At 46.0% G+C, this 57,671-nt stretch carries 42 protein-coding genes, 1 tRNA gene and 1 rRNA gene (1 of these 44 running past the window's edge); 12 read left to right on the top strand and 32 right to left on the bottom strand.

The window, feature by feature from the left end:
- The 4 genes from KG118_RS10985 to KG118_RS10970 all read left to right on the top strand — a co-directional run.
- A protein-coding gene (locus KG118_RS10985; protein ID WP_117712972.1) for an NAD(P)/FAD-dependent oxidoreductase crosses the window boundary here: on the top strand, positions 1 to 1,274 show its 3' portion. It extends 382 nt beyond the left edge of the window; the window shows 1,274 of its 1,656 coding nt (coding positions 383–1,656); its start codon lies beyond the left edge, outside the window; its stop codon occupies positions 1,272 to 1,274.
- 174 nt (positions 1,275 to 1,448) lie between these two features.
- Positions 1,449 to 2,069, top strand: coding sequence for a response regulator transcription factor (locus KG118_RS10980; protein ID WP_117712971.1), 621 nt, complete (start codon positions 1,449 to 1,451; stop codon positions 2,067 to 2,069).
- Between the two features lie 97 nt (positions 2,070 to 2,166).
- On the top strand, positions 2,167 to 4,641 hold the full coding sequence (locus KG118_RS10975; RefSeq protein ID WP_117712970.1) for a TonB-dependent receptor: 2,475 nt from the start codon (positions 2,167 to 2,169) through the stop codon (positions 4,639 to 4,641).
- An 18-nt stretch (positions 4,642 to 4,659) separates the two neighbouring features.
- On the top strand, positions 4,660 to 4,821 hold the full coding sequence (locus KG118_RS10970) for a hypothetical protein (RefSeq protein ID WP_158561013.1): 162 nt from the start codon (positions 4,660 to 4,662) through the stop codon (positions 4,819 to 4,821).
- Here the strand turns inward: KG118_RS10970 and KG118_RS10965 are convergent.
- The 3 genes from KG118_RS10965 to metA are packed head-to-tail and all read right to left on the bottom strand — an operon-like array spanning position 4,811 to position 8,630.
- Positions 4,811 to 5,848 carry a hypothetical protein gene (locus KG118_RS10965; RefSeq protein WP_117712969.1) on the bottom strand — a complete coding sequence of 346 codons (1,038 nt, stop codon included), beginning with the start codon at positions 5,846 to 5,848 and terminating at the stop codon, positions 4,811 to 4,813. The two genes, KG118_RS10970 and KG118_RS10965, sit on opposite strands and share 11 nt — an antisense overlap.
- A 3-nt stretch (positions 5,849 to 5,851) precedes the next feature.
- Complete coding sequence (locus KG118_RS10960) at positions 5,852 to 7,711, bottom strand: peptidase U32 family protein (RefSeq protein WP_117712968.1); 1,860 nt, start codon at positions 7,709 to 7,711, stop codon at positions 5,852 to 5,854.
- A 1-nt stretch (position 7,712) separates the two neighbouring features.
- A complete protein-coding gene (metA, locus tag KG118_RS10955) occupies positions 7,713 to 8,630 on the bottom strand; it encodes a homoserine O-acetyltransferase MetA (RefSeq protein WP_117712967.1) in 918 nt (305 codons plus the stop codon).
- Between the two features lie 344 nt (positions 8,631 to 8,974).
- Between metA and KG118_RS10950 the strand changes: the two genes are divergently transcribed.
- From KG118_RS10950 to KG118_RS10930, 5 genes are all read left to right on the top strand, one after another.
- A complete protein-coding gene (locus KG118_RS10950) occupies positions 8,975 to 10,888 on the top strand; it encodes a fimbrillin family protein (RefSeq protein ID WP_117712966.1) in 1,914 nt (637 codons plus the stop codon).
- Between the two features lie 92 nt (positions 10,889 to 10,980).
- Positions 10,981 to 11,934, top strand: a complete 954-nt coding sequence (gene metF / locus KG118_RS10945) for a methylenetetrahydrofolate reductase [NAD(P)H] (protein ID WP_117713003.1) — start codon at positions 10,981 to 10,983, stop codon at positions 11,932 to 11,934.
- Positions 11,935 to 11,949: 15 nt separating this feature from the next.
- Entirely contained in the window at positions 11,950 to 13,074 is a 1,125-nt protein-coding gene (locus KG118_RS10940; RefSeq protein ID WP_117712965.1) for a DNA polymerase III subunit, read from the top strand.
- A gap of 63 nt (positions 13,075 to 13,137) precedes the next feature.
- Positions 13,138 to 14,484, top strand: a complete 1,347-nt coding sequence (locus KG118_RS10935) for a PSP1 domain-containing protein (protein ID WP_117713002.1) — start codon at positions 13,138 to 13,140, stop codon at positions 14,482 to 14,484.
- On the top strand, positions 14,462 to 14,947 hold the full coding sequence (locus KG118_RS10930; RefSeq protein ID WP_117712964.1) for a gliding motility lipoprotein GldH: 486 nt from the start codon (positions 14,462 to 14,464) through the stop codon (positions 14,945 to 14,947). The genes KG118_RS10935 and KG118_RS10930 overlap by 23 nt, the downstream gene beginning before the upstream one ends.
- Positions 14,948 to 14,970: 23 nt before the next feature.
- Here the strand turns inward: KG118_RS10930 and rodA are convergent, their stop codons facing one another.
- The 11 genes from rodA to KG118_RS10875 all read right to left on the bottom strand — a co-directional run bounded on the left by rodA (position 14,971) and on the right by KG118_RS10875 (position 30,031).
- On the bottom strand, positions 14,971 to 16,428 hold the full coding sequence (rodA, locus tag KG118_RS10925) for a rod shape-determining protein RodA (RefSeq protein WP_117712963.1): 1,458 nt from the start codon (positions 16,426 to 16,428) through the stop codon (positions 14,971 to 14,973).
- A 26-nt stretch (positions 16,429 to 16,454) separates the two neighbouring features.
- Positions 16,455 to 18,320, bottom strand: a complete 1,866-nt coding sequence (mrdA, locus tag KG118_RS10920; protein ID WP_117712962.1) for a penicillin-binding protein 2 — start codon at positions 18,318 to 18,320, stop codon at positions 16,455 to 16,457.
- Positions 18,321 to 18,345: 25 nt separating this feature from the next.
- Complete coding sequence (gene mreD, locus KG118_RS10915; protein ID WP_117712961.1) at positions 18,346 to 18,846, bottom strand: rod shape-determining protein MreD; 501 nt, start codon at positions 18,844 to 18,846, stop codon at positions 18,346 to 18,348.
- Positions 18,843 to 19,685, bottom strand: a complete 843-nt coding sequence (gene mreC, locus KG118_RS10910) for a rod shape-determining protein MreC (RefSeq protein ID WP_117712960.1) — start codon at positions 19,683 to 19,685, stop codon at positions 18,843 to 18,845. Before mreC ends, mreD begins: the two co-directional genes overlap by 4 nt.
- Positions 19,686 to 19,687: 2 nt before the next feature.
- Complete coding sequence (locus KG118_RS10905) at positions 19,688 to 20,710, bottom strand: rod shape-determining protein (protein WP_117712959.1); 1,023 nt, start codon at positions 20,708 to 20,710, stop codon at positions 19,688 to 19,690.
- Positions 20,711 to 20,824: 114 nt separating this feature from the next.
- Positions 20,825 to 22,348 carry a bifunctional phosphoribosylaminoimidazolecarboxamide formyltransferase/IMP cyclohydrolase gene (gene purH / locus KG118_RS10900; RefSeq protein WP_117712958.1) on the bottom strand — a complete coding sequence of 508 codons (1,524 nt, stop codon included), beginning with the start codon at positions 22,346 to 22,348 and terminating at the stop codon, positions 20,825 to 20,827.
- 222 nt (positions 22,349 to 22,570) lie between these two features.
- Positions 22,571 to 24,607 carry a M13 family metallopeptidase gene (locus KG118_RS10895; protein ID WP_117712957.1) on the bottom strand — a complete coding sequence of 679 codons (2,037 nt, stop codon included), beginning with the start codon at positions 24,605 to 24,607 and terminating at the stop codon, positions 22,571 to 22,573.
- A gap of 28 nt (positions 24,608 to 24,635) precedes the next feature.
- Entirely contained in the window at positions 24,636 to 26,606 is a 1,971-nt protein-coding gene (locus tag KG118_RS10890) for an ABC-F family ATP-binding cassette domain-containing protein (RefSeq protein ID WP_117712956.1), read from the bottom strand.
- A 460-nt stretch (positions 26,607 to 27,066) separates the two neighbouring features.
- A complete protein-coding gene (locus KG118_RS10885) occupies positions 27,067 to 27,978 on the bottom strand; it encodes a glycosyltransferase family protein (protein WP_117712955.1) in 912 nt (303 codons plus the stop codon).
- A 68-nt stretch (positions 27,979 to 28,046) separates the two neighbouring features.
- The gene (locus KG118_RS10880; RefSeq protein ID WP_117712954.1) at positions 28,047 to 29,339 is read right to left on the bottom strand and encodes a sensor histidine kinase; all 1,293 of its coding nucleotides are present in this window, start codon (positions 29,337 to 29,339) and stop codon (positions 28,047 to 28,049) included.
- 11 nt (positions 29,340 to 29,350) lie between these two features.
- On the bottom strand, positions 29,351 to 30,031 hold the full coding sequence (locus KG118_RS10875; protein WP_117712953.1) for a response regulator transcription factor: 681 nt from the start codon (positions 30,029 to 30,031) through the stop codon (positions 29,351 to 29,353).
- Positions 30,032 to 30,185: 154 nt separating this feature from the next.
- Here KG118_RS10875 and KG118_RS10870 point away from each other — a divergent pair, with 154 nt between their 5' ends.
- A complete protein-coding gene (locus KG118_RS10870) occupies positions 30,186 to 31,202 on the top strand; it encodes a hypothetical protein (RefSeq protein WP_117712952.1) in 1,017 nt (338 codons plus the stop codon).
- Between the two features lie 101 nt (positions 31,203 to 31,303).
- Here the strand turns inward: KG118_RS10870 and tamL are convergent, their stop codons facing one another.
- The 6 genes from tamL to KG118_RS10840 all read right to left on the bottom strand — a co-directional run bounded on the left by tamL (position 31,304) and on the right by KG118_RS10840 (position 44,151).
- Positions 31,304 to 33,649 (bottom strand): translocation and assembly module lipoprotein TamL, encoded by a 2,346-nt coding sequence (gene tamL, locus KG118_RS10865; protein ID WP_117713001.1) that lies wholly within the window; start codon positions 33,647 to 33,649, stop codon positions 31,304 to 31,306.
- Between the two features lie 29 nt (positions 33,650 to 33,678).
- The gene (locus tag KG118_RS10860; protein ID WP_117712951.1) at positions 33,679 to 38,232 is read right to left on the bottom strand and encodes a translocation/assembly module TamB domain-containing protein; all 4,554 of its coding nucleotides are present in this window, start codon (positions 38,230 to 38,232) and stop codon (positions 33,679 to 33,681) included.
- 105 nt (positions 38,233 to 38,337) lie between these two features.
- Complete coding sequence (locus KG118_RS10855; RefSeq protein WP_117713000.1) at positions 38,338 to 40,638, bottom strand: ATP-binding protein; 2,301 nt, start codon at positions 40,636 to 40,638, stop codon at positions 38,338 to 38,340.
- A 2-nt stretch (positions 40,639 to 40,640) separates the two neighbouring features.
- The gene (locus KG118_RS10850; RefSeq protein ID WP_117712950.1) at positions 40,641 to 41,993 is read right to left on the bottom strand and encodes an MATE family efflux transporter; all 1,353 of its coding nucleotides are present in this window, start codon (positions 41,991 to 41,993) and stop codon (positions 40,641 to 40,643) included.
- A 76-nt stretch (positions 41,994 to 42,069) separates the two neighbouring features.
- Entirely contained in the window at positions 42,070 to 43,305 is a 1,236-nt protein-coding gene (locus KG118_RS10845) for a M16 family metallopeptidase (RefSeq protein ID WP_117712949.1), read from the bottom strand.
- Positions 43,306 to 43,311: 6 nt separating this feature from the next.
- Entirely contained in the window at positions 43,312 to 44,151 is an 840-nt protein-coding gene (locus KG118_RS10840; protein ID WP_117712948.1) for a peptidylprolyl isomerase, read from the bottom strand.
- Positions 44,152 to 44,243: 92 nt separating this feature from the next.
- On the opposite strand from KG118_RS10840, the gene KG118_RS10835 reads away from it, so the two are divergent.
- Positions 44,244 to 45,665 (top strand): sigma-54-dependent transcriptional regulator, encoded by a 1,422-nt coding sequence (locus KG118_RS10835; RefSeq protein WP_117712947.1) that lies wholly within the window; start codon positions 44,244 to 44,246, stop codon positions 45,663 to 45,665.
- A 438-nt stretch (positions 45,666 to 46,103) separates the two neighbouring features.
- On the opposite strand, the gene KG118_RS10830 is transcribed toward KG118_RS10835, so the two are convergent.
- The 4 genes from KG118_RS10830 to KG118_RS10815 are packed head-to-tail and all read right to left on the bottom strand — an operon-like array spanning position 46,104 to position 50,715.
- Positions 46,104 to 48,641: a prolyl oligopeptidase family serine peptidase gene (locus KG118_RS10830; RefSeq protein ID WP_117712945.1), complete on the bottom strand. Its 2,538-nt coding sequence runs from the start codon at positions 48,639 to 48,641 to the stop codon at positions 46,104 to 46,106.
- 22 nt (positions 48,642 to 48,663) lie between these two features.
- The gene (locus KG118_RS10825; protein ID WP_117712944.1) at positions 48,664 to 49,335 is read right to left on the bottom strand and encodes an RluA family pseudouridine synthase; all 672 of its coding nucleotides are present in this window, start codon (positions 49,333 to 49,335) and stop codon (positions 48,664 to 48,666) included.
- 19 nt (positions 49,336 to 49,354) lie between these two features.
- A complete protein-coding gene (fabG, locus tag KG118_RS10820) occupies positions 49,355 to 50,101 on the bottom strand; it encodes a 3-oxoacyl-[acyl-carrier-protein] reductase (RefSeq protein ID WP_117712943.1) in 747 nt (248 codons plus the stop codon).
- A gap of 29 nt (positions 50,102 to 50,130) precedes the next feature.
- Positions 50,131 to 50,715 carry a TetR/AcrR family transcriptional regulator gene (locus KG118_RS10815; RefSeq protein WP_117712942.1) on the bottom strand — a complete coding sequence of 195 codons (585 nt, stop codon included), beginning with the start codon at positions 50,713 to 50,715 and terminating at the stop codon, positions 50,131 to 50,133.
- Positions 50,716 to 50,947: 232 nt separating this feature from the next.
- On the opposite strand from KG118_RS10815, the gene KG118_RS10810 reads away from it, so the two are divergent.
- A tRNA-Met gene (locus KG118_RS10810) sits at positions 50,948 to 51,020 on the top strand.
- Between the two features lie 261 nt (positions 51,021 to 51,281).
- Here KG118_RS10810 and KG118_RS10805 read toward each other — a convergent pair.
- The 8 genes from KG118_RS10805 to rrf all read right to left on the bottom strand — a co-directional run.
- Complete coding sequence (locus KG118_RS10805; RefSeq protein WP_117712941.1) at positions 51,282 to 52,727, bottom strand: tetratricopeptide repeat protein; 1,446 nt, start codon at positions 52,725 to 52,727, stop codon at positions 51,282 to 51,284.
- A 5-nt stretch (positions 52,728 to 52,732) separates the two neighbouring features.
- The gene (locus KG118_RS10800) at positions 52,733 to 53,683 is read right to left on the bottom strand and encodes a PstS family phosphate ABC transporter substrate-binding protein (RefSeq protein ID WP_117712940.1); all 951 of its coding nucleotides are present in this window, start codon (positions 53,681 to 53,683) and stop codon (positions 52,733 to 52,735) included.
- Positions 53,684 to 53,693: 10 nt separating this feature from the next.
- Positions 53,694 to 54,509 carry an energy transducer TonB gene (locus tag KG118_RS10795; protein ID WP_117712939.1) on the bottom strand — a complete coding sequence of 272 codons (816 nt, stop codon included), beginning with the start codon at positions 54,507 to 54,509 and terminating at the stop codon, positions 53,694 to 53,696.
- Positions 54,510 to 54,531: 22 nt separating this feature from the next.
- Positions 54,532 to 55,185: an ExbD/TolR family protein gene (locus tag KG118_RS10790; protein WP_117712938.1), complete on the bottom strand. Its 654-nt coding sequence runs from the start codon at positions 55,183 to 55,185 to the stop codon at positions 54,532 to 54,534.
- Between the two features lie 11 nt (positions 55,186 to 55,196).
- The gene (locus KG118_RS10785; RefSeq protein WP_117712937.1) at positions 55,197 to 55,802 is read right to left on the bottom strand and encodes an ExbD/TolR family protein; all 606 of its coding nucleotides are present in this window, start codon (positions 55,800 to 55,802) and stop codon (positions 55,197 to 55,199) included.
- Positions 55,803 to 55,855: 53 nt separating this feature from the next.
- Entirely contained in the window at positions 55,856 to 56,668 is an 813-nt protein-coding gene (locus tag KG118_RS10780) for a MotA/TolQ/ExbB proton channel family protein (protein ID WP_117712936.1), read from the bottom strand.
- Positions 56,669 to 56,870: 202 nt separating this feature from the next.
- Entirely contained in the window at positions 56,871 to 57,317 is a 447-nt protein-coding gene (locus KG118_RS10775) for a hypothetical protein (RefSeq protein ID WP_117712999.1), read from the bottom strand.
- A gap of 254 nt (positions 57,318 to 57,571) precedes the next feature.
- A 5S ribosomal RNA gene (gene rrf / locus KG118_RS10770) occupies positions 57,572 to 57,671 on the bottom strand; the annotation flags it as partial.

Here is a 57,671-nt window from a genome sequence, read left to right as displayed (position 1 = left end):
GAAGGGAACAAACCGTCGACCCGGAATCCAACTATAGTTTCGGAGAAGGCGGCGCGGGAGCCTATTCGGACGGTAAGCTCTATACCCGCAGTAAAAAGCGGGGAAACGTAGATAAAATACTGAACGTATTCTGCCAGCATGGCGCTTCATCCTCCATACTCGTAGACGCCCACCCCCATATCGGAACAGACAAACTGCCGCGGGTCATAGAAAATATGCGGAATACAATCATCGATTGTGGCGGTGAAGTACACTTTGAGACACGCATGGACGCCCTTATTATTGAAAACGATGAAGTAAAAGGCATCGAAACCAATACCGGACAAACTCTCCTCGGTCCTGTAATACTTGCCACCGGACACTCTGCACGGGATGTATACCGCTGGCTTGCAGCCAACCGGGTAGAAATAGAAGCCAAAGGCATCGCCGTAGGAGTCCGTCTGGAGCATCCCGCTTCCCTGATAGACCAAATACAATACCACAACCGCAACGGACGCGGCAAATATCTGCCCACCGCCGAGTACAGTTTTGTTTCCCAAGTGGACGGAAGAGGTGTGTACAGCTTCTGCATGTGCCCCGGCGGCTTTGTCGTTCCGGCAGCCAGCGGCCCCCGGCAAATAGTAGTCAACGGCATGAGTCCCAGTAACCGGGGGTCCCGATGGAGCAACTCGGGGATGGTGGTGGAACTGCGACCGGAAGACTTGGAGAATGAAGAATTAAGAATGATGAATGAAGAATTGGCTGCGCAACAAGACGATGCAGTTAATGCTCAACTTTCAACTGTGAATGCTCAGTATTCAACGCTCAACGCCCAACACTCAACACTCAAGATGATGTACTTTCAGGAAGCTTTGGAACGCCTTTGCTGGCAGCAGGGCAACATGAAGCAAACAGCACCGGCACAACGCATGGCGGACTTTACAAAGAAAAAGCTCAGCTACGACCTACCGGAAAGTTCATATGCTCCCGGATTGGTGTCATCGCCTCTACACTTCTGGATACCGCCGTTCATTGCAAACCGTCTGAGCAAAGGTTTCCAGCAATTCGGGAAGTACAGCCACGGTTTCCTTACCAACGAAGCTACCATGATTGGAGTGGAAACCCGTACATCGGCTCCGGTGCGCATCATCAGAGACAAAGATACGCTGCAACACGTTCGTCTGAAAGGGTTGTTTCCCTGCGGGGAAGGAGCCGGATATGCAGGCGGCATCGTATCAGCCGGGATTGACGGGGAACGGTGCGCGGAAGCCGTAGAGCGGCTCTTGAATCCTTAGCGAGTGAACATTGACAAACAATTCAGCATCTGTCATTCAGAGCGTAGCGAAGAATCTACTCTCTTGATGTATACATAGAGAAGAGATTCTTCGCTACGCTCTGAATGACAAATAGCATAAACCTATTAACCGGTAGTATTTATTAGTACAACCCTAACTTATCAAACATACCCTATGACAGCCCCCGAAATAGCAATCGTCGCTCCCAACACACTGACCGCGTTGGGATTGCAGAACCTTTTGGAAGAGATTATCCCGATGGCCACCATCCGCGTGTTCCGTTCTTTTGCCGAACTCATGGACGACACGCCCGATATGTATGCCCATTATTTCATCTCTTCCCGGATATACTTCGAGCATACCTCTTTCTTCCTGCCCCGCAAACCAAAAACCATTGTACTGGCAGGCGGCGACAACCATCCCCAGCTGTCGGGAGTACCGACCTTGAACATCTATCAGGACGAGAAAAGCCTCATCAAAGACATTCTCCAACTGCACCGGCACGGACATCACCACGGGCATCCCGGCAAGCAACCGGACGGTTCCCGCTCTTCCATGCCGCCCCATGCCGCCAACAGTGCCGACGACCACGACCTGTCCGCCCGCGAAATAGAAGTACTGGTACTCATCACCAAAGGACTCATCAACAAAGAGATTGCCGACAAACTGAACATCAGCCTCACCACCGTCATCACCCACCGCAAGAACATCGTAGAGAAATTGGGCATCAAGTCCGTATCAGGACTGACAATCTACGCTGTAATGCACGGCTACGTTGACGCTGACAGAATATAAACAAGCCAATAAGGTACTTCCCCCTCATAATCCTCATAAATTAGGATTGCACGGACTGGAGATTTCGCGTTACTTTGCAACCGAAATAAAACCAGTTATGAAACAATATAAGATTATCACCCTGATTCTGATGCTCCTCACTGCCGGCAATGCGCTTGCAGAAGATTTGGACACCTTGAAAGTAGTAGACGTCGAAGAAATCCTCGTCATTGCAGCACCCAAAGAAAACCGTAAGTTGCGCGAGCAGCCCACAGCCGTCACCTTGCTTTCACAGCAAGATATGCAGGCCGCCCAAGTGAACTCCATCAAGAACCTGACAGGACTTGTTCCCAATATGTTCATCCCCGACTACGGTTCACGCCTGACTTCCGCCGTTTACATCCGCGGTATCGGCTCGCGCATCAACACGCCGTCCATCGGACTGTACGTAGATAATATCCCCTATATCGACAAATCCGCTTTCGACTTCGACTACTCCGACATCGAACGCATCGACGTATTGCGCGGCCCGCAAGGAACACTGTACGGACGCAATGCAATGGGCGGACTGATTAAGATTCACACCAAATCGCCTTTCTCCTATCAAGGCACAGACTTCCGTATGGGTGCAGGCACGCACAATGCCTACAACACTTCGTTGACGCACTACCACCGGGTGTCCGAGCGTTTTGCTTTCTCCACAGGAGGTTTCTATGACTACGAAGGCGGCTTCTTCCGCAACGCAGCGCTGAACAACAAGAAGATAGATAAAGGTCAGTCGGCAGGCGGACGCTTCCGCGGCATCTACCTGCCCTCCGAAAACTGGAAAGCAGACCTGAACGTGAGCTATGAATACAGCGACCAAGGCGGATATCCGTACTATTATACAGGTAGCGTCAATCACGCCGCCCAAAGCGAAGACATGAAATCCTATATCGGTACAATCTCCAACAACCGCGAAAGCAGTTACTACCGCAACTTGCTGAATACAGGGCTGAACCTCGAATATCAGGCGCAACACTTCACTCTGAGCGCCGTAACGGGCTATCAGTTCCTGAAAGACCGTATGTCCATTGACCAAGACTTTACGGCAAAAGATATTTATACACTGGAACAAAAGCAGCACATCCATACCCTGAGCGAAGAGATTGTGATGAAAAGCAAAGGTAACAGCCGCTGGCAATGGGCTACGGGTGTATTCGGCTTCTACCAATGGCTGAAGACCGATGCCCCGGTGACCTTCAGAGAAGACGGCATGAGCATGCTGGGCCGGATGCTGGGCAGTGTAATCCCGTCTAAAATAGAAGTTACCATGATGCCGGGTATGGGACTTAACATCTTGCCGTCCTTGCAACTCGGCAGCAGCAATCTGCTCATTAACGGCAATTTCGACACGCCGCTTCTCAACGGAGCGCTGTTCCATCAATCCACTTTCAGAGACCTATTCGGCCTGACGGGATTATCGTTCACAGCCGGGCTGCGTCTGGACTACGAGAAGATGAAGATGAACTACAACTCCGGTACTGCAATGGACTATACGGTAGGCATCAAGGGAGAAATGGTACGGGGCGGACAGGTTATCAAAGAAATAGCGATGATGCCCGAAACAGCACTCACCGTACAGTCACGCTACCAAGGTTCCATCGATAAAGACTACTTGCAACTGTTGCCGAAGTTTGCCCTTCAATACGATTTCAAAGACAATCTGGGCAACGTCTACGCAACCGTAAGCAAAGGCTACCGTTCGGGCGGATATAACATCCAGATGTTCTCCGACCTGTTGCAGTCCAGCCTGCAGAACGACATGAAGCGACAGACGAAAGAAGAAATACTGAAAGCCATAGAGAACTCTCCCGGTGCATCTTACAAGGATTTTATCAGCGAGAAGTTCCCCGATGCAGGCGAAAACCCCGATGCCCGCTCTGCCACGGAGTACAAACCGGAGCAAACCTGGAACTACGAAATCGGAACTCACCTGAACCTTTTCAATAACCGTCTGCGTACCGACGCCGCACTCTTCTGGCTGGAGACACGCGACCAGCAAATCTCACGCTTCGCGGGAGCGAGCGGCTTAGGACGCGAAACGGTCAACGCAGGCAAAAGCCGCAGCCTCGGCGCCGAACTGGCTTTGGCTGCCGCCATCACCACCGATTTCACCCTGAACACCAGCTACGGCTATACGTACGCCACTTTTAAGGATTACGTAACCAACGCCCGCGTCAACGGTCAGCTACAAGAAATCAGCTACAACGGAAACTACGTGCCTTTCGTTCCCAAGCATACACTGACCGTAGGCGGACAATACATTTTCCGCATCAATCCGGGATATTGGCTGGACCGCATCCAGCTGAATGCCAACTATACCGGTGCAGGACGTGTCTACTGGACAGAAGAAAACACCGTCAGCCAGTCGTTCTACGGTACACTGAACGGACGTGTCAGCTTCCAGAAAGGCCGCGGACAGATAGATTTCTGGGTACGCAATGCGCTGGATAAAGATTATGCCGCCTTCTACTTTGAAAGCATGGGCAACGGGTTCATGCAGAAAGGACGCCCCATTCAGGCGGGAATAGAAGTACGTTGCAGATTTTAGTAAAGGGAGTACCACACTTTGGTACACAAAATACCAACCGGTTGGTACGGGAAGTACCAACCATTGGTACATCAAATACCAACCGTTGGTACATGGAATACCAACCGTTGGTATACAGCATACCTGCCTTTGGAACGGAATGTACCAACCGCCGATACCGATAAAAGACTTATTCGTTGATTGCTCCGCAATGCGGGCAAACTCCCTTCGCCCCTATCTTCTGCCCGCAATTGCCACAGCGATAGCGGGATGCAGCCAGTGACGAACGCAGTTTCCTAAGGAACACCCACACAAATACAGCAATAAACAAATAGCCGATATATATCTGGGTAGTCAATATAAAGAAGAAATAACAGAAGATACAACAAGAAGCCAGTCCCAACAGATAGAACACTGCCGCCGCCGGACTTAGCAGGCGAAACAAATCATCGAGCACCGCCAGCAGAACAATGACAAACAACCAAAGGCTCATAAGGAAGACAGAAAGCACAAACGGAACTTTAAACGGCGAAAGCGTAGGATTGAAATAAAAATGCTGCCACGTCTCCGGTACAAAAACCTGCATAGACTCGTACACGGTGGCGCTAAACGCCAGCAACAGGCACAACAGCAACGGATATACACTGTCTATATCGTTGAAGTAGACCATCTGCAACTGCTTGCGCCGAAACGCACGAAACAACCATGCCGCCACAAACAAAGCAAAGATTACAATGAAATAGGAAGCATGCGTATCACTAAACAGATAAATGGCCTGCGAGATACTGTCCGTAGGAACAAAAGCGCGCATCATATCCTTTTCCCGAAGCCAGCCCTGCACTTCCTGAGAATGGGCGAGTTTTACCCATACGCTATCCACACTGTCCGCCGGATGGATGGCAAACTCCGCCACTACCACCCTATCTCCCTTGTACAGCGTGTTATAGCAATCTTTCACAGGCAGACAGGCTATCGTCACCGAATCATCCCGCACTTCCAGATTCGTATTCCACGTATAATGACGCTCGTACAGATAAGTCAGCGAATCGCGAGTCTTTGCTCCCAGCTTCTCGTTTTCCAAGTCGGGACGGGGATAATGGCAAGACGTAAAAACAAAAGCAGTGAATATGAAGTATAAGGCATGAAGTATAAAATATGAAGGGCAAGGCACACGTCGGGCGATGACGTTGCGTTTACAGCTACTTATGTTTACTTCCTCTTTCTTCATACTTTACACTTTCTCTTCACAGACTTTCATCTGGCAGTTCTTGCAGTCAAAGGTAAGGCGGAAACGTTTGCCGTCTGTTCCTACCAGATAATAAGGTTCCCGATACGGAGACTGTCCCTTTTGATGCGTAGGACACCAGCCCATACTATAACGCAGGCAATGTTTGCAGAACATAAGTACGGCTTCGGGCACCGCCTGTTTCTCGTAAGCCGGTTCTATGGCAGCTACTCCGTGAGTCTGATAAAAGCTGCGGGCGGCAGTATTCATCACATTGCCCAAATAGGTCAGAGATGCTGTCGGGAAACGATGGCGGGTAGCTTTCCACACGTGCAACTCACGACGGTAAGTAATGCGACGGGCGGCAGTCAACCTGTCTATCGCTTGGCGGCGCCAGTCAGCTATCACCGAAGCAGGTATGAACCAGTTCTGCGACAGGCTGATTGCAATGGCGGGAGTTGCTTCCGGGGAGCTGTCCATTACCTCAAAAGGAGTGTTTCCCAATTTGCCAAGCTGGGTGCACAGGTTGTCCTGTTGCGGAGTACGCGCAAGTTCTTTTGAATAGGAGAATGACAAGGTTATGCGATTGTCGTCTTCGTCCGCAACTGTCAGTGCAAAACCCGAAGGGGTATCTGTCAGCTCCCATTTAATACCGATTTTACGCTCGGCGGACTTGCGTGCAAGGACACGCTCAAAGTCCTGGTCGAAATTACGGTAAAGACGGGTACGCGGTTTGATGCGGGGCATATCGCCTGCCGGATACAGCTTGTTGCCGTCCACCCGATTGATGCGGAAGCCTTGCAAACGCCCCTGTTCATCGAGGAAGCAAACACCGTCTCCGTTATGGAAAGGCTTCACTCCGGCTACGGTAAGATAGTTACCGCGTTGCTCTTTCATCGTTCCCATCTCCTCGCCCAGTGATTTCGGCGTATCGAAAGAGGATATTTCCCGGTCGCGGCCTTGCAGGAAGTAATGGGTGAAACCACGGCTGAAACTCTTGTCCAACTGGGGCTTGAAGTCGAAACGGCAAGTGCCCGAGGAAGCGCGTACATACTCCTTGCGGCGGGCAAAAACAGCATCCAGTTTCTGACGGTAGGCGGCTGTGACATTCTTCACGTAAGAAACGTCTTTCAACCGCCCTTCTATCTTCAGGGAAGAAGCACCGGCATCCAGCAGGTCTTCCAGTACTTCACTTTGATTCAAGTCTTTCAAAGAGAGCAGATGCTTGTCGCGGACGATGGTTTTTCCGTCAGCATCTGCCAGACTGAACGGCAGGCGGCAGAACTGGGCGCATTCCCCCCGGTTGGCGCTTCTGCCGAAGCACGCCTGACTGACGTAACACTGTCCGCTGTAGCTTACACAAAGCGCGCCATGTACAAAGACTTCCAAAGGCGTCTCCGGACAGGTCTCGTGGATATTGCGTATCTCCTGCAATGAAAGCTCGCGTGCCAGTACCACCTGACGAAAACCGGCATCCGCCAGAAAACGAACTTTCTCCGGTGTACGGTTGTCCATCTGTGTACTGCCATGCAACGGTATGGGCGGCAGGTTCAGACGGGTAATGCCCATGTCCTGCACAATCAGCGCATCTACACCGATACGGTACAGTTCCCAAATCATCTTTTCCGTTTCGGCCAGTTCTTCTTCTTTCAGGATAGTGTTTACCGTGACATAGATACGTACATTGTATAAATGGGCGTATGCCACCAAAGCGGCAATATCTTCCAAAGAATTAACCGCCGCAGCACGTGCACCGAACTTCGGAGCGCCTATATATACCGCATCCGCACCATGATTGACGGCTTCAATGCCACACTCCAAATTCTTGGCGGGCACCAACAGTTCTATTTTCCGTTGCTTTATCATGCTACTTAATATCTTCAATGTTGAATGGAGTTTCCTGATATACAAAGTAGTTCAACCAGTTGGAGAACAACAGGTTGGCATGCGCACGCCAACGCACCAATACGCCTTTGTCCGGGGTATCATCCAGATAGTAATTGCGGGGCATCTCGATAGGCAGTCCCTTATCCAAGTCGCGACGGTACTCCGTATCGAGCGTCAACGGAGAATATTCGGAATGACCGGTTACGAAAAACTCACGCCCGTTACGCGCCATCACCATGTAAACTCCCGCATCTTTCGATTCCGAAAGCAGTGTCAGTTCGGGAACTTTCAGAATATCTTCCTTGCGAACTTCCGTATGGCGGCTATGGGGTACATAGAACACATCATCAAAACCACGGAAAATGGGATAAAGAGGTTGCAGAGTACGGTGCTCGAATATGCCGAACATCTTTGCGTCCAACGGATATTTGGGCACACCGTAGTGGTGATAAAGTCCGGCCTGCGCCGCCCAACAAATATAAAGAGTGGACGTGACATGTGTACGCGCCCAATCGAAAATCCCGGTAATCTCGTCCCAATAGGTCACTTCCTCAAAATCCATCTGCTCCACAGGAGCTCCGGTGATAATCATACCGTCATACTTCTCGTCACGCATCTTCTCAAAATCCGTGTAGAAAGTCTTCATGTGCTCTATCGGAGTGTTCTTGGAGGTATGGCTCTTGATTTTCATAAACGAAATCTCCACCTGTAACGGAGTGTTGGACAGCAAACGCACCAAATCAGTCTCCGTCGTAATCTTCAACGGCATCAGATTCAATATAACAATCCGCAACGGACGAATGTCCTGTTGGGTAGCACGTGAATTATCAATAACGAAGATATTTTCCTCTTTCAGCAGCTCTATCGCGGGAAGTTTATCGGGTAAATTTAAAGGCATAAGCTCTGTTCTATGGTTTAACTAATTACTGTTTACGATTTTAGTGTGTAAAGTTAGATAAAAAATCAAAGTGCTATAAATAATTTATAGAAGTTTTTATCGAATTAGAATGGATGATATGAAATATTAGTATACTTTTGCACCCTTGTTACTTAAAGATATATATAAAAAAGAGAAGAAAAAGCACCAAGCTATCAAGCGTGATAACTCATAATAGAAATCCGGAAGCGTAAATAACTTTCTCATAATATTTGTGGTTCTGCCCAATCTGATATATCGACACATAAGCTTTTGAGTGTGAACCGAAGACGAAGAAATTTTCGTCTTGTAAAACTACTATAATTATGAATATAACGAGAAACGTTTTCAAGAGAGTCTGTAATGTACTGTGCCTGGTTCTTGCCTTATTGTCTGCATCCTGCGTTAATAAGATAAGCGATGAAATTCAGGAAAGTAATATTCCCATCACCTTTTCTACAAAAACAAGTAAGAGTGCTACCAAAGCAACAAATAACACTTTTGAAACCGGAGACAGGATGGGTATATTTGCCATGCTGACCGGAAATGACCTAAACAAAGAACGATATATCGACAATTTACTCTTGGAGTGTGGAGAAGGAACTACATTACTTCCCCAAAAAGAAGTTTACTACCCGGAGGGAGACGCTACACTGGATTTTATAAGCTACTATCCCTATCAAACCAATGGAATATCCGAAGGTGGTTATTTACTGAACGTCACAGTACAGACAGACCAAAGCAAGTCTTCAAACTACAGCCTATCCAATTTTATGACCGCACGAACAGAGAATGTAGCCAACAATGAGGAAACCGTGCAATTGGAATACAAGCATCAGTTTGCGAAGATAAAGTTAGTTCTTACTCCCAAAGAAGGTGAGAATGCGGATGATATGCTCAAAGCCAATCCTAAAATCATAGCTACCGGCTTCAAGACACAAGCCGTATATGACCTGCAATCGGACAAATTATCAAAAGTGCACGAAGAAAGTGAAACAGATATTATACCCGCCGGTGTATGGAAGAAAGATGGCAACGGTCTGTCCGGCAAAGAGTTTATAGTCATTCCGCAAATACATTCCGACAGCGAACAGGCTTTCACTTTAGAATGGAATGGCAAAATTTATGCATGCTCTCTGCCGTCGGCTACTATCAAAGAAGATACAGAATTGGAAATTCGTATCGATGCACTCCAAAGCACAAGTGAAACACTGACAGGCATCATCGCCAATATCAAAGAATGGGGATACAGCGAACAAGGTGAAAGTGAAAATAAATATGACATTACCACTGTCCACACAGCTTCCTTCTCATTCAAGACATCCGACGTGTACAGAATCTATTATCAAGGAAAACCAGTTGCAGAAGTCTGCCGGGAATTTCTCAACAGCACCGTTGCTGATGCAATCTACTCTAAAGCGATTGTCGTCTACCCCATGCAAGACAATGAGCAAACCGACCTAAGCAATGGGCTCGTCTTGCAACTCCCTGACAAAGAAGCCATGATACATGGCGGTAAAGTAAGTTGGGATAAATCTCAAAACTCACTAACCTATACTGCAGGACACTCCAAACCTATCGAGAAATTCTACATCAACGGAAACAAAGAAATAGTTACAGAAAAAACGTCTGCCGTATTGGCCATCAATATCAGCAACTATGTAATCAGGGATATGCGATTTAAAACACCGCAAATCTACCCCATTGTAAAAATAGGTACACAATACTGGATGAAGGAGGATTTGAGAGCTACCTATTACAACAACAGAGAAAGCATCCCCCTCAGAATGGTCTTAGGGCAAGGTGGAGGCTATTTTAAACAGGACAACTTCGACGCCCATTTTTATAACGGAGAAGCCGTATTGACCGGTAAGTTAGCACCGGCAGACTGGAAGATACCCACGGAAAATGACTGGAACAGATTAATAGAGTATATAGGCGGGAGTGCCTCTACACTTAAAAAAGCAGAAAGCTGGAGCACTGACACTTACCCGGCAACAAACGAAAGCGGATTCAACTCCCAACCCAGAGGGCTGATTCTGGAGAATGAAAAAGGAAAAACCGTTATTGTGAATTCCAACTCATCCACTGCATACTGGGTATATGACGGCACACAAAAGCAATTGGACAAAACAATAATGCTTGACAACAAGAATAATGGCGTAGAATTCAAAACCAAAATCAAACCGGAAGGTAAAGATTATTATAACGCCTTTTCTATTCGTTGCATAAAAGAATAGCCTGTCAAAAAGGTATTTCTCATTTCTTTTTCGTATTTTTGTTCCCAATGTGTGCAAGATTTTGCCAATTAGACAAAGACAACGAAGAAGAAATGAGAGTAATCGATCTGATAAACAGTAACGAAAAAACAGCTTTTTCTTTTGAAATATTGCCCCCTCTGAAAGGTACAGGCATCGAAAAGTTGTACGAAACAATAGATACACTACGGGAATTTGACCCTAAATACATCAATATAACCACACACCGCAGCGAGTATGTGTACAAGGACCTTGGCAACGGACTGTTTCAACGCAACCGGCTTCGCCGCCGTCCGGGAACGGTATCTGTTGCCGCAGCTATCCAAAACAAATACAACATAACGGTTGTTCCGCATATTCTTTGCAGCGGCTTCAGCCGTGAAGATACCGAATATGTATTGCTCGATCTGCAATTTCTGAACATCACAGACCTTTTGGTATTGCGCGGAGACAAGGCAAAGCATGAATCTGTCTTTACTCCCGAAGGCAACGGCTATCATCATGCAGTGGAATTGCAAGAGCAAATCAACCAATTCAATAAGGGTATCTTTGTAGACGGTTCCGAGATGAAAGTCACCAATACTCCTTTCTCATACGGAGTGGCCTGTTATCCGGAGAAACACGAAGAAGCTCCAAATATTGATACGGACATTTATTGGCTGAAAAAGAAAATGGAAACCGGAGCGGAATATGCCGTTACCCAATTGTTTTATGACAATCGGAAATATTTTGACTTTGTAGAACGTGCCCGCAAAGCCGGGGTCACTATCCCCATTATACCGGGCATCAAACCATTCAAGAAGTTGTCACAGCTCAGCATGATACCCAAAACATTCAAAGTGGACTTACCAGAAGAACTCACAAAGGAAATTTTGAAATGTAAGAATGATGCCGAAACACAGCAAGTAGGTATTGAATGGTGTGTACAGCAATGCAAGGAATTAATGGAACACCATATTCCCAGCATTCATTTCTATTCTATAGGTGCGGTAGACAGCATTAAGGAAGTAGCTAAACAAGTTTATTAACTAAATATCAATACCGTGTTTTTTAAAGATGTAATCGGCCAAGACGCAGCCAAACAGCGATTGATACAGGAAGTGCAGGAAGGACGTATTCCTCATGCACAACTGTTCTGTGGTCCGGCAGGAGTAGGCAAGCTACCTTTGGCTATGGCTTACGCACGCTACATCTGTTGCCCGAACCGTACGGAAGCTGATGCCTGTGGCACGTGTCCTTCGTGTGTGAAATGGAACAAGCTGGTACATCCGGATGTACACTTCGTATTCCCTATTGTAAAAAGCACCAAGGGGAAAAAAGAAGTCTGTGATGATTATATAGCCGACTGGAGGCATTTGGTACTGAACAATCCCTATTTCTCACTGAGCCATTGGCTGAACGAAATGGGAGCTGAAAACGGTCAGGCAATTATCTACGCAAAGGAAAGCGATGAGATTACCCGAAAACTCAGTTTGAAATCCAGTGAGGGCGGATATAAGGTGACCATTGTATGGCTGCCCGAAAAGATGCACGAAGTTTGTGCCAATAAATTGCTGAAGTTATTGGAAGAGCCCCCTGAAAAAACCGTATTTCTTTTAATCTCAGAAGCTCCCGAAATGATATTGTCCACCATACTCAGCCGTACACAACGTTTCAATATCCGCAAAATAGAGGAAATGAGTATAGCCAATGCCCTGCAGCAAAAGTATGGCGTACAGTCTGCGGACAGCCAGACCATAGCGCATTTGGCAAACGGAAACTTCATCAAGGCATTGGAAACAATTCATCTGAATGAAGAAAACGAACTCTATTTTGAACTGTTCGTCAGTTTAATGCGTCTTTCCTATCAGCGGAAAATACGGGAGATGAAGCAATGGAGCGAGCAATTGGCAGCTATGGGACGCGAACGCCAAAAGAACTTTCTGGAATATTGCCAGCGTATGATACGGGAAAACTTCATCTATAACCTGCATCGGAAAGAAATGAATTACATGACACTGCCTGAGCAAAACTTCGCTACCCGATTCGCCCCATTCGTCAACGAACGGAACGTTATGGGTATCATGGATGAACTCAGTGAAGCACAGGTACATATTGAACAAAATGTAAATGCCCGTATGGTTTTCTTTGATTTTTCACTGAAAATGATTGTTCTGTTAAAGCAATAGGGTAATCTTTTTCGGCCTGAATCTAAATAATAAACAGTAAATAGTCAAATAATAGATAGAATGATGGAATTTAAACTACATAACGGAAGCGGTGGTCTCTGCTGCAAAAGCTGCGGCAGACAGGACAAGCAACTAAATACCTACGATTGGCTTGCCGATATTCCCGGCAATGCAGAAGAATCGGATATGGTGGAAGTCCAGTTCAAGAATACCCGTAAGGGCTATTTCCGCAACAGCAACAAAATACCTCTGGAAAAAGGCGATATAGTAGCCGTAGAAGCTACTCCCGGACATGATATAGGTGTAGTAACTCTTACCGGACGACTCGTCCCTCTACAAATGCGCAAAACCAATATCAAGTCGGAAGCCGATATCAAACGTATCTACCGTAAGGCAAAACAGGTAGATATGGATAAATATAATGAAGCGAAAGCACGTGAACACAGTACGATGATTCGTGCACGTCAGATAGCCCTTGACCTCAACCTCAACATGAAAATCGGTGATGTTGAATATCAAGGAGACGGCAACAAAGCTATCTTCTACTACATTGCAGATGAGCGTGTAGATTTCCGCCAGTTAATTAAAGTTCTGGCTGACGCCTTCCACGTACGTATTGAAATGAAACAGATTGGCGCACGCCAAGAAGCCGGTCGCATCGGCGGTATCGGACCTTGCGGTCGCGAACTATGCTGTGCCACATGGATGACGTCTTTTGTATCCGTATCAACCAGTGCCGCTCGTTTTCAAGATATTTCACTGAATCCACAAAAGCTTGCCGGACAATGCGCCAAATTGAAGTGTTGTCTTAACTATGAAGTGGATTGCTATGTAGAAGCACAGAAACGCTTGCCTTCCAAAGAAATCGAATTAGAAACCAAAGACGGTGTATTCTATTTCTTTAAGGCGGACATCCTTAACAATCAGATAACCTACTCCACCGACAAGAACATTCCGGCCAATCTGGTTACAATCAGCGGCAGACGGGCTTTTGAAATAATCGGTCTGAACAAGAGAGGTATCAAACCGGACAACCTACTGGAAGAAACGCGTCGTACCGAACCAAAGAAACCGGTAGACCTACTCGAGCAGGAAAGTTTAACCCGTTTTGACCGTAACCGTAAAAATAAAAATGGAGGAGACGGCAACAACAGTAACGGCAATGGCAACAATGGCGGCAATCGAAACAAGAAGAAGAAAAAGAATGCCAATAACCGACCACAAGGTGGTGAACAGCCTGCCACTCCGCAACAACAAGAGCAGTCTAAACCGCAAGGAGACGAAAAACGGGTACAGGGAGACGAGAAACGCCCGCAACGAAATAACAACAATCGTAAACGTCCCCACAATAACAGACCTAAGTCTCAAGGAGATAAACCTGTTCAAAATGATAAACCTGTTCAAGAATAAGACAAAGTTTCTGAAAATCACCATACTACTGTTTGTTGCAGGCATATTAAACGCCTGCGACAAACAAACTGTATATCATGCATTCCAGTCTATCCCGCAAGAAGGTTGGAAACGACAGGACACACTATTTTTCAATGTCAGCATACCCGATTCACAAACTTACTATAAACTGACTATCGAAGTCCGTAACCGTAATACCTACCCTTATCAAAACATAAATTTATCCGTTTGTTACGATAGCCCGGAAGTCAAAAAGCTACAGGCTGACACACTGAAAGCCGTCATAGCCAGCGAGGAAGGCATCTGGAAAGGAGATGGTTGGGGCGGATTATATCAATCCGCATTCCCTGCCGGAAGTATCAAAATAGAGAAGCCCGGTGATTATCTTTTCAAAGTAGCCCATACAATGCCCGATGACATCCTTCCCGGCATCAACGACATAGGAATCAAACTACAACGGTAATATTACGTAAATCTATGACGAGGTTACACCAACCTCCTATTCCTTCCGGCATCAATACGCAGGAAAATAAACAGCAGTATCGTAAAACCCCATAACGACGAGCCACCATAACTAAAGAAAGGCAACGGAATACCGATTACAGGTGTAAGACCGAGTACCATTCCGATATTTATAAAAAGATGAAACAGGAAAATACTCAGTACCGAGTATCCATATACCCTGCCAAATGCCGACTGTTGCCGCTCTGACAACACTATCAAACGAAGTATCAGAATCAGAAACAATAGCAGCACAGCCGTTGAACCGATAAAACCCTCTTCCTCCCCCACTGTACAGAAGATAAAATCCGTATCTTGTTCGGGTACATATTTCAGTTTAGTCTGTGTACCGTTCAAAAAGCCCTTCCCGGTCAATCCGCCCGAACCAATAGCAATCTTTGACTGGTTTACATTATAACCTGCCCCTGCCAAATCTTCCTCCATGCCCAACACAACCTTGATACGTATCTGCTGATGAGGTTCCAACACTTTATTGAAGAAATAATCGCTGGAATAGAGAAAGCCTATCGAACCTATAGCAAATAATCCAATAAGAAGACAACTCCAATGGCGCTCACTCAAAGAAAGAAAGAATAAATAGCACACTGTCACAACACATAATCCCCATTGCGCCCACACCAAATTAAAGGGAGTGATGTACTCTGATATAAAATATGCGATAAGCAACACTATAAAAGAGCCTCCGATAATATTACGAACCGGCTCCCATTTCTTTTTATATACCCATACCATTCCACCGGCAAAGAGCAAAACCATTGACAATACGGCAAACTCTCCGATAGGTGTTGGAGTATCCGCTATAAAAACCTGATCGAAACGAATTCCCACCACAAAATATACCACAGCGCAAATACCGGAAAAGAGCACCACACCGGGCATACCTTCACGATAAAGCATCAGAAAGAAAGCTGTATATACCAATGCGGAACCTGTTTCACGTTGAAGGATAATCAGCAGCATCGGCAAAAGGATGAGAAAAGCCAACATCAATGCGCTTTTCCAGTTTTTTATGGTAAATGAATAAGCACTCATATACTTTGCTAATGCCAGTGCTGTGGCAAACTTGGCAAACTCAGCCGGTTGCAAACTGACAGGTCCCAAAATTAACCATGAACGTGATCCCTTAGTATCAGGAGCTATGAAGATAGTGACAACCAATAATAGAATAAGTCCTATATATATAATGTAGGAAAACATATCATAGAGTGTATCCTCCAGCATCAGCAAAACAAAGCCCAGCCCGAATGAACAGACAATCCACATAAACTGTTTACCGGCACGAGTGGAAAAATCAAGAAAATCACGGTCACCATAATCGTAACTTGCTCCGCAAACGCTAAACCAGCCAAATACAATCAACATCAGGTAGATTACAATCGTCACCCAATCCAATGATTTCCATATATTGTCTCTTCTTACCATTTATACTGTTAATATTTGACCGTTCACTACCTTTCTTCGTCTCCGTACAAAATTATACGGTTACTAAATTCCTCCGCACGTATTTCATTCTCCGGCGATAACTTACCATGTAAGTACTGATCCATCATCATAGCACCGATAGGAACACCGTAAGTCGCCCCGAAACCACCATTCTCCACATAGACCGCAATTGCTATTTTGGGGTCGTTCATCGGAGCGAATCCCATAAATACAGAATGGTCTTTCCCTCGATTCTGCGCCGTACCGGTTTTACCGCATGCTTCCACACCGGGCAGAATTGTACCTACCATACGGCAAGTCGCACTACCCGTACTTCCTGTAACGGCGGCACGCATACCTTCCACAACTTCATCATAATACTCCCGGGCAACCGAAGTGATACGTGGAGTACGGTAAATGCTATCCAGGTCATTGTCTTGTATTTCTTTTACAATATGCGGGGTTATGAAATGCCCCCGATTGGCAATGGTTGCACCTAAATTGGCTATTTGCAACGGAGTGGCAAGAATTTCACCCTGTCCGATAGCGATACTGATAACCGTAAGCCCGTTCCAAGAACCACGATATGCTTTATCATAAAATTTTGCGTTAGGAATCAACCCGCGTTGTTCTCCGGGAAGGTCTGTACCGAGACGATAACCGAATCCTTGAGAAACCATATGGTCTTTCCATACGGTAATGGCATTTTGAGGAGAACCATACTTTTTGTCACTGAACATTCGGAACAGCCCCCAGCAAAAGTAGGAATTACATGAAGTAGCTATGGCCGGAATCAATGGCAAAGGAGAACCATGCCCGTGGCATCCCACATGCAAGCTTCCATAGTTAAACCCGTGTGCACAGGGAAAAGTCGGATAATCTTCATGGATAATTCCTTCTTGCAAAAATGTCAATGCCTGCGCAGTCTTAAAAGTGGAGCCCGGTGGATATGCCCCCATTATTGCACGGTTCAACAAAGGTTTGCGTTTGTCTCTTTGTAACATTCGGTGATTCTTGCCACGCTGGCGTCCAATCATCAAGTGAGGATCGAAAGTGGGAGAAGAAACCATACAGAGTATCTCTCCCGTAGCCGGCTCAATGGCTACAATCGCCCCGATTTTATGCTGCAATAGACGCTCACCTAACCTCTGTAATTCGATGTCGATACCTAAGGTCAAATTCTTACCGGGTATGGAAGGGCGGTCGAGCTTCCCGTCCATATAATGCCCCTGAATACGCCCATGCGCATCACGAAGCAGAATCTCCACTCCTTTTTCCCCACGGAGATACTTTTCATAAGATTTCTCTATCCCTTGCTTTCCTATATAATCTCCCCGAATATAGTAATTGTCCGCTTCAATATCTTTCTTTGACACTTCGCCTATGTCTCCCAACGCATGCCCGGCGGCATCATAAGTATATTGCCGGATAGTACGCCGCTGGATATAGAAACCAGGAAATTTGAATAGCTTCTCCTGAAACACACCGCACTCTTCTGCCGAGAGTTGTGTCATAAATACCTGATGCGTATATTTGGAATAACCGGGATTCATCCAACGGTTCTTTACATCTTTCATACGCTTTTGGAACTGTTCGAGCGTAATGTTCAACGCATGACAAAAATCCAGCGTATCAAGTTGTACCACTTCACGAGGCACGAACGTAATGTCGTATGCAGGCTGGTTAAAAACCAACAGTTTACCGTTACGGTCATAAATAGCGCCACGCGAAGGATACTGAATCTTATTCAGAAAGGCATTGCTGTCCGCATTCTTCTTGTAGTCATCCGTCATGATTTGCAAGTCGAACAGACGAATCACGTAGATAAGGACAATGACAACAGCCGCCATGCCTATCACATATTTTCGTTTCTCCAGCGTATAATCCTTCATTCAATTGCGACTTATGAGTTCCTTTTTATTTCTTCCGTATACCCTCTACCGCCATTATACAAGTTACAGTCAGCAAAGTGCTTGTTACAATTCTCAACAACAACGTACCGATGTGGGCAAAAGAGAAGAATTCGAGAGTAAGCAGCATCCCGTGATGCACCAAGACACTGACAACCAAATATTTCAGAAAAGGAGAGATTCCCATTGTACGGACTGCCGGAACCAATGTATCCAGCGTATCGCGAGGTACAAACAAACGTAAGAATACAGGGCGCAGAAAGGCTAACAACACCGTGGCAGCCGCATTCATTCCCGGAGTATCGGAAAAGACATCAACCGCCAGCCCGAGGAAGAAAGCCCATAACATCAATGCGTTACGGGACACATCCGATTCAAACTTCAAAATCAGGTATATATATAAAAACGGGGTGGCATATCCGGCAATATGCACATTGTTCAGTATCAGCACCTGCAATAGCGCCAAACCGATAAACCATCCTATCTTATGCAAATAATTGATTATCATTTTTCCCCTTCTTTTTCCAGCATATTCTGTTCTACCTGTCCGCTACGCGAAATAACACGCACATTACTCACCTTACCGAAATCCGTAGCCAGCTTTATCTTCAACAGATATGAAAGTCCGTCATGAGAGTCAGACATATCATCAACCGTTCCTACCATAACCCCTTCGGGAAATACCGTGGAGTAACCGCTTGTCACTACTGTATCACCCAGATTAAATTCCGCATGCCGAGGCAAATCTTTCAGATAGGCAAAACGCGAATCTCCGCCTTCCCACTTCAAATAGCCGAAATAATCACTGCCCACAATCTTGCAGCTGATGCTCGACTTGCTGTTCAGCAACGGAATAACCAGCGAATAGCGGGGGGAAGTCTTATATACAATACCTACTACCCCATTTGCATCCACCACACCCATCTCCGGACGAATGCTATCTGACGAACCACGGTCCAATGTAATGTAATTATCCGCCTTATTCAGACTGTTCTTAATAATATTCGCCTTGAATATGCGGTAATCATCCGGAGCAAGGCGCGCCGTGCTATATAGTTTTACTGAATCCAATCCCCTTTCTTGCAGGCTTCTTTCAAGAAAAGCCACCCGTTGTTCCAACCACATATTCCGGTCGAGTAAATCCTCGTTGACCGATTTCAAGTGGAAGTAAGAACTGATACCTCCCGAAATCTCATAAACTTTCCCTGCCACTCCGTTTGCCGAGGTGAAATACACACTCTGTTGATAATGGTTGAAGCGGAACAATAAAACAAAACTGGTAACCTCTAACAAAAGAAAGAGGAACCAGTAATTGTATTTAATAAGAAAGTTCAGTAAGTTTCGCATACCTATCTCATCAGGAATGAGAAGCGGTCAACATTCTTCAATGCAACGCCTGTACCTTTGGCAACGGCATGCAAAGGGTCTTCCGCAATGTGGAACGGTATGTTAATTTTATCGGTCAGACGTTTATCCAGTCCGCGAAGCAGAGCACCGCCACCGGCCAGATAGATACCGTTATGCACGATGTCGGCATACAATTCGGGCGGCGTATTCTCCAATGCACTCAAGATAGCAGTCTCAATCTTAGAGATAGACTTCTCCAGACAGTGTGCCACTTCCTGATAGCATACGGGCACTTCCATAGGAAGAGCCGTGATACGGTTTGGACCATGAACAATATAATCTTCAGGAGCGTCCTCACCCAATTCGGTTAAAGCCGCACCTACATTAATCTTGATACGTTCTGCCATACGTTCGCTGACCTTCACGTTGTGCTGGCGGCTCATATACTCCTGAATATCGGCAGTCAGGTCGTCACCGGCAATACGGATAGAGTTATTGGAAACAATACCGCCCAATGAGATAACGGCAATTTCCGTAGAGCCGCCACCTATATCAACAATCATATTACCCTCTGGCGCTTCCACATCAATACCGATACCGATAGCTGCAGCCATCGGTTCAAATATCAAGTAAACATCACGTCCACCGGCGTGTTCGGCAGAATCTCGCACGGCACGAAGCTCAACTTCCGTACTTCCCGAGGGAACACCTATTACCATACGGAGTGAAGGAGAGAACAGACGATTACGATTGTTCACCATTTTAATAAGTCCGCGTATCATCTGCTCGCAAGCATAGAAGTCGGCAATTACGCCGTCACGAAGCGGACGGATAGTACGTATGTTCTCGTGGGTTTTTTCGTGCATCATCTTCGCCTTTTCACCCACGGCAATCATCTTGTCTGTACGACGGTCCAAAGCTACTACCGAAGGCTCGTCCACTACTATCTTACCGTTTGTGGTAATAATAGTATTGGCAGTACCAAGGTCCATCGCTATTTCTTGTGTAAAAGAGAATAATCCCATATTTCTTAAATGAAGAATTAGGAATGAAAAATTAAGAATGCTATGCAGAATAACAACGCGAGTAAAGACAGCGCAGTCAATTCCTCATTCTTAGTTCTTCATTCATCATTAATATTAGTGTTTAAAGTGGCGGAACCCTGTTATCACCATTGCAATGCCATGCTCGTTGCAATAATCAAACGAGAGTTCGTCCTTGATGCTTCCGCCCGGCTGAATCACAGCTTTAACACCTTCATTGCCTGCTATTTCCACACAATCGGGGAAAGGGAAGAAAGCATCACTTGCCATTACAGCGCCATTCAAGTCGAAGCCGAAGTTCTTAGCTTTTTCGATAGCCTGTTTCAAGGCATCTACACGGCTGGTCTGACCTACGCCGCTTGCCAACAGCTGTTTGCCTTTTGCCAATACAATAGCGTTGGACTTGCTATTCTTCACAATTTTGTTTGCAAAAAGCATATCTTCGATTTCCTGTGCAGTCGGAGCTTTTGTCGTTACTGTTTTCAAGTCTTCGGAAGTCTCCACTTTCAGGTCACGATCTTGTACCAGCACGCCGTTCAGCAAAGAGCGGAACTGTTTCTTTGGCAAAGTCGCCTGCTTACGAACCAAGATTATACGGTTTTTCTTCTGACCGAGGATTTCCAAGGCATCCACATCATAATCGGGAGCAATGATAACTTCAAAGAATATTTTGTTGATTTCCTCGGCAGCAGCCTTGTCAATCACAGCATTTGTGATAAGCACACCGCCGAACGCAGATACAGGGTCACCGGCAAGCGCGTCATTCCAAGCCTCCAGCACGGTAGGACGTGAAGCCAATCCGCAGGCATTGTTATGTTTCAGGATAGCAAAAGTCGTATCCGCAAATTCATCAATCAAATCAACGGCAGCGTTGATATCAAGCAAGTTGTTATAAGAGATTTCTTTTCCGTGAATCTGGTCGAACATTGCATCTATATTGCCATAGAAGTATCCTTTCTGATGCGGATTCTCACCGTAGCGTAAAGTCTTCTGGTTGTTGGCAGATTGACGGAAAGCTGAGCCTTCTTCACCGTCAAAATAATTAAAGATGGCCGAATCGTAATGAGAAGATACGGCAAAGGCCTCTTTAGCAAACCAACGGCGTTCTTCGAGTGAAGTGGTAGCGCCATGCTCCATCAACATATCGCGAAGCGGCTGATATTGAGCCTGTGAAGCAACAATTACCACATCATTATAATTTTTGGCTGCAGCACGAATCAACGAGATGCCGCCTATATCAATCTTCTCGATAATAGCCGGTTCCTCAGCACCACTGGCAACAGTAGCCTCAAACGGATACAAATCTACAATTACAAGGTCTATTTCGGGAATTTCATATTTTTCTATTTGCTGCATGTCTTGTTCCAATCCGCGGCGGCAAAGAATTCCTCCAAATATCTTAGGATGCAGAGTCTTTACGCGTCCACCCAAAATGGAAGGGTATGTAGTAAGGTCTTCCACCGCTTTGCAGGGATAGCCTAAAGATTCGATAAATTGACGAGTTCCACCGGTTGACAGGAACTCTACACCTTCTTCATGCAGTTTGGTAATGATTTCGTCCAAACCTTCTTTATGGTAAACGGATACCAGAGCTGTTTTGATTCTTTTAGTTTCAGACATGGATTTGCGTATTAAAGTAATGCGTACATTTTACTATTTGATGTGCAAAGTTACGAATTTTGTTTATTCATACATACATTCATACACAATAAATTAGGTATAATTAAAAAAGGAACTTATTATTAATTCCAATAACTCTGTATGGCGGTATAAGAAAAGTCCCGCCAAAAAGGTGTTTATACCTCTCTGACGGGACTGAAATCTTTTATGAAAGCAAGGCTGTTACCAGATAGAAACTCGTTTTTCCACCGGCACAAACATCTGATCATTCTCTGTAATATTGAAAGCCTCATACCAAGCACCAATTTGGGGTAAAGCACCGTTTACGCGCCACTTGCCCAACGAGTGCACATCACTCTTAGTGCGATTCAGGACTTCTTCTGGACGGATGTTGTTTCCCCATACACCTGCATAAGCGAGGAAGAAGCGCTGTTCGGGAGTAAATCCATCCATTACAGGCAGCGGATTGGCAGCAGTAGCCCTCTTGAATGCCTGATAGGAAACTTGCAAGCCGCCGTGGTCGGCAATGTTCTCACCCAAAGTCATACGGCCATTGCCGTGTACCCCCGGAGCGACTTCAATGCTGTCGAACACATTCACCATAACCTGAGCACGTTCATCAAAACGTTTGGAATCCTCGTCAGTCCACCAGTCTTTCAAATTACCGTCTTTATCGTATTGGCGACCTTGGTCATCAAACCCGTGAGTCATCTCATGGCCGATTACCACACCGATAGCTCCGTAATTGAAAGCATCATCCGCATTCATGTCAAAGAACGGATATTGCAGAATACCGGCAGGGAAACATATTTCATTTGTTGTCGGGTTATAATAAGCATTCACAGTTTGCGGAGTCATCAGCCATTCCTCCTTATCCACCGGTTTGCCGGCTTTAGCCACCATTTCCGCGTGGTTCCATTCGTTGGTACGCTCCATATTTGCCCAATATGAATCATCTTTAATCTCCAATGTAGAGTAATCCTTCCACTTGTCAGGATAACCGATTTTCACATGGAAAGTAGCCAGCTTTTCCAAAGCCTTTACTTTGGTAGAATCTCCCATCCAAGCAAGCCCCTTAACGCGTTCGCCCAAGCTTTCTTGCAGATTCTTCACTAAAGCCACCATACGTTCTTTGGCAGCGGCAGGGAAATATTTCTCTACATACATCTGCCCCACAGCTTCACCCAAGGCTGAACTCACTGTACTGACAGCTCTCTTCCAACGAGGTTGCATTTCTTGCGTACCGCTCATTGTACGTTGGTAGAAGTCGAAGTTTTGCTCGGCCATAGCATCATTCAAAGTACCAGCGGCGGCATCAATCAATCTCCATTGCAGATAGAGGCTTTGTTGGTCAATAGGCAGAGTATCCAAAATATCGGCGGCTGCTTTCAGAGAAGCGGGCTGCCCTACGATAATCTCCTTCACGTCCTTCAAATCCAAAGCAGACAGATAAGCATCCCAATCGAAAGTGGGGTAATTTTTTTCCAATTCTTCCAGCGTCATTTTATTGTAGTTGGCATGCGGGTCGCGCAATTCCGTACGCGAACGGAAAGCCTTTGCAAGACGTGTTTCTACGTCCATAACTACTTCCATACCTTTTTTGGCAGTAGCCTCATCAAAGCCTGCCAATTGATACATCTTCTGTACGTGTGTACGGAAAGCATCACGAATCTTAGCGGTAGCCTCATCATTCTCCAGATAATATTCACGTTCACCCATACTCAAACCCGTTTGGTAAGACTGTACAGCGTTCATGCTACTATTCATTTCATCGGCCCCTACATACAGAACATTATAGGAAACAATGCCCTTCTTTTGCATCTCACCCAACAAAGCATAAAGTTCTTTCTTGTCTTTCAAGCTCCCCAACCTTTCCAATTCGGCTTTAATAGGGGCTATGCCATCTTTATTCAGTTTCACACTGTCCATTACGATTTTGTACAAATCGCCTACTTTCTGCGCTATGCTACCGGCTTCATGTTGAGTAGCAGCCAATTCTTCGATAAGTCCCTGAATCTGCTTACGGTTATTTTCTGCGAGAACAGTAAAAGAGCCGTACTGTGAGTACTCGGCAGGAATCGGATTATTCTTCATCCAACCGCCACAGGCGTATTGGTAAAAATCTGTTCCGGGCAAAGCCATTGTGTCAAGATTGGCAAGCTGAATACCGGCTGTAAGCTCAACCTGTTTCTTGCCTGTGCTGCAAGCACCTGTCATCAGACAAAATGCTGCAATGGGTAAAAAATGAAATACTTTCATACTTATAAAATATAATGTTATAAAGTTATCACTCCTTTCTCGTCTCCTCCAGTTCGCAAGAGGCTACATCCCACTCTTCCATTACATTATCCAATTGAGTTTTCAACTTTTGATGCTGTTCATAGAGTGTCATATCCGAAGCGCCTTCCGGTGTAGCCATTTTGGCTTCAAGAATAGAAATGGCCGATTCCAGTTGTTCTATCTCCGCTTCACAATCCGCTACACGGCGTTCCAGCTTTTTAAGTTTCTTATTGAGTTCCTTTTGCTCCTCATAGGACAATTTTGCGGCAGAAGGTTGTACAACCGTTGTTGCGGCATTATTACCGGTTACCATTTTTCCGACAGGGGAAGAGGACAGCGAAGGAGACTTCTGCAAGTCATTCAAACTCTCTATCTGTTTTTTCTGCAGGAAATCGTAAATACCGCCAAGATGCTCCTTTACCACTCCGCCACCGAACTCATATACTTTAGTCGCAAGTCCATCCAAAAAGTCACGGTCATGGCTGACAATTATCACTGTACCGTCAAAATCGCGTATCGCTTCTTTCAGTACATCCTTGGAACGCATATCAAGGTGATTCGTAGGTTCGTCAAGAATCAGGAAATTCACCGGTTCCAGCAGCAGCTTTATCATGGCAAGACGAGTACGTTCTCCACCGGAAAGCACTTTTACCTTCTTGTCAGAAGCCTCTCCGCCAAACATGAATGCTCCCAAAATATCACGTATCTTCAACCGGATATCCCCTACCGCCACACGGTCAATAGTATCAAAAACAGTCAGATTCTCATCCAACAATTGCGCTTGATTTTGCGCAAAATAGCCTATCTGCACATTATGCCCCAAAGTCAACCTTCCGGTATAATCCGTAATTTCATCCATGATACACTTTACAAGCGTAGACTTGCCCTCACCATTTTTACCGACAAAAGCAACCTTCTCACCACGATTAATCGTAAGATTAACATCGTGAAAAATAATATGGTCTCCATACGCCTTGGCAACATCTTCGCAGATAACCGGATAATTGCCGCTGCGACTGCTGCAAACAAACTTCAAACGCAAAGAAGAGTTATCCTCTTCGTCCACTTCTATACGTTCTATCTTTTCAAGCTGTTTGATACGGCTCTGCACCTGTACCGCCTTAGTAGCCTTATAGCGGAAACGCTCAATGAAATCTTCCGTATCCTGTATCTGTTTCTGCTGGTTTTCGTAAGCGCGCAACTGCTGTTCACGACGTTCTTTGCGCAACACCACAAACTCATCATACTTCACTTTATAATCATAAATACGTCCGCAAGTTATTTCAATGGTACGGGTTGTGACATTATTAAGAAAAGCGCGGTCGTGGCTGACGAGTACCACCGCATTGGCACGAGTGGACAGGAAGTTTTCCAACCACTGAATACTTTCTATATCAAGGTGATTCGTAGGCTCGTCAAGCAATAATACGTCCGGACGACGAAGCAATAACTTGGCAAGTTCGATGCGCATACGCCAACCTCCGGAAAACTCGCTTGTAGAGCGGTCGAAATCCTCACGGCTAAAACCCAAGCCCTGAAGGGTTCGTTCTATTTCAGCACGATAGTTTGTTCCGCCCATCATCAGGAAACGCTCATTCTCATGGGTAAAACGGTCAATCAGCTTCTGATAATCTTCACTGTCATAATCAGTGCGTTCGGCAAGCTGCCGGTTCATACGCTCAATATCAGCCTGCATCTCAAAGATATGCTCAAAAGCAAGTTCCGCCTCCTGCATTACAGTACGCTCATCACTGAGTATCATCACCTGAGGCAAATACCCGATAGTACATTCGCGGGGAACAGCCACAACGCCGGAAGTCGGTTGCTGGATGCCGGCCAATATTTTAAGCATGGTAGACTTGCCTGCGCCATTCTTGCCGACAAGAGCTATACGATCCTTTTTGTTTATAACATAAGAAACGTCTTCGAACAGAGGGGTGGCATTAAATTCCACCTTCAGTCCTTCTACAGATATCATAGTGTCAATGAATTAATCGTTCAAGACTGCAAAGGTAGCGATATTATTTTTATTCTCACGCAATCATGTATTCAAAGCATACGGCTGCACTCATTTTAAAATTCAAGGTTTATATGAATGTTTGCATGAATGACAGATAGTATAAGATAATTATGTATATTCACTTAAAATATCGGATGATACGGCAAACGGGTAATTAGTTATTTATATTTACAGCATAATATATTTACCTTTTAGCAGTACTTTGAGGCAGGCTAAGTCGTATACTGAGGTAGCCTCAGTCGTATACTGAGCCACACTCCATAAAAGCACACTGACAATCAGGCAGTTACAAACAAGCATCCGCCACTCATAAACCTTTACAAAAAAATCCCCTCTTTCCCTTCCTGTTCAGCCAGTTTGGAGAACAAAAAAGGGAAAAAGGGGATAATCTTTTCAAAGAAAGCGCTCTAACGTTCCTTTAAAATAACTTAGCAGGATATTCTCCGGCATCCACCAATGCCTGAATCTTGTCGACCACACTCTGGCGATCTTCCGGATAAGTCACACCGAACCATTTACTGTTCGTATCAAGCACCTCAACCGTAGCCGTACCGTCGTTAATCAGTTTATCTACCATCAACGGTATGAAGAATTCGCTCTTCAAGTTCTCCATATTCTTAGGGTCGCTGAGGAATGTCTTGAAGAGCTCTTGGCTGTAAGCAAAGTAATCGGGAGTAAAGCCCCAGAAGTTCATACTGACCGGAGTAGTATCGGGAGTAGCTGTCCATTCGCCATTATCATCAATATATTTCACTTCACCGTCCATACGCTGAATCTTGGTACGTTCTACAACAGAGGTCAACAGTTTTTTTGCATCCGTGCCGCAAAGACCGCGTGATACGGTACCGCTTTCGCTTAATGTATTGCCAATGCGGAAACCTACCATTGAATATACATTCTTGGAGCCTTCGGGAAGCGCAGACAGGAACTTACCCATAACTTGGAAAGAATCACGGCCATAGAAGTCATCACAATTGATAACGGCAAACGGTTCCTTTATCACATCGGCACCCATCATCACGGCATGGTTGGTGCCCCAAGGTTTCGTGCGGTCTGCCGGGCAAGTAAATCCTTCGGGAAGTGCATCCAGTCCCTGGAACACCAGTTCGCACGGAATATGTCCTTCGTATTTAGAGATAATCTTATCACGAAAATCCTGTTCAAAATCTTTACGGATAACAAAAACGAGCTTACCGAATCCGGCATTGATGGCATCGTAAATAGAATAGTCCATAATAGTCTCACCATTCGGACCCAGTCCATCCAATTGTTTCAAGCCACCATAACGGCTACCCATACCGGCTGCCAATAAAAATAAAGTTGGTTTCATATTAGTAATTATTTAAAAAGGTTAGTGTATCATGGTTGATAACAGGTGCAAAAGTAGTAAATTTTATATCAGAAAGGGGGCGATTTTAGTTCATTCTTTACAACAATCGTACAAAACTCTACCTTATTGACCGATACTTCCACCTTTAATCCGCTTTTTTGGCAAATACTTTTTACTATTGTCAATCCAAGGCCGGTAGATTCACTATCGTGCGAAGAGCGGGTAAACCGGGCAAATAAATCACCCGATGGAATAATATTGCCGTATGTGTTGGCTATCTTAATACTGTTTTCTGTAGTTTCCACGCGCAAGCATCCTCCTATTACATTGTAACGCACAGCATTCACAATCAAATTCATTACCAGCCGTTCCGCCAACATACGGTTTATCGGTACGACAAAAGGCGCCCGGCTATCCCAAACTATCGTAACCGACTTATCTTGCAAAATATCTTCATAAGCGGATAAATACTCTGTTATGTACTCGTTTAGATTAACCTGCTCCACATTGGCAAACTGATCGTTGTTGATACGGGCTATCAACAGCAATGCACGATTAAAGCGAGTCATTCGGCTGACAGTATGTTGCATATCCCTTACCAAATCCATGACCTTCTCATTGTCCGTTTCTTGCTGTTGAAGCATCTCTAATTTCATTTTCAATATAGACAAGGGAGTTTGCAACTCATGCGACGTGTTTTCTGTAAGTTCTTTCAGTGAGAGATAATCATTGTGCATCTTCCCCATCATATCAGATATAGTATTCCCCATTTCGTCAAACTCTTCAATACCACAAACAGGCATCCTATCCGGTTGTTGGCGATCTATGCGGAAACGTCTCAACTGTTCCAGCAGAAGATAAAAAGGCCGCCACAAAATACGGGTGTAATAGGTAGAAACCCACGAATATGCAATCAAAAAGAAAAGCAACAACAGCGATAAAGATATGACCACCGCAGACATCAAATCGTCTTCTTCCAGCGTAGGCTGGCTCAAGAGTACTTGATAAGTACCCTCACGGGTATCTACATTAAACTTTAAAACACGGTAAATCACTTGTTCTCCTTCATATTTACTATAAATCAAAGAGTCGTAAATGGCACATTCCTTTCCTTTTTTTGCAACCTTACCCACTTCATGGAAAAGAAGACGGCTGTGCTTCAGTTCCAAATCATGAAGGGAAAGCAGCGTATCATGACTCGCCGCATACTCTTGTATATCCTGCTTATACTCTTGCAGCACATCATCGGTGGAACGATGAATAGAATTACGGAAGATATAATAATGCGTAATGCTTCCCAGTACCAATACAACAAGAAAGGCATACACAGTATATTTCCAATAAATAGAAACTAATTTCATACTCAGTCTCCTCAATATTCCGTAAACTTATAACCGACGGCATATACAGTCTTAATATAATCCTTTGCATCAGCATCCAGTAATTTCTTGCGAAGATTACGGATATGCGTGTACACAAAGTCGAGCGAATCGGCTGAAATTCCCATCATATCTCCCCATAAATGCTCCACAATAGTCTCCTTCGTCAGTACCCGTTCACGGTTCATGACAAAAAACAGAAACAAGTCGTATTCCTTGCGGGTCAGCACTACCTCTTTCCCATGGACAAACAATTTATGAGCATCCGTATTAATACAAAACTCGTGAAACACATAATCATTACGCCCTTCGAATCTGCGGCGACGGATAACCGACTTTACCCGCGCATTCAGTTCAGGCAAGCTGAAGGGTTTGGCCAAATAATCGTCTGCACCAATGTCCAATCCCAAAATCTTATCATCAATGGAATTTAAAGCCGACACAATAATAATGCCGTAATCCAATCCCTGTTCTTTAATGTAACGGATAATATCAAATCCGTTTCCGTCCGGCAATGTTATATCCACCACTACGCAATCGTACTCATACAATCCCAGTTTTTCCATAGCCGAAGCAAAATCATGGGCACACTCGGTAACGTACTTTTCCGTATTAAAAAAATCAACAATCGCCCGGGCTATCTCGCGTTCATCTTCAATAATTAATATATTCATAGAGGCAAGGTTATATGTATAATCAGACAAATGTAACTCATTTCTCCTAAAGCATCAACCCGTTCACACAAAATCTACGCAAAAACAGAATCTTCAGAAAAACTTCAGAATTGTCTCTTTTCTTTGCCTCGTCTAAACTTTAAAAAAATAAATTATGAGAAAGAAAATGAATTTGGCAGCGTGGTTGCTGGGAGCAGCCATGATTGCATTCACAGCATGCAGTGATGACAACGAAAACAACGGTAACAACAACGGCAACATTACTCCCGAAAACTTACCTAAACCGGTAGCCAACGTATTTACCAAACAATTTCCTGATGCTGTAAATGTAAAATGGACTGAAAAGAAGAACTACTATGTGGCAACCTTCGACTTGAAGAAAGGTAAAACCCGTGCCGATACTGCTCCGGCTCCCCAATGTGAGGCTTGGTATACCCAAGAGGGACAATGCAGCCTGAGCGAAAAAGAAATTTCAAAAGAGGACTTTAAAACCCAATATACCAAAGTATGGGATGCTTACAATAAAAGCACCTACAATACGGAAGGTTATATCCTTGATGACATCGACCTGTTACAACGCAACCTTAGCGAAACAGGAGAAGCCGAAATCATCATCAAGCTGGAAGTCGAAAAGAAAGATGCAGAATACGAACTGTACTATACGACAGAAGGTATATTAGTAAAAGAAGTGCCCGACAATGACGAAAACGATGAAGACGAGAACCTCCCATGTCCGCAAAAGTTGGTAAGCTACATTGCAAAGAATTATAAGGATGCCATCATCGTTGACTTTGAGGAAGAGAAAAACGAAACAACTAAAGCATTGGAATATGAAGTAGAAATTCTCCGTTCAGCTAAAATAGAGAATTTATCTATCAATATTGAATACGAACTACTCTTCGACAAGGATTACAAATTCTTAGGTAGTGAAATCGACCTTGACGACCCAATAAAAGTTGCGTTCATTCAGATGTTTGTCAAAAAGCTCTCTCAAGAGAAACTTGATGAGTTAATTGCCCTTACCGGCGAAAAGGATCCAAGTAAATGGGAGATTGAAATCCGTGAGAATACTAAACACGAGATTGAAATCTACACGGAAGTGGAAACTGCAGAAGACAAGGAAGAACTGGTATTGATTGCAACTATTAATCCTGCCGACTTCGGGTTATAACCCGCCAATAGTTATACACAAAGATAGACCTTCATCGTAACTATCAACAATATCAACTCACAACAAAGCAGACCTGCAATCAACAGGTCTGCTTTTTTTAATCAGAACGGATAGCCAATAGCGAAATGCAAGGCAAGGCTATCCTTGAACTTAGGAATATTGTAATATCCCGATTTACCGGTTTCATACGGGTCGTGCAAACCGACTCCGCAATCCAGACGGAAAACGAGAAAATCCATATCATAACGTATACCTGCCCCCGTGCCCAAAGCCACCTGTTTGGCAAAATTCTTCAAGGTGAATTCACCGCCGGGACGTGAATCGTCCTTACGCATCAACCACACATTACCTGCATCCAAGAACACCGCTCCATGCAAGTCTCCGATGATACGAAAACGGTACTCTACATTGGCCTCCATACGTATGTCGCCCACATGATTGATGAAAGAATACTTGCTTTCCTTATCCGGAGCATAACCGCCCGGACCTATACTGCGGGCGGAAAATGCACGTATGCTATTAGCGCCGCCGATATAGAATTGCTCTGTATAAGGAGCCGACAACGCATTTCCATACGACCATATCACCCCGCCGGCAATACGTGAAGCAATCATCTGGTTCTTATCAATCTTATAATGATAACGAAATTCACTGTTCACCTTTAAGAACTGTGCAAAGGGCACACCCAACAGTTTTTTATCTTTTTCGCTGAACGGTTTTCCGAATATGCGATAGATACACGAAGTAACATTACCTGCCGAACCTACCGTTGTCTGCCACCAAATAGGATTTCGCACTTGGCTTATGGACGCATTATCGTAAGTATAGGTATATTCCATGGCAGGAATAAACTGGTCGCGCAAGCTGACATAAAGCGCCGGGTTATCTGCCTGCAATTGCTTGAAGGCCTCTGTGGGATTACGAAGCACGTTGAATGTCAACTTAAACGGTGTGAAGCTATGCTTGCTCGTGCGTTTGGGTTGGAAATCATAGGTGGCGCTTCCCCCGAATGCCAGAAGTTTATAATACTTGGCACGATTCAGCTGGTCGATATACAGTTTAAAAGTTGTCATGGCCGGAAAGTCATACTCTCTGTCACCAAAACGAGGAAAGACTACACGCGGAAACATAAGCGAAGTTGACAGACCTATTTCGTAGCTGTTCATTAACGAAGACCTATCCTTTCCGGTCTGCCACTCGTATGAACCATCCAACTTGACATTCCAAGACTCACCACCCCCGAAGACGTTATTCTTCGTTACAGTAAACGAGGCTCCCGGACCTGTCTGATTATTACTTTTCATCTTCACGTTGAAGTCCAATTCAGCATCATAAGGTTTGTCCAAGGCTGCATGTATATTTACATCAAGCGTATCACATACAAAGGTTGTATCACGCGGCGTATATCTCATTTCGAGATAGCGGAAGATACCCACATTGTTCAAGCGTTCTTGAATACGGGTCTGGCGATACAAACTATACATATTCTGCATGGAGCGCCGCTTCGAAATGCCCGTACTGTCCTGTACCTGGCGTTTTTGCCGATAAGCATGATAGTTCAGCCAGCGGTAAAGCATATTGGGGCGTACCCGCAATTTGTCATGATAGTAAATATGCAGACCTTTATAATCTATGCTATCATTAGGCATCTGCCCTTGTTTGCCATAAAGATAAAAAGATTTCTTTCCCACAAAAAACGGTTTCTCCGCCACAGCAGGCATGCCGGCAACGGGCACCATACGCATCGCCACATGACCTCCCGGCACTTGGGTCGTATCTGCCTGATACGTCAAATATTCAGGACTGAAATAATAACACCCCACATTACGCAACAGGGTACTGATACGTGTACGTTCCCCATCGAGGTCGAGCACATTGAACTGCTCTCCCGGACTAATCAGTGAACGACGACGGCTCATATTCATAATACGCAATGTACGTTCACTGAAACCATGATAGAAAACCGTATCTATATAATAGGGATTACGCATATCCACCGTATACTGTACTTTCGCTTTCAGAGAGTCTTTCGGGTCAACAAAAGTACGGTAACTGACCTTACCATTAAAATAGCCATAGTCACGCAACAGGTTGGCAGCCGCCTTCTGACGAATATCAGGATTGACAGCGGACATCAATACCGGCGTAGCTGCAAAGGTATTGAATACCCATTTGCCTAAACCTTTCTCGTATTTCACAAATCCGTTATATATCCACAGTCCTAAAGGGAACGGATAACGTATTCCAAATATAGAGTTGTTAGGAGCTTTATCCAAAGCGGCATTCACTTCTTCCAAAGCAATTTCTCCAACCGGAGTGGACTTATAATTCTCTACAATCGTCTTCTTCTGTCCCACATACAGCACTTCACCTTCGGGCAGATGTTTAGTAGTGGAACAGGCTGCCAAAAGGATTACACCTATTATATATAGTATCAGTCGTTTCATATCGTTCATTACTTTTCAGATTAATGCCGTCATCTCTTCTCTTCGGTCTCCATCGGTTTCTTCTTTTTCCTGAAAAGGAAAAGCTCACTCAAGCGATCCATTTTACGGCGAAGCACCATACCTACACCGGTTTCGGTAATCTCGCCATCGAGTACGCTTTCATAGTTTTTATTATGGAAGACACGGACATAACGAGTGCCGGATTTGTCCAACCTGTATTCCAAAGACACATTGTCTATAAACGATTCCGCATCATTAGTGGCATTAGCTCCCGTAGACACCTTACCGCCAATAACAATCTGTACTCTATCATTGAAGAGACGCTGCGAGTAACGGAAACTGATGTCTTTCTGCGTATCGCCTGTTTCCGCAGCCGTACGGTCTTCAATCCCCATTGAGAAGCTGGCATTGACGCTTTGCAGGGCGGAACCTGCCAATGAATTAATTTGACTTTGCAACACACTGTTCAAAGCGCTGCCCATCGTCAGTCCGGCACCTTTGGCACCACTGTTCAGATAGACGCCCGTAGCCATCATGGCAATCGCTTGTTTACTCCGTTCTTCAGCACCCATTGCCTGCAACTCATTTTCGATGGTGGCATCATCAGGCGCCGAGATGTCAAATACCAATTCCGGAGCTGTCATCTTGTTCTTTATGGAGATAGAGACATCAAAGTTCACCATACGTGTACCGCCGTCGTCACCGTCAGCCACCGAAGCACGCAAGCGTTCCGTTGCCTTCAAGTTCAGTGTAGGATTCATCGGATCGCCCCGCCAATCCACATAACTGCCACTATTTATCTGAAAATCTTTCAGAGGTATAACAGGCAAGGAGTATTTCAAGATACCGCCTGAGAGAGTATAACGTCCGGTAAGGTTCAAGTCGCCCTGAGGGGTGTATTGCAGATTCAGGTTACCACCGCCTTCCAATTCAACAAACTTGCTGCGGTCGGTACTGAGGTCGGCACGCAAACGCACCGCATCATCAATATGTACGGTCATTATCATATCCATACCGCCCAAAGACATGACCGGGGCTTCATCCGTATTCACCGAAGTTGTATCGGCAAAGGAAGTGAAAGTAACCAGCCCGTCCAAGCGGTCTTCCACAGCCAGCGGCGAATCTGTCCACACATAAGTGGCATTTGTATTTCCCAACAGATTCATATTACCACGCATAGTCAGAGCATCCAAAGGTCCCCGCACCGTAGCATTCAAGTCAACAAAAACTTTACCATAAATCATGCTTTCGCGAGTACGCGGCGCATCCAGTAGAGTATAGTTTTCTGCCTTCAGCTTCAAGTCCGCCGTAGGACGTTCCAAATTACGGAAGTCAACCTTTCCGTCAATCGTAAAAGGATTCTTACTGGTGGTATAGATAGCAAACTTATCAAATATCAGTTGGTTATCCTTAATCTGCACCGGACGTTCATCAAACCAGTAACGAGCTCCTGCCTGACGTGCATATACCGACACACTGTCCAGCGTAATATCTCCGTGCATCTTGGGTTTATCCAATGGCCCGTAGATGTACATTCCGCCGTCAAGGTCACCGGTAAAGGAGACCATCTGATCCGGAACAAAAGCATTGGCTATCTTCATCGGGAAATGTTCAAAAGTGGTAGTTACTTCCAATGTATCCCTACCATTTTTTTGCGTCAGTATACCGTCGGCAGTCAGCACTTCCTGATTATCATAACTGAAATATGTATTTAAATAATGTGTAGCCCCTTTGTCACCCGGCAACCATGTAGCACCCATGCCAATGTCTCCCACGTGCTGACGTTCGTATGTCAATTCATCAATATTGGCTTCGGCAGATACCTGCAAGGAGGTAGCCGTCTGTATATACTGAGCTTCTGCGGAGAACAGACCGGTCAACCGCGGCATATAAGGAAGAACCTCACTCAACTCACCCAACTGGAAACGGCTTAATTCCACATTCATATTCTGCAATGAGATGCTGTCGTTCTTATCCGACTGCATACGGAAGGACAAACCATTGTCACTGTCCATATCAATATTGGCATAGACGCGCATATTCTTATGCAGGTAAACCCAGTTGCTTTTATCCACAAAATGGAATTTACGATACGCAATAATCGGTTCGGCAGGCGTAAGATTGAGCAATACCCCGTTGCCCTTGCCATGTCCCTCTGTCAATGGGCGGGCATTAATACCAAACAAGACTCCGGTCTGCCCCTCGCCGTCCACATAGTTCACTGTCAGTTCGGCATCTTCACTACGAACCTCACCGGTAAGCGTACTACGGAATACGAACTGTGGATTCTTCGGTCCATTAATCACACCGCTTTGCAACACCATGCGTGAGGTATCCTGCCGAACTGCAAAGAAGACTGTGTCCAGTTGCAACGAATCCACCTTCAACCCATGTACAGCTGTCCGTCCGTTGATGCCCCGCGTCGGAGTAAACCCGAAACGAAGAGTAAAATCATGGAACGCCACGTCCTTTGTTTTTAAGAAATAACTGACCGGATTAGACTGTCCCGCCGTCAACTGCATACCGGCTGACGGCAGCACCCGCCTCAAAGCCGCATGATCCAATTTCCTTTCGTCTATCTGCTTCATAAGAATGGCAACAAACTCATCCGATTGTTCCAACAGTTCTTTCAAAGTACTGCGGGCCCGGAACTGCAGATTCATATCACCGGCGTCCATTCTTAACTTAATGGAGTCATGGCGTGCCTCCGCACCTAAATTAAACGCAAACGGATGCTCTAAAGGTTCGGATGCTACTCCCAGTTTATGCAAGTCCAATTCTTCCACATTCACGGTCAGCTTACCGTCCATATATTTACGGTCAAGGCGCATATCCGCCTCAGACTGCATTTTCAATAAAGTATTATCACTCGTCAGGTGCACGGAGGCTACCGATGACTTTAAGCCTGCATTCAAATCCACACCCGATATATTCCAGCGGGCATATTGCAGTTCGGCCAGTTTGGCTTCTACACGAGCTATTGTTTTATGGGAAGCAATATCCACTCCTTGCCCTTTGGCGGAGACTTGAGCCGTAAGTGTATAAATAGAATCTTTGGGCAAGAAATGATGGAGTTGCAAAGCATCTATCGCAAGGTCGGCATGATAGGCCTCGGTGGCCAAGTTGTAGGCAGCATCCAAATTCAAGCTGCCTTCACCTTCCTTTACTTTCAGAATGGCATTGCATTGTGGTCCGTCAAGCCCGAGACGCGCCATGAGATTCATGCTGTCGGGTACAACGATAGACCCGTCGGGTGTTACTCCGGTAAGTCCGGTAAGGAAATTGAGGTCCTGCGTCTGCATTTCAAAGTCGAGTTCTCCGCTACGCTTCAAACTATCTGTAAGATTCCACAATTCACCGCCGCCACTTAAATAGAAAGCGCCCGGCAGTTCGGCTGTGAAACGGGAAATCTGCATTTGCTTCAGATTTCCTTCCGTACCGGCATGAATTACCAACGGACGGAAAGGATAAGCATCCTTAAAGGTTTCGGGCAATCCTCCGGCAAAGAGCAGCACATCCTGCTTGCCGATATTGGCATTAAAGCGGGCGGACAAATGTCCAGTGGTAGGTATATCTACGAGTTTCCAATAGGTTTGCGCCGTCAGATCCATGTTGCTGTGCGGGGTCTTGAGTTGCAGATAAGGCACACGGATAACGGTTGAATCGGCAAACAGACGGCCGGTCAGAGAAGTCACACTCAGTCCGGAACGGTCATACATGGAGAATTCACGAATAATGGCGTTCATATCACGACCGCAAGCCATTACCGAATCAATGCCGATGCGAATATCACGCAAAGCAATATGTGAAGCGTCAAAACCTTCTATAGGAGCAGCTGTACCCGAATCATAATTCACAGTAGTACCCGTAAGGGCAAACTTCCTCCAACCATAGCGCTGACGTTTAAAGTCGGCATTCGCATCTTCAATGCTTGCATCACCGATATTGGCAGCCAAAGCCATAGAATCGAGCGGCATCTGCAAATCTACCGAAACATTTTTCAGTTTCAAATCATGCAGGGCTATCTTCCAGTTTACGACGGTTTCAGTAGTATCTTTCGGGGCTTCGGTAGTGTCCGCAAGCATTACTTGCATATGGGTATTACTCAGCTCCACACTATTCAATACGGCATTTTCTCTCTTCAGGTCAATGCCATGACTCTCAAGGAAGAACCGTCCAAGCGTTCCCTTTATATGCATACCCTCCAGCAGATTGGAAGAATTTACGGCAACCTCTTGCAAGGTTATATTATCCACCTCTACCTTGCCCTGCAATAAAGGCCATGCCTGCACACTTATGTTCAAACTTCCAAGATTCAGCAAAGTATCGGGATGTTGAACATCAGCGGCGGCGTTCTCCAACTGCACCACCTGTACGCCACGTACAAGCAAGTTCAAAGGGAAGCGAAGATCAATTCGTTCTACGGAAATATTCATGCCCGTAGCGTCCGATGCTATTGCGATAGCTTGCTTCCGTATAAAATTCTGTACGGGAGGCACGTAAAGCAATATCATCACTATTACAAATAGGATAATAGGAGTGAGCAGCACCCAAAGTGCCCCCTTTAACCATTTTCTTCTCATTGGAACGTTAAGCTGTCATCTATTAAAAGTTGTACAAAGTAAACAATTAATTTTGAGATAAAGTTCCTAAAGAGTAAAAATACTGCGCTATACCGGTGTTTATGGCTACTTATCCGAATCTGTATGGGTCTGTAAGCGGATAATATCCTCAATGAAAGCAAGCGACCGGAGTGCCCGTTGCTTTTGTTCCGCAGTAAAGGAGACGCCTCGCAGACCTTCCAATACTTTAAGTTCCTCTACCAGCTCCGCAGCCCCAATCAACGTAAAAAGAGGAATCATTTTATGTGAAACGGCAGCCACCTCGTCCATATCAGCTGCATCTACCGCCTTCTGTAAGCGTTCAGCATTAAGGCGGCTTTCGGAAACAAAGCTCTCAAGAATGGAATGTGCAGCTTCAGGGTCATCGCCAGAGAAAGCGGTAAGCGCCGAGAAGTTATACGGATGATTTGGAGATGAAGCCTCAGCAGTGCCTCCCGCCACTTCTTTCCCTTGCCGGGCAGCTTCTTGCCCGAAGCCTTCCGTATTCAATTCGCGGAAGAGTTCCGCCATCGTAAACGGTTTGTGCAGGCAACCGGCAAAGCCATATGCCTTGAACTCCTCCGGCTTCATATCGCTACGTGCCGTAACGGCTATCACAGGGATAGTTTGTGCCTGAGGAAGATTCGATGCACGCAACAGTTTCAGCAAGTCGAAGCCGTTTATGGCCGGCATCTGCACATCCGTGAGCAACACATCAAAGGTATCGGAGCGCAAAGCATCCAGCAATTCATCCAGTTGCATACACGACACCGAAACGATACCGCTATGTTGGAGCATGGCTGCAGTAAGTGTAAGTTGAATACTATCGTCGTCTATGAGCAGTACCCGAAGCGAGGGTTGTGGAGATGCGGATATTTCCTGCGCTTTCTCACCTGCACCTTCCGATACGCGTACAGGAAACAAAGGCACACGTAGCGTGAACGTACTTCCTTTGCCCGGCACACTATCCACATCAATCGTCCCCTCCAGCAATTGTACGAGCATACGCACAATGGATAGCCCAAGTCCGAATCCCTCTTTGCCCTGCGCACCGGGCAGACGGGTAAACTCTTGAAATATCCGCTCCTTGTCGGCAGGTTCCATACCTTTGCCCGTATCGGCGATGGCAACGACCAGCCGACGATTTTCGTAGCGTGCCGTCAACATTATACTGCCCTCGTCCGTAAACTTCACAGCATTGGAAAGCAGGTTATTGATAATCTGGCGAAGCCGGAGCGGGTCGCTAATATATGTGCTCTCCAGTTCGGGAGCAATATCGCAATGCAGTTCCAGTCCTTTGGCAGAGGTCAACGGCTTAAAACTGACATGAATCTCCTCCAACAAACGGGCAGGGTGGAAAGTAACCCGGTTTATCTCGGCTTTATGAAGATCGAGCCGATGAAAATCAAGCAAATCAACCACCAGTTTCAGCAGGTGCTCCGAAGAGGTTTTCATATTGTCCAAGTAGAAACGTTGCCTTTCGTCCACCGTCAGACGGGAGAGCAAGTCGGCATAGCCCATGATGGAGCCGAGCGGCGCCTTAAAGTCATGGGTAATGGCAAGCATCATCTTCTCCCGCGTAGCCAGCAAGTCTTCGGCACGACGGCGGGCCTCTTCCAATTCGCGACGATAGCGGTTGCTGCGCGTGATATCGCGTCCTATTATTATCAGGAAAAAGACAGAAAGCAACACTGCCCCCACTGCAATGCCGCTGATTATCTTAACGGAGTGGCGGCGCACGGATTGCTGATATTCCGCTTCTTCACGGGCACGTTGTAAGGTTTCCTGTTCATAACCTTTCAACAGGCTGTCTATACGTGCAGTCAGCATCTTGTCCATACGCTGCAAAGTACGCCTGCGGCGTTGTACAACCGCACTGCTTTCTTTCTTCTGCTGCGCCACGGCGCGTAGTTTTTCCTGAAGGGAATCCACCGGATTATAGATATCAATCACCGTATCCGTGGCATATTCAAGGGAAGTCTTCACTTGGATGGCGGTATCTTTTTTGGGCGGCACAAACACCTCTCCCAAGCGGCGGAAGAAGCCTTTTTTCTTGGGTTTGGTGACCACAGTGTCACGATGCGTTATAATGCGGTGTTGCACGCGTCGGTTGGTAACCACCGAATCTTGCTGGGTAGCGATGATGTTCTCTATCTCGCGGGTGGACACCATACTATCGTTCGTCTCGCTCAACACACGCAGCATATAAATCGTATTTTCATCCTTCTCCCGGAGCAGGGTGATGAGACTGTCCGTCCAGTGCACATCCTGATTATCGGAAAGCATAAGATTCTCCATCTCCCGATGCACAAAGAACAGGGAAAAGAACAACACTCCCAACAACAGAGTGTAGCCGACAGCTATCTTTACTTTCGATACGCTATTCATCATTAAAAAGATTCCACCTTCTTTCCCGTTTTATAGCGGAAGCGCAACCACAGCATCAATCCGGCACTGGTCAGTCCGAACGGGAAAGCCATCCAGACGCCGACCAATCCCCAGCCCAGTACAAAACCGCAAAAATATCCTACGGGCAAAGATATAATAAAATAAGAAATAAACGCAATAATCATCATCGGCTTTACATCCGATATGCCTCGCAGTGCATTGGCAAAGTTGATTTGTAATCCGTCACCAAACTGATAAATCAAGAAAGGGAAGAATAAAGACGCTACCAACGCCGAAGCCTCGGCACTGTCCGTAAACCAACCGCCCACTTGTCCGCGCATCACAAAAACAATACTCATCAGAACTATCTCCATAGCCATTATCAGGTGGAAGCCAGCATAGGTGGAACGGCGTACGTTCTCCATGTCGCCCTGCCCCTTGAAGTTGCTGACACGTACCGCTACCGCTGCGCCCATACCGTAGTACATCATAAAAGTGAATTGCGAAATAGTCAGCATAATCTGATGGGACGCCAAAGCGATAGTTCCCAGCCACCCCACCATGATAGCGCTAAGGCTGAAAGAAGCCGTCTCCATTCCCATCTGCAACCCGACGGGCCAGCCCAGCGCATTGAGTTGCCTGAACACCGGAAGCGACCACCCCATACGGGAGAACCCGACCCGGTAACGGATGAAACGGCGGCCGCGAAGCACTATCAGCGCAAAGACCACAACCATCATAATACGTGAGAATAGCGTACTGATACCCGCCCCCAACAGTCCCAACTCGGGAAAGCCCAACTTACCGTTGATAAGAATATAGTTGCCTATGATGTTCAGGCCATTCCCGCCCAGCAGTATCCACATGGCGGTCTTGGTATCTGTTATGCCATCCGTAAATTGCTTGAAGCCGTTGAACAGCATAACGAAAACCAACGAAGCAAGCAATACCAGATAATAAGGTTTTATCAATGGCAGCAACTCCTCGGGCTGCCCCAGACGTTCCACGTTGAAGTAGACCACCGTCATGATGAGAGTAAGGAGCAACGCCACCAGTACATTCGCCACCAGACTGCAACGCAATGCCTGCCCCGCTTCGGCAAACCGACGATTGCCGTAAAGACTGCCCACAATAGGTGTCAGTCCGTAGCTGAAACCGGTACTGAAAATGATGCAAAGCGTAAATACATTGTTTACAAAAGAAGCCGCACCCAGTTCCTCCGTACTGTGATGCCCAATCATCAGGGTATCTGCAAAACCGAGAATAATTACACCCACCTGCCCGATAACAATGGGAAGCCCCAAAAATATCAACGCTTTATAATGCTGTTTATAGCCGGCTATTAAATTCATCATCTTACTGTCTAAAATTTATTTCAAAGGGAAAAACTAACAGTTTTAAAGGCATAAGGGAATGTAGGAAACTTTTGTTTCATTTATCACTCTTATAATATAATACCACGGTATTGTTTTCGCAGAAGCTACGCTGCGCCACAGTATACAGCTGCTCCGTCGTAACAGAACGATAACGCTCTACTTCGAGGTCAATATCTTCCGCCTTTCCCGTCAGTTCAAACCAAGCAAGGTTTGTGGCTACATTCAGGTAATTGATATTGCCGAATATCTGGGTGGATTCAAACTTATTCTTGACCTTCTCCAACTCCTGCTCACCTACCGGAGACTGCCGCAATTCTTCCAATTCCTTGCGGACAGCCGCTTCCGCCTGTTCCAATGACACACCTGCCGCAGGTTTACCGCTGATTTGCAGCAACCCCGCATCACGCGTGCCGCTGATGTATGCGTCAATACCGGAGAAAATGTTCTGTTCTTGCACCAAACGACGGTTTAAGCGACTGGAACGCCCGTTACTGAGAATATCGGACAATATATCGAATGCATAATAATCGGCACTCTCACGACTGCACATATGATAACCCATGAACAAGGCATCCAGCGGCACATTTCTTTCTACCGTCAGCCTGCGTTCCTGCGTCTGCTCCGGCTCTTGCGGCAATCGCCTCACCGGAACGTCTCTCCGCGGAATGGCAGCAAACCACTTCTCGGTAAGCCTAACAGTTTCATCCCATGAAATGTTTCCCGTCACAGCCAACACGGCATTGTTCGGAGCATAGAAGCGATAGAAGAAACTCTTTACTTCGTCCAGTGTAGCCTGCTCTATGTGCGAAAGTTCCTTGCCGATAGTGGGCCAACGGTACGGATGTACCCGGAATGCCAGCGGACGGAGCAAATGTCCCACATCACCGTACGGCTGGTTGAGACAGCGCTGTTTAAACTCTTCCATTACCACACCGCGCTGCACTTCGAGGCTTTGCTCGCTGAAAGCCAGCTCCAACATCCTGTCGGACTCCAGCCAAAAGGCTGTCTCCACATTCGGTTTCGGAACAGTAAGGTAGTAATTGGTTATATCATTATTTGTCCAAGCATTGTTTTCTCCCCCCGCCAGTTGCAAGGGCGTATCATAATCGGGAATATGCGCCGAACCGCCGAACATCAGATGCTCAAACAAATGGGCAAAACCGGTATGTTCGGGATGCTCGTCGCGCGCACCGACATCATAAACTATGTTCAACGCCACCATTTGCGTACTGGTATCTTCGTGATGTACCAGCCGCAGGCCGTTGGAGAAGCAATGCTTATTTATCTTCATTCTTTATTAATCAATCACAGTCACCTTTTTAATCTTCACATCCTCTTCCGGACGGTCACTGCGGTCTGTCTTCACTTGTTGAATCTTATCTACGATATCCATGCCCTCAACCACTTCGCCGAATACGGTATATTCGCCGTCCAGATGCGGCGTGCCGCCAACAGTAGTATAAGCCTTCACCTGCTCCGGCGTGAAACGGAATTCCGGTTCGTTGGCTACCTGAGCCTCAGCCTGCGCGATGAGTGTATCTTGCAGATTCATCAATCCCTCCTGATCTCCGTCCTTACGCATCTTGTAGATTTCCTTCATATGCTTCTGCGCCAAAGCATTGAAAGCATTGTTCAGGCGTGCCTGGTTCATCTGATGTTCCATGCCGAGAAGCGTGGAGTCGTTATACACCTTTCCGGTCACGATGTAGAACTGACAGCCGGATGACTCCTTCTTCGGGTTCACATTATCTCCCTGACGGGCAGCCGACAGCGCACCTTTCTTATGGAAGTATTTAGGATAGACAAACTCCGCAGGAACAGTGTATCCCACATCACCGGCTCCCAGCATCTTGCCTTTCGGAGCATTCTTCGATTCGGGGTCTCCCGCTTGTATCATGAAGTCCTTGATGACGCGGTGAAACAGAGTACCCTCATAAGTACCGTCCTCGGCCAGCTTGATAAAGTTATCGCGATGCTTCGGCGTCTCGTTATACAATTTCACGATGATGTCACCCGCACTTGTTTCAATCTTCAACTTCGTTTCTTTTTCCATATTTCCGTCTTTCTTTTGTCCTGGTTTGCAGGCCGTCAGACCGCAAGCCAGTATAGTTAATAATACAATGAGATTTCTTTTCATCTGTCTTTTTGTTTAATTTAAGTCTGCAAATATACTAAAATCGAACAAAACGATTTACCTTTGCATCATAAAAGAGATAAAAAGCAGAAGGGATGAAATCCATATTAATCGTAGAAGATGACATCACTTACGGTATGATGTTGAAAACATGGCTTGGCAAGAAAGGTTTCCAAGTCAGTTCGGCCAGCAGCATATCCCGAGCCCAAAAGCATATTGAAAACGAAACAGTAGACTTGATACTGTCCGACTTGCGCCTGCCCGACCGTGACGGCATAGACTTGCTGAAATGGCTGGGAGAACATTCCTTGCATATACCTCTTATCATCATGACGGGCTATGCCGATATACAATCCGCCGTACAAGCTATGAAACTGGGTGCGTGCGACTACATCGCAAAGCCCGTAAATCCCGATGAGCTATTGAAGAAAATGGATGAAGCCCTGAAACTCTCATCCGCTGTCTCAAAACAGACCATGCGTTCACCCCAAACAGATGATACGTTTGCCTCAAACAGACCGTCTGTTTCACCCAAACAGACCATGTATTCCGAGAGCAACAACAATCTCTGCCTGAAAGGTGCAGAAGGCGCTTCATCCGACTATCTGGAAGGCGAAAGCGATGCTGCCAAACAACTTTATAACTATGTAAATCTGGTTTCTCCCACCAATATGTCCGTCCTCATCAACGGAGCCAGCGGAACAGGCAAGGAGTACGTGGCACAACGCATCCATCAGCTGAGCCGACGCTCAGAACAGCCGTTCATAGCCATTGATTGCGGAGCTATTCCCAAAGAACTTGCCGCTTCCGAATTCTTCGGTCATGTAAAAGGTTCTTTTACCGGTGCGCTGACCGACAAAACCGGTGCATTCGTAGCTGCCAACGGCGGTACTATCTTCTTGGATGAAATAGGAAACCTCAGCTATGAGGTACAGATACAATTGCTTCGCGCCCTGCAAGAACGTAAAATACGTCCTATCGGCTCTAACAAGGAGATACAGGTAGATGTGCGCTTAGTATCCGCCACCAATGAGAATCTGGAACAGGCCATCGAGAAAGGTACATTCCGCGAAGACCTCTACCACCGCATCAATGAATTCACCCTGCGTATGCCGCAGCTGAAAGACCGCCGCGAGGACATCCTTCTCTTTGCCAACTTCTTCCTTGACCAAGCCAACCGTGAACTGGACAAGCATCTCATCGGCTTTGACGAGAAAGCGTCCAAAGCCTTATTGGAATACCAGTGGCCGGGCAATCTGCGCCAGATGAAGAATATCGTCCGCCGAGCCACCCTCTTAGCTCAAGACAGGTTCATTACCCTGAACGAACTTAGCGAACTGCAAAATCAGGTTACTCCGTCTGCCGGTATGCCGCTCCGCAACGAAGAAGCCGAAAAGCAACAAATCATCGAAGCCTTGAAACAGACAGGTTACAACAAAAGCCGCGCCGCACAACTACTCGGCATAGACCGGAAAACACTCTACAACAAACTTAAACTATACGGAATAGAACTGTGATTGTGGAAAAACTCTACACTCCATTCCACACTTTCCACACATTTCCACACATTTCTACGATGTGCCATCCCGCCGCCGCAACATTAGCATGCTAATTATCAGTTCCTTATCACTCACTTGCTAATTTTGGCACATCATTTGAAGTATAGTTTATGTGGACATCAAGTCCACAGTAGTATTAAAGCAAAATCTACCTAAACTAAGACTGAACCAAATATAAACCTATTAAAGCAATTGAAAAACAAAAAGATTAGTATTAGTAGCAGCCCTGTTTATGTTTGTTTGTGACGGATAGTTCTTGGTCTGAGCACAGTTGCAAATGGCCAAGAGCATCCAAAACACAACTTGAAGTGGCCGAATAATAGTAAGCGCACTAACAACAAAAAAGCCGTTTCCTCCTTGTCTATTCCGGGAAACGGCTTTTTTGTTATCTTTCATTTACCAATGTCTTTCCGGGTAAAGGTCATTCCACCATGCCGGACTGTCCTGCAACCAACGTGCAAACCATGCCATGATAGAGTTGTGCCATAGCTCGCGCTTGGGATAATCACTGATGAAATGGTTCTCGCCATCCACCGTTATAAACTCCACCGGCTTGCCCAATATCTTCAACGCATTGTACAACTGGATGCTTTCGCCTACAGGCACATTCGTATCGACCGTACCGTGCAGCAACAGCAGCGGAGTCTTGATTTTATCCGCATTGAACAATGCCCCGTGTTTTGTAAACAGGTCGGGATTATTCCACGGATAGCTCCCGGCAGCGGCAACGGAGTTATAGGAATAGCCCCAATAGCCCTCGCCCCAATAACTGGTCACGTTGCTGATGCCTGCATGCGAAACGGCAGCGGCAAACAAGTCCGTCTTTGTCTGCAAGTACATCGTCATGAAGCCGCCATAAGATGCTCCGATGCAACCGATACGCTTGTCGTCGACAAACGGATGAGCAGCGCAAAATTTCTTCGTTCCCTCGATAATTTCATCAGCGGTACGTTCTCCCCATGCGTTGACATGGCGGGCGGAGAATTCCTGACCGTAACCGATAGCTCCGCTGGGCTGGACAACATAAACCACATAATCGCGTGATGCGAACAGCTGCGCACAATAAGGGGAAGTAATGCCGCGTGTGGTAGGTGTAGTCCCGCCATAGTAATAAACGATAAGCGGATATTTCTTATTCGGGTCGAAAGACGGCGGCAGGCATATCATGCCTTTTATCTCCGTACCGTCTTCCGCCATAAAGTTCCATTCCTTCATGGCGCCCATATCTATTTTATCCAAAACGGGCTTCATCGGGTTGGCAAGCAAGACAGACGTTTTCTTCTTCACATCGTACGTATAGGCAACTCCCACACTGGTATTTCCACCACCGACATAGGCGGCAACCGTAGGATTGTGTTCCGCCAAATCGAAGGAAGAAATCACATCTTCCTGAAGCGGCAGCATTTCAAAGCTGCCCGTCTTCGGAACATAGCGGTAGATATGTCTGCAATCTTCGTCCGTTGTATTGAAGTAAATACAACCGTCGACACGGTTCCACTGCAAGAAGTCAACGGCGGGATTAAAATCGCGTGTGATAGGACTGCCCTTTTTCGTGGCTTTGTCCACAATGAATGCCTGGGTATCAAAATCATTGGCGACAGGATGCCCGCCGCAATTCTTCCCTATTCCGTCAAAAGCCATCGGACTGCCTATTACCAAAAGCTGTCCACCGTCGGGAGAGTAAGCCGCTCTGTTGACATAGGGATCCCATGCCACCAGCGTATCCACCTGCAACGTAGCCAAATCGACCTCGAAGATGGAAGTGAGGGAGAAAGGACACTGAGTGATATTCGATTTAGAGGTGGAGCACAAGAGTTTCTTGCCGTCAGAAGATATGTCATTCAGATAGACGGCATGGCTGCCATAAGTGAGTCGTTCGGAGAGGCCTGTTGCCGGGTCGTACTTAACAAGATAGTTACGGGAACGCGCATCGGGAATACGGTCGTCGGGATGCAGCAGCCGTTTCAAAGGACCGCTGACCGCTTCTCCCTTATCATCGGGAGAGTAGATAAGATAGTCTTCTGCGGGCGACCATGCAAAATATCCTTCGGGAACATCCTTCAGCAGCACTTCCTCGCGCATGGTAACCGGGTCGAACACCACCAAATCATTCCGTTGCCTGCCGGTTGCAGTATAATAGAGCTTATTACTACGGGGCATCCAGCGCATTTTCTCATCGGCAGCGGGCAGTATCACCCTGCCTGTCTTCAGTTCAGTCAGCTCACAACGTGTCCTTGAACGTTTCAACGAATAGTTATCCGCATAGCAGGTAAGCAGATACTTGCCGTTCGGAGAGAGACTGACCGAACGCACGCGGCTTCCGAAAGCCGTATTGTGCAGTGCGAAACGTCTTTTCAAATCGGGTGCAATCCGATAGCCGACATCGGCAAACTCCTTATCTTTCTCAAACTCGCACTTCAATGCGGGAACGGCCTTATCAGCAGCCGCTGACAACAATTTAACGACTATCTCATAATCCGCTTCCGGCTCCAGACGCAAACTGAGTACCGAAGGGGCAACCTGCGACAAGCTATCTTCCGCAGTCGTTTTGGATTGCTTGGAAACGCCATTCACAAACACCTCGAAACGCGCGGGAGAGTAAATACTCAGCTTTCCTTTCATAAAGCGTTCCGCACGCAGGTTGGTGGCAAACAGATAGAACAGATTATCCTTATCCGCTTTCTCCACCCGTACATAGCCTGCGGTATCTGCCGCTATGCGTTCGTAAGGACGTCCGTCGAAGTCAAGGCTGATGTCGGTCTTCAGCAGGTTATCGGTCGTGAATTTCTCTCCTGTAAAGTTGATGCTGTCCCCCTGAATAGGAGTACGCACCGCAACGGCAGGACGTACATTGTATTCGGTCACTTTATCCTGCGCCCGGACTGCAAACGCTGCAAGCAGGGACAGTCCCGAAAGAATCAGAATCTTTTTCATTGAATTTGTTATTAACAGATTATCAAATCATTTCAAAGCCATTCCACAGATTGCCGGCAGGAACAGGGGCTTCCACCTCTATCAGTTCCTTGGACACCGGATGTACAAAGCGCACAAAGCGCGCATGCAGGCAGATGCTTCCGTCGGGGTTGGAACGGGGAGAGCCGTATTTCAAATCTCCCTTAATGGGACACCCCATCTTTGCCAACTGGCAACGTATCTGGTGATGACGCCCCGTTTTCAGGTCTATCTCCAGTAAACAGTAGTTCTGTGACTTGGCTATGAGCCGATAATGCAAAATCGCTTTCTTGCTGTTCGGCACTTCCTTATCGTAGGCATAACTCTTGTTTTGCTTCTCATTACGTACCAAATAGTTCACCAGCTCGCCTTCCGGCTCCCGAGGCTGGTTCTTCACCACTGCCCAATAGGTTTTCTTCACCTCGCTGTTCTTGAACATCTCGTTCAGACGGGTAAGCGCCTTACTGGTTTTGGCAAAAACAACAAGACCGCTTACGGGGCGGTCCAGACGGTGCGTGACACCGATAAAGACATTGCCGGGCTTTTGGTATTTCTCCTTGAGATACAGCTTTACGGTCTCCGAAAGCGGCGTATCGCCCGTTTTGTCTCCCTGAACTATCTCGGAAGCGGTCTTGTTTACTATAATGATATGATTGTCCTCGTATACGACAGTCATTTATTCAGTAATTTGGATGTTACATATTCATACCACCGTCTACCTGAATCACCTGTCCTGATACATAAGAAGACATATCAGAAGCCAGGAAGGTAGCAATGTTGGCAACGTCTTCGGGTGTACCGCCGCGACGCAAAGGTATCTTCTTGCACCATTCGGCCTTTACTTCTTCGGACAGGGCATCTGTCATGGCCGTCATGATGAAGCCCGGAGCGATGGCGTTGGCACGGATGCCGCGAGAACCCAGTTCTTGTGCGATGGACTTCGCCAATGCAATCATACCGGCCTTGGAAGCAGAGTAGTTGGCCTGGCCTGCATTGCCGTGAACACCTACTACGGAAGCCATATTGATAATGCTTCCGGCTTTCTGGCGCATCATAATCGGAGTACAAGCGTGAATGAAGTTGAAAGCTGATTTCAGGTTCACGTTGATAACCATATCCCATTGTTGTTCGGTCATACGCATCATCAAACCGTCGCGGGTGATACCTGCGTTGTTTACCAGAATATCAATGCGACCGAAGTCTGCATGGATAGCCTCTACCACCTTGGCGGTATCTTCAAAGCTTGCCGCATTGGAAGCATATGCTTTGGCTTTTACGCCCAACGCTTCGATTTCCTTCGCCGTAGCTTCAGCATTTTCGTCAATCACCAAGTCGGTGAATGCTATATTAGCTCCTTCTTGAGCGAACTTTAATGCGATAGCCTTACCAATGCCGCGAGCGGCTCCGGTTACAATGGCTGTTTTTCCGTCTAATAATCCCATACTGTTTTTAAATTATTGATTAAATGTTTTTATGTTCTATGCAGTGCGCCAAACACAAGGTTGACAACATATTTGTCGCGGGTCTCATCATCCAGCTTTGCGCCGATATGGCCGCGGATATAGGGCACTTCAATCCCTTTTACACAATAATGCACCAGTTCGGCGGTCATGTCGATATCGTCTATTCTGAACACGCCTTTCTCCACTCCTTCGCGCAATACCTCCTTAAACAGCAGTATCTCCTTGGCATCAAAACGCTTTCGCACCTTTTCTACCCGCCAAATGTCACGAAAGAAATTAGCCCGAAGCGTACCGTTGCGGAATACCACCTCTTTCACTGCGTCCAGACGTGTGTATATCATCTCAATCATCTTCTCGTCCGGCGATATGTCTTTCTCCGCCACACGCTTCATCATGTCCGAAAGCATATCCAACTCCGATTCGACAACAGCCATATAAATATCTTCCTTGCTCTTAAAATAGGTATAAAGCGTTCTCCTACCTTTTTTAGAAGCGAGGGCAATATCATTCATCGTGGTATTCTCAACACCCATTTTAGCAAACAACTGACGGGCTACATCCACTAATTTAGCTTTTGTCTTCGATACGGCCATAGACTAATTGCACATTGCTTAATAATTTGTGCAAAAGTAAGACATTTCCGCATATATCACAAACAAAAGCGCATTTTATTAACAATCAAGCTGAATGGCGGATGGAAGATGTTCTCATTTTATCAGACTATTTATCAGCCGATTATGTATATTAGTACATTTTTTATGAAAAATAATTCGGCTTTTATTTGCACATTCAAATAAAAGCCGTACCTTTGCACCCACAAAACATCGCGGAGTGGAGCAGTTGGTAGCTCGTTGGGCTCATAACCCAAAGGTCGTCTGTTCGAGTCAGGCCTCCGCAACTAAAAGAAGATCGCTAATTCAGCGGTCTTTTTTCTTTTTATTCCCTTTTCAGACAAGAAAGCGAGGCAAGAATATTCTCTATTTTGATATACATGATAATCCGTTTTGACGTATATCAAAATGAGTTATGATATACATCAAAACAGGTCTTTGCAGGCTGAATACTTCTTGCACAAGTAGTGATAGGTTGATAAAAAGAATGAGAGGAGCTAAGAATCACTCTCCACTCCTCCCGACACGACAAACAACTAAAATTATTGCTATTTGATGCCGTCCAACGCCTTTTTAGCTGTGACATTGGTGGGGTCGATAGCCAGAATTTTATTCCAATACTCTTTTGAAGCCGGATAATCGCTCTTCAGCAGATAGTAGTACCCCAGATAACTGTAACACTCAATCAATGCAGAGTTATACCTCGGCTCGTTCTTTGCCAGTAACATTTCCGCCACCTTCTCATAATAAGGTTTTGCCAGTCCCTCGGTAGTCTCCGGGTCCATGGCGGAATGGGTACGGGCACGCCACATATCACCCAAGTAGCTGTCGGGAGCTTGTCGGGCAACCAGCGCAAACACAGAGTCGGCAGCCTGCAATGCCGCTACACGGTCGGCAGGCCGAACGGAGAGCGTATCCGAAGATGTACCCTGACCGTAATAGAGACGTCCAAGCTGGAATAGTGCTTCGGGCGTCTTTTTGTCTTGACTTAAAGCATCATAATACTTTTGATAGGAGGCGATGGCCTGTGCATAGTCATTCTCCAATTCGTACGCATCGGATATCTCGCGCCAGACATCAATCTGGCTACTATCCTGTTCGAGCGCTTTGCCATACGCTGCAATGGCTTGGTCGTACTTCTCCAAGGCACTCAGCAGGACTCCGTAGTAGCGGTAGTCCAAATACGAATAGTCGGCATTGTCCGAAGCGTTAAAGAAGGCATTGGCAGCTTGCTCCGCTTCATCGTAGCGTTTCAGGTCGGTGTAGTTGTACATGGCCAGACGGTTGAATACCGCATGACGTCCGTTCTTCTGCAAACCTTTCTGAACCACTTGCAGTGATTTCTCAAAATCATGGTTCAGGAACAGGGCAAAAGCATACTTCAATATATCATCTTCCGTAGCAACGGGAGTGTCTATGAACTTGGCATAGGTTTCTGCCGCCTTGCCGAAACGGTTGGTGGCGTAATACACCCCGGCAAGTTCTTTATCGGCTTCCGGATAGTCCGGAGCCAGTGCTTTCAGCTGTTGCAGCTTGTCGATAGCTTGTGAGGGGCTTGCCGTTTTATAGGCCCGTGCATACTTCAGATAGGCTTCCCTGCAATCGGGATTAAAGTAGATAGCCTGTTCGTAAAGTTGGCAGGCACGCCCTACATCCTTTCCTGCAAGCGCAATGTCTCCTTCCAGTACGGACACGCTTGCATCCTTATTGTCTGCCTTTTGGGCTAATTTCAGATAGTTTTCCGCTTCTGCCCGCTTACCGGCATCCAGATAGGCGCGGGCTACGGAGACAATCAGTGATACATTTTTCTTGTTTTTCCCTTTCAACAACTCTCCGGCTGTTTCGGATGCTTGTTCGGGATTTGTCTTTATCAGGCTTTTTACTTCATCTACCCCTGCCTGCCATTCGGGCACAGGCGTTTGTGCGGCAAGCGTACCGGAAAACAGCAACGCTCCCATACAGAATAATAATTTACGTTTCATGTCAGCATTCATTTTAGTTATTCATCTTTGACGTTTACCACACGCACCGGTTGGGTGGCGGGTACTAATCCCGACTTCAATATAATCCGCTGTCCCCGGTCGGAAGCGAGGAAGGAAGCAAAACCCCACGGGAGTGCACTCCGCGGATCATTCAATAGAACATAGATGCTGCGTGCCAGCGGATAATCGCCGTAGAACAGATATGCCTGATAAGGCTTGTAGCTGTCGGACGGCGTAGCCTTGCCGGCAGCGCTGACAGACATCACCCGAACTTCCTTACTGAAAGAAAGCCCCGTACTGTCGTTGCGGTCGCTCAGCCAGTTCACCCCGATTACGCCCATTGCATCCAGCGTACGTGCTACATAGTCTATGACTTCCTTATTCGTTTTCAGTGCCTTCACTTGACTTGAAAGCGGTGCTCCTCGGGCTATGGAGTCCACAGCAAAACGTACAGTACTGGAATTCTTGTTATCGAATACCAAGTGAATATCTCCCAAACGGGATGAGGGATAAATATCTTTCCACTGCCCGGCATCCCCGGTAAGAATACGGCGGAAGTCCTTCACGCTAATCAATGTATCCGGATTATTCCGATTGGTGATTAATGCCAGTCCGTCCGTGGCAATCTTTATCTCTTGCGGGAAGAACTTGCGGCTGTTGAAGGAATTCATCTCTTCCGGAGTCAGCCTGCGGCTGGTTATAGCCAACCGCAAACTGTCCTTGAGCAAAAGGTTGACGGCTTCCACTTCCGTCACGTAACGGGGCACAATTCCCGCCAAAGGAAACAAACCCTCGAACACATCTATCTCTTCCTGCACAATCGGCCGGAAACTTTCGTCGGCGGCAATTGCTATGACGCCGGAAGTATAGGTATCCGTCAGTCCGTCCTTGGACTTTTGCCGACAGGCAGAAGCCAGAACCAGCATTACTATCAAACCTGAAAGCTGAAGTTGTTTCACCGTTTTCATAACACACAATTTACTGCAACCTAAAGACAATAGGAACTGTATATTTCACAGACACCGCCTTACCGTTTTGCTTACCGGGTATCCATTTGGGCATCGACATTATCACACGTATAGCTTCCTTGTCGCAATAAGGGTCAAGGGTCTTTACAACTTTGACATCCCTTACACCACCATCGCTACCTACCACAAACTGGCAGATTACCCGTCCCTGAACACCGTTTTCCTGCGCAATCGTCGGATACTTCAAATTGTTGGCAATGTATTTCATCAATTCGGTCTGACCACCGGGGAAGGTAGGCATCTGTTCCACCATATCGAAAACTTTCTCCTCTGCCACAGGAGCTTGTGTCACTACCTGTTTCAAGTCGGCAATATCCTTTCCGTTGGCTTCATCGTTGCCTTTCACGTCGGCAATGGAGATAGCGACCTTCGTCTCCGTCAGCTCGGTCTGGCTCTTGATTTCATCCTCATCCCTCACTTCTTCATCTTTCTTGATGACAGGAGCAGTGAATTTGATGGAACTCTTCAAAGCCGGCGGTGGCGGAGCAACAGGCTCTACTCGCTTCATCTCTTCCTGTTTCACTTCCGGTTCTTCCAACTGCGACAGAGTGGTAACCTCGGTCATCACCTCCTTTTGCTTCGGGGTAGCCATCTTTATCAGGGTGGGAATGCTGAAGCCTATCAGGGCTATCACTATCACCAGTATCACAGCTATATTGTGGCGGCGTGGAGAATCCTCACGCATCTTATAGGCGCCGTACGCTTTATTCTTGCCGTTGAATATAAGGTCACACCATTCCAAAGAACTTAAATCTACTTTAGCCATATTCTTCTGTTTTTAGGTGTTATTATTCGGCAATATTCTGCGACAGCTCGCCTTTGCTTTCATAGTTCTTTATCAGGAACCGGTCGGCATCGGCAATATCCGTTATCACATACTTACCTATATTACATATCTGCATTTCATCGAGGGCATCAATCAGATTCTTATACGAGGCTGCGTCGGTAGCCTTGATGATAACCGTCGGCGTATCTTTTCCGCTCTTTATCTCGGAAAGCTGCTTACGGAAATCGTCTTCTGATATTTTAAGTTCCAGTTTTTGCTGCTTCAGTTTGTTCACCTCATTTACAGCAGTCCTGTTACGTCTCAAGAGCATAGCCCGCAAACCGTCAGCCTGATAGGAAGTCTCCTTCAGTGAGGTGTAGTCTTTATAGTTGGGCTCTCCTTCGTAGTAATACAATTTATCGTCATCTCCCAGCAACAGCGTGATAGCCTGCGACGCTTTCACTTTACTTTGCTGTTCTTCGGTGATGCTCTTGTCATTGCTCGGCATACTTATCTCCATTGTCTGAGGTTTGCTCAGTGAAGTACACAGCATGAAGAAGGTAATCAGCAACATATTCATATCCACCATCGGCGTGAAGTCCACCCGGACGGTCATCTTCTTTTGTTTGCTTTTTCCACCTTTCTTATTACCGCTTTCTTGTATTTCAGCCATAATGTTTCCTTTCGTTAGTCTTCAGATGTGGTCTTCAGGGAAGTAATCAGGTTATACCGATTCTCTCTTAAGTCCTGAAGTGAGTTCATAACATTCTTGATTACGGAATAAGGAGTATCAGCATCTGCCTTGATGGCAATACGCAAATCGGAATTCGTGGCACGGGCATTTCGTACCCAAGCCTTGAACTGATTATCGATACTGTCGGTAGGTATCCCCTCATTCTTTAACACAGCGTCCTGCCGGTCTTGCGGCAAACTGAGGAATTTCTTCATGCTCTTCATCGGCACTCCGAAAGTGGATGCCAGCATAAACGTCTTTGTTTCCTCGGGAGTAAAGGTCACTCCGTATTCTTGCCCCATAGCTTCCAGCACATTGCGCAAATCGGACTGCTTGTCCAGGCTCATAAATACTTTTCCGTTCGGGTCAACCAATATTTGGAGAACGTTCGTTTCCGGTATCTTAATCTCGGAAACGGATGCCGGAGTGGTTACCTGTACCGGTTCTTTCTTCACAAACGTAGAAGTCAGCATGAAGAAAGTAAGCAACAATACGGTTACGTCACTCATGGCAGTCATGTCGATGAACGTACTTTTCTTTTTTATTTTCGCTCTACCCATAATTATCAAATTAAAAATTGAGAATTAATAATCGAGAAATCTCACATCTCAATTTATTTATGTGTAGCGGCAAAAGTCTGCACGATGGAGAAGCCAACCTCATCAAGGCTGTAAGTCAACTTATCAATCTTGTTGGTGTAATAGTTATAAGAGATAACCGCCAAAGCACCCGTCAAGATACCGAAAGCTGTATTAATCAAAGCCTCGGAAATACCTTGTGACAATGCCATAGAGTCCGCACTGCCTCCGGCAGCCAAGGCTGCAAACGAACGAATCATACCGATAACCGTACCCAGCAATCCCATCAATGTACCCAAAGTGGTGATAGTACCGATAATCGGCAAGTTCTGTTCCATCATCGGCAGCTCCAATGCGGTAGCTTCTTCCAGTTCTTTCTGGATGGCAAGCAACTTTTGGTCCTTGGCCAATTCCGTATCATTCTCCATTTCGGCATATTTCCTTAAAGTTGCGTTTACTACATTGGCTACAGAACCGCGTTGTGTATCGCAAATCTCCTGAGCCTTCCTCATATCACCTGCAGCCAGCGCAGCTTTGATATTGGCTACGAACTTCACTAAAGAACCTTTACCGAAAGCGGCGCGAATAGCAATGTAACGCTCGATGCTCAGAGCAATAACGGTAAGCAAGAGAGTTTGGATTACCGGAACAATAAATCCACCTTTATATATAGTACCCAAGAAATTTCCGGGCAACGGGTGGTTATTCGGGTCATTGTTCATGAAGTTGGAAGGATTTCCAAGAACAAAATTAAAAATAAGTACGGCAATGATAAAGCAAATTACGATTACCCAACCGGCGGACTTGATACCTTTAAAAGAGGCTGCTTTTTTTTGAGTTGTTTCCATGATTAAAAGTTTAATTGTTGGTATTAAAATTGATTTTGAAAATAAAGCGTAGGGGTATAACTTCCCTCTTACGGACCAATAGGGCGTAATTCATCCTTGCAACCTCATTCAGCACATATGCACACACAGGTCACCTGCTCTCACTTCCTTTCACAATCAAAGAAGGAAGAAAAAGGGGGAAATTAAAAAAGGAAGTTAGTGGCTAAATCAAAATCCGCCGAAGCGTATAGATGTAGTAATCACTACCCGTCACTGCATAGTACGGGTCTTTATCTGAAAAGTATTGTTTGGTCCTGCCATGTACAAGTAAGTTTTCATGGTTGGACAATATCAGGAATATATTTCTGAGGAATATGTTATCCTCTATCACTCTGCGTATGCGCTGTTGATTAGAAGAATAAATTTCCGAAACAGGCTTAATGCCCAATTCAACATCTGCTGTCCATGAATATTCGGTATCGGCAAATCTTGAATTGTCTTGCTTTAAATTTTTAGATGAAGTAGACGAACATGAAGACAAAGTTGCAGAAACCTCACAAGTTTCGGCAGACTTTATACAGACTTTGGCAAAGTCAGCAGCTTTCCCACTCATACTGCAAGTGAGTATCAGTAGCATACTAATCCAAAATGTCTTTACAGTTGTTTTCATGTCATTCAATGAGTCTACCTAATAAACATAAACCGATTGCAAAATGTTCGCTGATTAAAGTTCTTATTATACCTTCTAATATGTAGTAAAGATACAAAAAAGAATGGAATTACAGAATAAAACGGTAAGATAATTATCTGGTTTTAAGCACTTTTAATCATTGCAACAATCCTATTTCCAAAGAAATAAAGATCAAATGCAAGTTCTTAAAACGAATAAAGCCCCCGTATCATCCGATACGGAGGCTTCTTCTAAAACGGCGACTACCTACTCTCCCACTGTTACGCAGTACCATCGGCGTGACCGGGCTTAACTTCTCTGTTCGGAATGGGAAGAGGTGGAACCCCGGTGCTA

The sequence above is a fragment of the Bacteroides propionicigenes genome (genome assembly GCF_018390535.1).
Classification (GTDB): domain Bacteria; phylum Bacteroidota; class Bacteroidia; order Bacteroidales; family Bacteroidaceae; genus Bacteroides; species Bacteroides propionicigenes.
This window is presented reverse-complemented; position numbering and strand designations above follow the sequence as displayed.

Coding starts and splice junctions, on each gene's coding strand:
- KG118_RS10980 (WP_117712971.1), top strand. CDS start 1,449: ATGACAGCCCCCGAAATAGCAATCGTCGCTCCCAACACACTGACCGCG.
- KG118_RS10975 (WP_117712970.1), top strand. CDS start 2,167: ATGAAACAATATAAGATTATCACCCTGATTCTGATGCTCCTCACTGCC.
- KG118_RS10965 (WP_117712969.1), bottom strand. CDS start 5,848: ATGAAGAAAGAGGAAGTAAACATAAGTAGCTGTAAACGCAACGTCATC.
- KG118_RS10960 (WP_117712968.1), bottom strand. CDS start 7,711: ATGATAAAGCAACGGAAAATAGAACTGTTGGTGCCCGCCAAGAATTTG.
- metA (WP_117712967.1), bottom strand. CDS start 8,630: ATGCCTTTAAATTTACCCGATAAACTTCCCGCGATAGAGCTGCTGAAA.
- KG118_RS10950 (WP_117712966.1), top strand. CDS start 8,975: ATGAATATAACGAGAAACGTTTTCAAGAGAGTCTGTAATGTACTGTGC.
- metF (WP_117713003.1), top strand. CDS start 10,981: ATGAGAGTAATCGATCTGATAAACAGTAACGAAAAAACAGCTTTTTCT.
- KG118_RS10935 (WP_117713002.1), top strand. CDS start 13,138: ATGGAATTTAAACTACATAACGGAAGCGGTGGTCTCTGCTGCAAAAGC.
- KG118_RS10930 (WP_117712964.1), top strand. CDS start 14,462: ATGATAAACCTGTTCAAGAATAAGACAAAGTTTCTGAAAATCACCATA.
- rodA (WP_117712963.1), bottom strand. CDS start 16,428: ATGGTAAGAAGAGACAATATATGGAAATCATTGGATTGGGTGACGATT.
- mrdA (WP_117712962.1), bottom strand. CDS start 18,320: ATGAAGGATTATACGCTGGAGAAACGAAAATATGTGATAGGCATGGCG.
- mreD (WP_117712961.1), bottom strand. CDS start 18,846: ATGATAATCAATTATTTGCATAAGATAGGATGGTTTATCGGTTTGGCG.
- mreC (WP_117712960.1), bottom strand. CDS start 19,685: ATGCGAAACTTACTGAACTTTCTTATTAAATACAATTACTGGTTCCTC.
- KG118_RS10905 (WP_117712959.1), bottom strand. CDS start 20,710: ATGGGATTATTCTCTTTTACACAAGAAATAGCGATGGACCTTGGTACT.
- purH (WP_117712958.1), bottom strand. CDS start 22,348: ATGTCTGAAACTAAAAGAATCAAAACAGCTCTGGTATCCGTTTACCAT.
- KG118_RS10895 (WP_117712957.1), bottom strand. CDS start 24,607: ATGAAAGTATTTCATTTTTTACCCATTGCAGCATTTTGTCTGATGACA.
- KG118_RS10890 (WP_117712956.1), bottom strand. CDS start 26,606: ATGATATCTGTAGAAGGACTGAAGGTGGAATTTAATGCCACCCCTCTG.
- KG118_RS10885 (WP_117712955.1), bottom strand. CDS start 27,978: ATGAAACCAACTTTATTTTTATTGGCAGCCGGTATGGGTAGCCGTTAT.
- KG118_RS10880 (WP_117712954.1), bottom strand. CDS start 29,339: ATGAAATTAGTTTCTATTTATTGGAAATATACTGTGTATGCCTTTCTT.
- KG118_RS10875 (WP_117712953.1), bottom strand. CDS start 30,031: ATGAATATATTAATTATTGAAGATGAACGCGAGATAGCCCGGGCGATT.
- KG118_RS10870 (WP_117712952.1), top strand. CDS start 30,186: ATGAGAAAGAAAATGAATTTGGCAGCGTGGTTGCTGGGAGCAGCCATG.
- tamL (WP_117713001.1), bottom strand. CDS start 33,649: ATGAAACGACTGATACTATATATAATAGGTGTAATCCTTTTGGCAGCC.
- KG118_RS10860 (WP_117712951.1), bottom strand. CDS start 38,232: ATGAGAAGAAAATGGTTAAAGGGGGCACTTTGGGTGCTGCTCACTCCT.
- KG118_RS10855 (WP_117713000.1), bottom strand. CDS start 40,638: ATGAATAGCGTATCGAAAGTAAAGATAGCTGTCGGCTACACTCTGTTG.
- KG118_RS10850 (WP_117712950.1), bottom strand. CDS start 41,993: ATGATGAATTTAATAGCCGGCTATAAACAGCATTATAAAGCGTTGATA.
- KG118_RS10845 (WP_117712949.1), bottom strand. CDS start 43,305: ATGAAGATAAATAAGCATTGCTTCTCCAACGGCCTGCGGCTGGTACAT.
- KG118_RS10840 (WP_117712948.1), bottom strand. CDS start 44,151: ATGAAAAGAAATCTCATTGTATTATTAACTATACTGGCTTGCGGTCTG.
- KG118_RS10835 (WP_117712947.1), top strand. CDS start 44,244: ATGAAATCCATATTAATCGTAGAAGATGACATCACTTACGGTATGATG.
- KG118_RS10830 (WP_117712945.1), bottom strand. CDS start 48,641: ATGAAAAAGATTCTGATTCTTTCGGGACTGTCCCTGCTTGCAGCGTTT.
- KG118_RS10825 (WP_117712944.1), bottom strand. CDS start 49,335: ATGACTGTCGTATACGAGGACAATCATATCATTATAGTAAACAAGACC.
- fabG (WP_117712943.1), bottom strand. CDS start 50,101: ATGGGATTATTAGACGGAAAAACAGCCATTGTAACCGGAGCCGCTCGC.
- KG118_RS10815 (WP_117712942.1), bottom strand. CDS start 50,715: ATGGCCGTATCGAAGACAAAAGCTAAATTAGTGGATGTAGCCCGTCAG.
- KG118_RS10805 (WP_117712941.1), bottom strand. CDS start 52,727: ATGAATGCTGACATGAAACGTAAATTATTATTCTGTATGGGAGCGTTG.
- KG118_RS10800 (WP_117712940.1), bottom strand. CDS start 53,683: ATGAAAACGGTGAAACAACTTCAGCTTTCAGGTTTGATAGTAATGCTG.
- KG118_RS10795 (WP_117712939.1), bottom strand. CDS start 54,509: ATGGCTAAAGTAGATTTAAGTTCTTTGGAATGGTGTGACCTTATATTC.
- KG118_RS10785 (WP_117712937.1), bottom strand. CDS start 55,802: ATGGGTAGAGCGAAAATAAAAAAGAAAAGTACGTTCATCGACATGACT.
- KG118_RS10780 (WP_117712936.1), bottom strand. CDS start 56,668: ATGGAAACAACTCAAAAAAAAGCAGCCTCTTTTAAAGGTATCAAGTCC.
- KG118_RS10775 (WP_117712999.1), bottom strand. CDS start 57,317: ATGAAAACAACTGTAAAGACATTTTGGATTAGTATGCTACTGATACTC.